Genomic DNA, 54207 nt, shown 5'->3' on the forward strand with positions numbered 1-54207 from the left:
AGGGTAGTTTGGCCACGTGTTACTGAGCTATCTGCTACGAATATGAATTCGTACAACTAGCATGGCTAAATCGAACTCCAATAGCAATGACCTCCGGCAGGATCAACCGGAATGCTCCCGAACCATAGTGGTCCGGGGGGCTTGGCGAGTTCCACCAATGATGGTGGCACCAAATCGTCTAAATTGCGTATTCGAGGTGTACGTGGTCGACGACATCCGACCGGATGTCGCCGAACCACCAAGGCTCATATCAGATTCAGTCTTGACGGCGGACCGCAGGGGCTGAATCCTCATACGTGGGTGGACGCACCCCGACTGGGGTGTGTCCGAGGCACCCCGTCGCCCGGGGCGCCCTTCACATTATGTACGAATACCCGGTCAATATAAAAGGCCTACGAATCGGATGGCCTCTGAGACGACTTCTCACCGATAAACGTTCAATAACAATAGGAGTACGTATCACACAGTGTCGGCTCGGTCTTCTATTCTATTTATTCTTGTTCGCGCACGCGCGGAGACCTTCACACTGTGGTGAATTTCTTCGAACCCTAGATTAATTACCGTTGGCAGTCACCACTAGAACCATGGTTGGCAACAACAACCACACGAGACGTACGCTCCTGAAGACGACCACTGGTGCCCTCGTCGGCGCTGGAACGACGGGACTCGCCTCAGCAGCCCCGACTGACAAGGTCGAGGTGAACGTCGGCTTCAGCGGTGCCCGCGCGAAGTCGACGGTACGCGGACAGGCTGACGAAGTGGTTCGTGAGTTCGGATTCGACGCGATGACTATCCGCGTCCCGAAGAAGGCGCTGAAGGGACTCGAGAAGAACCCGAACGTCCGCTACGTCGAGGAGAACGGCGAGATGCACGCCATCGCGCAAACCGAGCCGTGGGGTGTCGAACGCGTCGACGCCGACGTGGCACACGCGAACGGCGAAACGGGCGATGGCGCTGACATCGCCATCATCGACACGGGAATCGACTCTGACCATCCCGACCTGCAAGCGAACCTGGGCGAGGGACACGCCGTTACTGGGTGTGGCGACGGCGGGTTCACGTGCTACTTCTACGGCAACAGCAACGACTGCTACGAGCCGTGGGACGACGACAACGACCACGGCACCCACTGTGCGGGAATCGCCAACGCGGTCAACAACTCACAAGACGTAGTCGGTGTCTCGACGGAAGCGACACTCCACGCGGTGAAAGTACTGGACTGTGCGGGGTCGGGGTCGTACTCTGATATCGCGGCAGGAATCGAGTACGTCGCCGACCAGGGCTGGGACGTGGCCAGCATGAGCCTCGGTGGGTCGAGTTCGCAGATGGTGAAGGACGCGTGCGTGTACGCGGCCGACCGTGACGTGCTCCTCGTCGCCGCGGCCGGGAACGACGGTGCGTGTACCGACTGTGTCGGCTACCCGGCAGCGTATCCCGAAGTCATCGCGGTCTCGTCGACCAACCAGAACGACGAACTCTCCAGTTTCTCCAGTCAGGGGCCGGAGGTCGAAATCGCCGCGCCCGGGTCGAACATCACGTCCACGGTCCCCAGCGGCACCGCCTCGTTCTCGGGTACCTCGATGGCGTGCCCGCACGTCGCGGGCGCGGGCGCGCAGTTGATGTCGAACGGTGCGAGTGCGAGTTCGGCACGGAGTACGCTCGGCTCGACGGCTGAAGACATCGGTCTCGCCGAGAACGAGTCCGGGAACGGCTTGCTCGACGTGGCGGCTGCACTCGGTCTCGATTCGAGCGACGATACCTGAACTGCAGTGAAAAACTAGATTCTTTTGTACCGATATCCGGCAAGTGGAACAGATTGCCGCTATTGCATGGGACAGTCGTGTTAAGCCGACTCGTGAGGGGGGTCAACAAAGTTCATTTCTAGAGCCGATGCTCAGAACCATTAGACATAACCGTTTAAAACTGCCAGAGAAGCCCCAAAACACCTGAATTGTCCTCCAGAGACTCAACCGACGAAACAACTAAATATCCATTGCAAATCACCAAGGATGGATGTCAAACAACGACAGGCAATCGTCACGACGTAACATTCTCAAGGCAACCTCGGGCGCTCTCGTGGGCATGGGAGTCATCGGTCTCGGTGCAGCCAAACCGGGCGACAAAGTAGAGGTAAACGTCGGCTTCGAAGGTGGCGCTGGGCGCAACGCCACGTTGACAGCAGCCGACGACGTCGTCCGCGAATTCAACTTCGACGCGGCGACCATTCAGCTGCCGATGAAGGCGGCCGAAGCGCTCGCACGGAACCCGAACGTCCGCTACGTCGAAGAGAACGGCACGATGTACGCCCTCGCAGAGACTGAGCCGTGGGGCATCGACCGGACCGACGCCGACGTGGCACACGCGAACGGCGAGACGGGCAGTGGCGCAGACATCGCGATTCTCGACACTGGTATCGACTCGGACCACCCCGACCTGCAGGCGAACATCGGCTCGGGCACCTCGTTCGTCGCGTGTTCCACGAAGGGTGGCTGCCGCTACGGCGCGAAGCCGGCGGACAACACCTGCTACGAATCGTGGGACGACGACAACAATCACGGGACGCACTGTGCGGGTATCGCCAACGCGGTCAACAACACTGAAGGCGTCATCGGCGTCTCCACCCAGGCGACGCTCCACGCCGTGAAGGTCCTCGACAAGTGTGGTTCTGGCTCGTTCTCCGACATCGCGGCCGGTGTCGAGTACGTCGGTGACCAGGGCTGGGACGTGGCCAGCATGAGCCTCGGTGCGTCCTCGGGCTCGCAGGCACTTCGTGACGCCTGCCAGTACGCCGTGAACCAGGGCGTCTTCCTCGTCGGCGCGGCCGGGAACTCCGGTCCGTGTACTGACTGTGTCGGCTACCCGGCAGCGTACCCCGAAGTCATGGCCGTCTCCTCGACGAACGACTCGGACGGACTCTCCTCGTTCTCCAGTCAGGGACCGGAAGTCGACATCGCCGCACCGGGGACGGACATCTACTCGTCCGTCGCTTCGAATGGCGACTACGACACGTACTCTGGCACGTCGATGGCGACGCCGCACGTCGCCGGTGCCGCAGGGCTGCTGATGGCCAACGGCTACACGAACACTGAAGCGCGTGACCAGCTGGCCTCGACTGCCGAGGACATCGGTCTCGCGGCGAACGAATCCGGTGCCGGCCTCCTCGACGTGGCCGCCTCGCTCGGTCTCGACTCGTCGGACAACTAAAAAACGGTCGCGGATGCGGTTTTTTCAGGCGTCCCGGCGCGCGCGCCACTCACGAGCCAACATCCCGTAGTAGTGGATGTCGTGGTGCTCGCCGTGTGCGTACCGCGCTTCGCGGTGGACCCCCTCGTGTGTGAATCCGAGCTTTTCGAGGAGCGTCTGTGACGGGTCGTTGAAGTCGAACGCGTAGGCACCGATCTTGTGGAGACCCAGTTGGTCGAAGCCGTAGTCGAACAGGAGTTCACAGGCGGCCGTCGCGTAGCCCTTGCCCTGTTCGGCGGGAACGATGTGGATGCCTGCGTCGGCCGTGTCGTTCGGGCGCTGGATGCGCTTCAGCGTGACCATCCCGACGTACTCCCCGTCACGACAGACGAGGAGTGCAACGGTGCCGTCGGCGCGGAGCCAGTCGAGAAAGCCCTCGGTGTCTTCGCGGTCGAACGGTTCGGCCGGGCCGCCAGACAGCACTCTGACTTCGGGGTCGTTACGCATCCGCTGGAGGTCGTCGAGGTCTTCGTCCTCGACGGGGCGGAGTTCGACACGGTCGTCTTGGAGGAACACGGGACCGGGCATGACTCAGTTCTCGTACTCGGCGCGCAGTTCGTCGATGAGTTGTCGGGCCGCCTGTCGGACCGCCTCGTCGCTGGACTGGGTCGGTTCCCAGCCGAGCGCGGAGAGCTTCTCGATGGAGAGGCGCATCTTCGGCACGTCGCCGGTCCAGCCGCGGTCGCCGCCGGTGTACTCGTACTCGGGGTCGACGCCGAGTTCGTTGGCGACGATGTCGGCGATGGTGTTGACCGAGGTCGTGGTTCGCGTCCCGAGATTGTACACGTTGAAGTCCTTCTCGGCGGTCTCGACGACGTGGCACATCGCGTCGATGCACTCCTCGACGTGGAGGTAGGACTTCTCCTGTAGACCGTTGCCGAGGATGGTCAGGGTCTCGGGGTCGTCGAGCAGTTTCTCGATGAAGTCCGGGACGACGTTGCCGCGCTGGTTCGGCCCGACGATGTTGGCGAAGCGGTACACCCACGTCTGAACACCGTAGGAGTGGGCGTAGGTGGAGAGAATTCCCTCGTCGGCGAGCTTGCTCGCGCCGTAGATGCTGATGGGTTCGAGCGGCGCGTAGTCCTCGGGCGTCGGCATCGGGGCCTCGCCGTAGACAGTCGAAGAGGAGGTAAAGGCCAGTTTGTCACAGCCGACTTCGTCCATCCGTTCGAGGACGTTGTACGTCATCGCGCCGTTCTCCTCGAACAGCTTCCGGTCGTCGTCGTAGTTCGTGTCGGTGTAGGCCGCGAAGTGGAAGACGATGTCCGTGTCTTCGGTGACGACGCGAGCCACGTCCTCGGGGTCGCACATGTCCGCTTTCTCGAACTCGACGCCGTCGGGGACGCGCTCGCGTGTCCCTTTCGAGAGGTCGTCCGCGACGAGCACGTCGTTGTCGTCGGAGAGATGGGCGGCGAGGTGCGAACCGACGAGACCGGCACCGCCGGTCACGAGAATCCGCTTGTCGGTGAGTTCCATAGTTTGGGGTCCACAGGCGGCGACCAAGTGCGTTCTGGTGTCTACGGCAACCGTGCAGAGACGAGCGAGACACCCGGTGCTCGCCGAAGGTCGGACCGTTCGAGGGCTTCGAAACCGGCATCGATGAGCCAGTCCGCGACCGTCTCGTACGGGTACACCCGCCCACCGAGAAGCACGCGATAATTCAGGCCGATGAACGCGTTCATCGTTCGGGCGGTCGCGATGGGACCGCTTCCCTCGAACTGTTCCATGACGGCGATACGCCCACCGGGGGCGAGCGCGTCGGCGACCCGGTCGAACAACTGTCGGTTCTCCGCCGGGTCGAACCCGTGGACAACGTTGAACACCAGTGCGAGGTCGTACCCGTCGCCGGCGGCAGTCGCGTCGCCTGCGAGGTCGTCCGACAGGATGTCGGCCCCGCGCGTCTCGACTCTGTCACTGAGACCGGCCGCCGCGACGTTTTCCCGGGCAACCGCAAGCGCGGCCGGGTCGTCGACGATAGTCGCCGTCGTGGTCGAGTTCTGCTCACAGAATCCGATGGTGTACCGACCGTGGCCCCCACCCACGTCGAGAAGTCGGTCGACACCGGTCGTATCGACAGTGTCGAGGACGGACGGGAGTCCGAGGCGGGCGGTCGCTTCGAATCCGCGCTGAGCGACCGGCCAGCGGTCCTCACGCTCGCCGAGCCACTCGTAGATGGTCTGCTCCGGTTCGCCGGTCCGGAGCACGTCGGCGGCGGTGTCGTCCCAGAACGGGAAGACGACCCGGTCCCAGAAGCGGAACCAGTCGATGAGCCGGACCTCGCCGACGAGCCATCGTTCACTCAGCCCGGAGAGCGAGAGCGTCTCGCCGTCGTAGTCGAGGTAGCCGGTTTTGACGAGGAAGTCACAGAGGAGTGCCAGCGAGTCGGCGTGACAGTCGAGTCGGTCGGTGAGTTCCCCGGGCCTCGCCGGCGACCGTTCGAGTTCTTCGAACACGCCGAGGTCGCCCGCCAGCGCAACCGACTTCAGCGTCCCCGCACCGAGCAGGTCGTAGATGGCTCCGGGTGCCCGGTTCGCGCGGAGGATGTACAGTCGTTCCAGCAGGTTGGGGACGTGTGGCATCGAGTCGAATTCGCGGAGAAGCGCCAAGAAAGTGGTGCAGAAGCGAAACCCCCTAACCCCTCTACTGGCAAGGCTCTCGCATGCAAGGCGAACCCGAGGTCGCCGTCTGCCGGCTGGCACACCGGCCGGGGCGTGACGACCGGATGACGACCCACGTCGGCCTGACGGCGCGGGCGCTCGGCGCGGACCGGGTCGTGTACCCGGACAACGCCGGACAGTCCGAGGAGACCGTGATGGACATCACGGGCCGGTTCGGCGGCCCGTTCACCGTCGACCTCGTCGAATCGACCAGCCGCGTCGTCACCGAGTGGAACGGCAAGATAGTCCACCTCACGATGTACGGCGAACGCGTGCAGGACGTTGAAGAAGAGATTCGTGCGGCGTGGCAGGGCACCGACGACGATGCCGATGACAACGATGACGAAACCAGCGAAGCCGACACCGACGGCCAGCCCCTCCTCGTCGTCGTCGGCTCCGAGAAGGTCTCGTTCGACATCTACGAAAAAGCCGACTGGAACGTCGGCGTGACGAACCAGCCACACTCCGAGGTGGCCGGCCTCGCCGTCTTCCTCGACCGCCTGTTCGACGGCCGCGAACTCGACCGCGAGTGGGAAGACGCGCAGAACCGCGTCATCCCGATGGCGACCGGGAAGAAGGTCGTTCCCGCGGACGAGGAGTAAGACGCAACTGGCGGCGACAGGGTTCTCGACGAACACTCTGGCGCGCGCTGGCGAGCGTGTCGAGCGAGAGTGAGACCGCGAGTCGTAGCCGCGCGAGGGATGAGTACTGGACCGGAGTGGAGCGATAGCGAAACGGAGGGAAGCACGCAATCGGTTGGGGAGGGTGTGGCTGCGTTGCGGGGCGGTGCGGTCATGTACCGTCGTGATTCGGGAACTTCTTCTCGAACCTGACAGTGCCGACGATGACAGCAAAAACGGTGGTACTACCAGTGAGAGCAGTGACTCGGAGAACCACGAGTGACAAGACTTAATGGCGATACGGCCCCCACATCGACGTAATGGCTTTTGAGGGACTGCTCGAAGACCCCGTCATCCAAAAATATCTCCACGAACTGGTCGGTCCGAAGGGCATGCCTGTGGCTGCTGCCCCACCGGACGGCGAGGTCACGGACGAAGAACTCGCCGAGGAGCTGGACCTCGAACTCAACGACGTGCGCCGGGCGCTGTTCATCCTGTACGAGAACGACCTGGCGACGTACCGCCGACTTCGTGACGAGGACTCCGGCTGGCTCACCTACCTCTGGACGTTCCAGTACGAGAACATCCCGGAGAACCTGGAAGAAGAGATGTATCGCCTGCTCGACGCGCTCGACGAGCGCAACGGCTACGAACGAGACCACGAGTTCTACCTCTGTGAGGTCTGTTCCATCCGTTTCGAGTTCGGCGAAGCGATGGACTTCGGCTTCGAGTGCCCCGAGTGTGGGTCGCCGCTCGAGTCGATGGACAACCAGCGTCTCGTGCAGGCGATGGAGGACCGAATCGCCGCCCTGCGCGACGAACTGAACGTGGACACAACACCGGGACACAGCGCGTAATGGTCGTCCTCGCAACCAAAGTGTACGTCACTGGTGACGCTCACGACCGCGCCATGGACGGACTTCGTTCGCTCGTCGACAACGCGGTCGGCGACCTCGACGTCGACGTGGAGGTCGGCTTACGGACAGACAACTTCCCGAGCGTGACGCTCTCCGGCCCCGACGAGGTCGTGGCGCGGAACGTCCTGCGCGAGGAGTGGGGCGAAATCGTCCCGCAACTCGAAGACGGCGAGACGTACGTCGGCACACTCGAATCGTGGAGCGACGAGGGCTTCGTCCTCGACGCCGGACAGGAGGTCCGCATCCCCGCGAGCGAACTCGGCCTCGGTCCGGGTTCCCCGGAACAGATTCGCGACCGCTTCGGGCTGGTCCAGCACCTGCCCATGAAGTTCGTCTACGGCGACACGCCGCGACTCGCCGACGAAGAGCGCGACCGCCTGTTCGAGTGGCAGCGAGGCGACGGCCGCGTCAACGTCAACAGTGCGACCCGCGGCGAGGTCCGCGCGACGGTCAACCGGGCCGGTCACGCCCGCGACATCGTCACCGTCGAGCGACTCGGACTCCTCGAACAGTCCATCATCTGCCCCGAAGACACCGACCCGCCGGGGCTGCTCTCCAGCATCGGCGGCTACCTCCCAGCCGAACTGAAGTGCGTCGTCCCGTAGGCCCATGAATCGACGACTGCTTCTCGGCGCGGCACTGGTCGTCTTGCTGGCTGCGAGCGCCGGCTGTACTGGGCTGTTCGGTGGCGGCGTCTCCGACGAGCGCCTCGACCAAGAGGCGGACTACGACTGGGACGAGGTACCGAGTTGGGAGACGACGAACGGAACCGACGGCGCGCCCGCACAGCCGAGACCGGTCAATTCGTCGGACACGACCGACGTGTACGTCAACGTCACCGGCGAGTCCTACCACGCTGTGTACCACCTCGACAACTACTCGGAGGAGGACTTCGAGATGTGGGTTCGCGGCATCAGCAACGAAGACCCGCTCGACATCTGGGCGCTTCGCTTTCGCTACCCGAACGGGACCGTCGTGAACGGCTCCGAGTTGAACGTCTACGAGACGAACTACCGGACGCACGTCGAACTTCCCAAGAGCGCGAACGGGACGACCAACGGAACCATCGCGTTCAGTGCCTCGGCCGAGCCCAAGAGTTTCTATCTGCCGAACTACATGGAGGGCTCGTACGAGGTCGTCCTCCCGAAAGGGATGCGCACCGACTTCTTCCTCTTCGGTCGCATCTCACCGGGGGCGAGTCAGTCGCCGACCATCGAAGACGGGCGAGTCCACATCCAGTGGGACGAACTCGACAGCACCATTTCGGTCAAGTACTACCTCCAGCGTGACTTCTACCTGTTCATCGGTGCAGTCGGTGTCCTCGGGTTGGCCACCATTGTCGGGCTGGCGTACTACCGGTATCGCATTCAGGAACTCACCTCGCTCCGGGAGGACCTCGGGACGACCATCGATGTCGACGACGGCGACGACCGATAACGGGTAGTCTTTCGCCGCCTGGCTGTCGCTTTTTACCACGCACCACCAACGTGTAGCCATGCAGGTAGCCGTCGTGACCGTCGGAGACGAACTCCTCAGTGGCGACACAGAGAACACGAACGCGACGTGGCTCTGTCGTCAGTTGACCGAGCGTGGCGTCAGCGTCGAGCGCGTGTTCACGATTCCGGACGACGTGAGCGTCATCGCCGAACTCGTCAACGAGAGCCACGCCGCGTTCGACGCAGTCCTCGTGACCGGTGGCCTCGGCCCCACGCACGACGACGTGACGATGGCGGGCGTCGCCGCCGCCTTCGGGCGAGACCTCGAACGAAACGAGGAAGCAGAGGCCTGGCTCACCAACCACGGGGGGTACTCGGCCGAGGACCTCTCGGAGGGGACGACACACCTGCCAGCCGAGGCTCGCGTCCTCCACAACGACGAGGGCGTCGCCCCGGGCTGTGTCGTCGAGTCGGTGTACGTCTTCCCGGGCGTCCCGACCGAGATGAAGGCGATGTTCGAGGGCGTCGCCGAGGAGTTCGCCGGAACGGTCCAGCACGTCGAGACGGTTACTGTCGCAGAACCGGAGTCGGCACTGGTCGGACGACTGTCGGACTTGCGCGAGACCTTCGACGTGACAGTCGGCAGCTACCCCGGCGAGAACGTCCGCATCAAACTCTCGGGCGAAGACGCTGAGGAAGTCGACGCCGCAGCCGCGTGGCTCCGCGAGCGTGTCGACGTGGCGATGGACTGACCGGGAGCCAGCGAAAAGTCAGTTGTACGGCGAACTCAGCCTGCGCGCTGGAAGACTCGTTCTTTGAGTAGTTTCCCGAACGCCTGGAGACGCTCACGTGGCGAGCGGTCGACCAGTCCGAGTTGTTCTGCGACACGCAGCGCGTCTTCGTAGCGCCACGCCTCCACGATTCGACCGTCTTCGATACGGAAGCGGTACACGACCGGTGCGGTGAATCGGTTGTTCGTCGCGGGGAACGTCCCGTACCCCGGTATCGGGAGGGTGCCGGTGTGTCGACCACGAACCGTACACTGTGCGACGACCTGGTCGCCGTCAGTCAGCAGCGACTCGACGGTCGCATCGCACTCTGAGAATATCTCGTGCTGTCGGTTCACGTGTCGTTCGAGCGCGTTGCGCCCTTTGACCATCGTCCCCCAGTGCGAGAGGTGTAACACGGCATCCGGTGCGAACACGTCTGGGATGGCGTCGACGGTGCCCCCGCCGAAGACGTCCTCGATGGCGCGACGGGCCAGAATTCGGTTCGCCACTGTCTCTGAGCGGTCGCCGACGCGTAGCTCGGAACTCATGCGGACGGTACGCGACCGGCAAGGATAGCGGTTCCGTCGGGTCAGTTCGTGTAGATGTGGTACAGCCAGCCGACGGTGATGAGGAGACTTGCGACCAGCACGACCCAGCCCGTGCCCTCGAACGGCAGCGGGGAGACGGATTCTGCGAGTACGACGTTCATATCGGGGCGGTTCCGTCCGCGGTGGCTTAAACGTTCACATCCGCGCGGACCGACGGCCGTTCGTGGCTGTCGATGGCCGGAAACGCGCCCTTTTTCCACGCGAGGGGGGAAGCACGAGTATGCGAATCGGGGTCGTCGTCAATCCCATCGCCGGCATGGGCGGCAGGGTCGGCCTGAAGGGCACCGACGGGAAGGTAGAACAGGCCCGCGAGCGTGGTGCAGAGCCACGCGCACCGGAGCGTGCGACCGACGCACTCACCGCGCTGGCGGCCCACGCGAGTGACCTGACTGTCTACACGCCACGCGGTGCGATGGGTGAAGACGAGGCTCGCGTCGCCGAACTCGACCCCGTCGTCGTCGACGTGCCGGCCACGTCGTCCGACCAAGCCGCGACGGAGACGAGCGCAGCAGACACCCGAGCAGCGGTCACCGCCTTCCTCGACCACGACATCGACCTCGTGCTGTTCGTCGGTGGTGACGGCACCGCCGTCGACGTGGCCGAAGCACTGGAAGCAGCCGACAGCGAGGTCCCGATGCTCGGTGTGCCCGCCGGCGTGAAAATCTACTCGTCCGTGTTCGGCGTGACGCCACGCGACGCGGGCCGGATCGCAGCCACTTTCGACCGAGTCGAAGAACGTGAGGTCAACGACATCGACGAGGACGCCTACCGCAGTGGCGAGGTCCACACTGAGTTGAAAGCCGTCGTCCGGGTCCCCGTCGCCGACGGCGTCCAGTCTTCGAAGCAGGTCGGTGGTGGTACCGTCGAGTCACTGGCCGAGGGCTTCGCCGACGATGTGGACCCCGAGACGACCTACGTCCTCGGCCCGGGCAGCACGGTCGGTGCCATCAAACGCGCGCTCGGCTTCGAACCATCGCCGCTCGGCGTCGACGTGTGGCGCGACGGTGAGGTCCTCGTCTCGGACGGGACCGAAGCCGAGATTCTGGCCGAACTCGGCGACCGGAACGAAATCGTCGTCTCGCCCATCGGCGGCCAGGGCTTCGTCTTCGGCCGGGGCAACCACCAGATTTCGCCCGACGTCATCCGCCAGTCGACCGTGACGGTCGTCGCCTCTCGGAGCAAACTCGACGACATCGGCGTGTTGCGCGTCGACACCGACGACTCCGAGGTTGACGACTCGCTCCGCGGCTGGCAGAAGGTCCGCGTCGGCCGATACGAGCACCGACTGCTGAAGGTCGTGTAGGTCGACCGCCAGTCGGCAACTGTTGCCAACAACCTAATCTATTAAATTTGCGTATTACCCAGTACGGCAGAATATAAGGAACACACAGTCAGATATAAGGTCTTGCTCTGGCTACGTCGGGGCATGGAGACACGTAAGGTGCAACGTCTTGGGCCGTCCACGCTGGCGATGACGCTTCCCGCCGAGTGGGCGAAGGAACACAACGTCGAGAAGGGCGACGAGGTGTCGCTGCGACTCGGCGGTAAAGGCACCCTGACGGTCATGTCGGAGTCGGCGAGTGCGGAAGAGTCAGAGGCGATTATCCACGCCGACAATTTAGACGCCGACGCAGTCGAGCGCGCTATCGTCGCACAGTACGTCCTCGGACGACGCGTCATCCGCGTCGAACACGCAGACGGAACACTCCCCTCGGACCACATCAACGCAGTCTACCGGGCAGAGACACAACTGATGGGCCTCGGCGTCATCGAAGAGACGCCCGAGAGCATCGCGATTCGCTGTTCGGTCGACCCCGAGGACTTCACGCTCGACAATCTGCTGGAGCGTCTCGAATCGACGGGCAGCACGATGCGTGGCGAGGCCATCAAGGCACTCGCCCACGGCAACCCCGACCTCGCCCAGCGAGCCCTGAACCGCGAGCGACAGGCGAACAAGATCTTCGTCCTGATGCTGCGACTCATCTTCACTGCCTACCAGAACCCGAACCTCGCACGCGCTGTCGGGCTGGACTCGGGCTTCCCGCTCATCGGCTACCGCTCCATCGCGAAGAACCTCGAACTCACCGCGGACAACGCCGAGGACATCGCGGAAATCGTCCTCGAAGCCGAGGGCCACTCGCTCGCCGTCGACTCCGGGACGATGCGACGCATCCGCGAGTTCACGGAGCAAGTCGACGAAATCACACAACTCGCCGTCGAATCCGCGGTCACCCGCGACTACGACAAGACCATCGAGGTCCGCGCGCTGTTCCACGAGATCGGCGACCGCGAGAAGGAGATTCTGAACGACCTCCCCGAGATGGACAACGAGGACCTGCTGCAGGTCCGCGAACTGCTCGTCAGCCTCCAGCAGACCGCCCAGTACGCGATGCGGAACGCCGAAATCGCGGTCAACCTCGCGCTGAACGAGGAGTCCGAACACACGACCATCAACTGAGTCGGGCTGGCGGTCTACGCTGTTTTTCTGTGTGATTTGGTCGAGCGTTCGTCTACGACTCAGTCCGCACCCACCTCTGGACGGCTGTCAGTCTGTGCCTTGTCGACGCTCGCAGACCGATTTTCGCCGGACTCCTCGGTTCGCGCGGACTCGCCGGCGTCGTCGCCGCACTTCTCGGCGAGCAGTGGACTCCGACTGGTCAGTTCGCAGTCGAACGCGGGATGTTCGACGAAGTGCCAGACGAGTGCGTGTCGGCGCGAACCAGTGATGCCCGTCTTCCCGACGGTCTCCGCACCGATTTCGTCGGGGAGACGGTCGTACAGACGGCGGACGTGCTCGAAGCGTTCGAACACCTTCGAGTTGCCCGTAGAATCGGCCATGCGTCGGGTCACCTCGTACGAGCCGTCCTCGCGATAGACCCCCGCAGTTCGAAGGAACTCGCGGCGCTCGGTGAGCGCGTCGGCCAACTGGTCACGTAGCTCGACGGCTGTCCGTCTATCCAGTGTGTGTGCACTGCCGTCCAGTCGGACGACTATCGACTCGCCATTAGCGGTCGCGGTACTCTCGTCACCGTCGGAAAACTCGATCAGGAGACTGGGTACTCCGTGTCATACGAGTCGAGATTTTCAGACCTCCCCCATAAAGCTACCGGGGTGACAGGTCGACGCCCCGAAGCAGCGGTTCGGCGCGGTCCGCGTCGTGCGGCGGCCAGCCGGGGGTGACCTCAGTCCGCAGACGCAGACACCTCCGACTCTGTCGTGCTCGTCGCGTTGCGTTCCTCGGCCTCGGACCGCTTTGCGACGGTCAGTGGGCTCCGACTGGTTATCTCGCAGTCGAAGGTTGGATGCTCGGCGAAGTGACGAACGAGCATGTGCCGGCGCGAGCCGGTGATGCCCGTCCGGCCGACCGCGTCGGCCCCGAACTCGTCGGGCAAGCGGTCGTACAGCCGACGCACGGCGTCGAAGCTGTCGAACACCTTCGCGTTGCCCGCGGAATCAGCCCCGCGGCGCGTCACTTCGTAGGAGCCGTCCTCGCGGTAGACCCCGGCAGTTCGGAAGAACTCACGTCGCTCGACGAGGGCGTCACCGATCTGCTCTTGTAGGGCGACGGCCTCGCGTCTGCTCAGGGTTCGTGCTGAATCACCGAAAGAGACGATTATCGATTCACAGTCCGCGGTGACGGAAATCTCATCACCGTCGGAGAACTCGACCAGGAGACTGGGTACTCCGGTTCATGTCTCACTGTGTGTCAGCGCGCCAGTTAAGGCTATCGCCGGCGACACCTATCGCCAGTAACCCATCGTCGGTCGTAGTCGTTCCCTCGTCGCCGCTGTCGTCGCCGGTTCCGCTCGCAGTCGTGGTCGTCGGGCCTGTGGCCGTGTTCGACCCATCCGTCGCGGTGCCAGCGTCATCGGTACCGGCGTCGGCGCTGTCGTCGGTACCCGCACTGGCTCCGTCGTCGCCAGCGCCATCGTCACCGGCAGCGGTAGTCGTCTCAGACTCGTTCGCCCCGCCGGACCGAGGCTGGTCCTTCGTGCCGAAGATGTCGGTTTCGATGGTCTCTTCGTAGGTGAAACGGTCCATCGGGACCGAGAACGACGTGCCGGCGACGTCGACCTTCGCGTCGAAGTTGATTCGAACCTGCGTTACCTGGTTGTTCTGGATGTGGGACGCCCACCAGTCGTCGAGTTTGTCGTTGTCGACGGTGGTGACGGTCCGGACCTGCGTGACCGCGCCCGAGGCGAGGACGTGCTCTTTCGTGTTCGTCCCCTGCCCGACCGACACGTCGTTCATCGTGATGTCGTAGCCGATTTCGGAGATGGGAATCGGGTACGGCTTCGGGTTGTACACGTAGAAGTCGAGGACGATGGGCGTCTCCTCGGCGGTGACGTTCCCCCACTGCGCGCCCGTCTCGTTGACGTACAGTACCGGGTCGGAGACGAACGCTCGGTTGGCGTTCACCTCGCGAGTCTCCGTCGAGTTGAACGACGAGAGCATGTCGGTCTGGACGTTCTGGGTCTGCGTGACGGGGAACGACTGGTCGATGAGCCCGGAGTCGAGCGACGCGTCGATACGGACGGTCGTCTGCTCGTCGTTCCGGACGTGGGTGACCCACCACTTCGGGATACGGTCATTTTGGAGGTTGGTTCGCATCGTCACCGTCGACTGTCCGGGCGGCGTGTCGATGCGCTCTTTCGTCCCGTTCGCCATCGCGACGCCGTTCATCGTGACCTCGTACTCTGCCGATGCGTCGAGAAACTTCGAGCCGATGGGGTTCGGGTTCGAGACGTTGAGGTCGGAGACGATGACCGTCGTCGTGTTGTTCGCACCGTCGAAGCGGTTCTCGACGCCCGAGACAGACGGGAGCCCCACGCCGAGAACCGAGACGACCAGCACGAGTGCGACCACCAGCGAGAGGAGCCCCACACCGAATATCCGGCGCTTGCTGCCGAACAGCGCTGTACGTACGTCGAGTCCATCGTCGTCACCACCCGACACTCCCGAGCCGTCGGTGCCTGCTGTCATTCGGTTGCCCCCAGGATGTTCAACACTAAAAGAGGTGATGCAAACTGTATTGGTATCATGACTTTCATCGGGGTCGACCCGCCTCGGCGGCCAGTCTCGTCGCCGTATTCTTCGCCGTCGCACTCACCGGGCCGGACAGTGAGAACTAAGGCCCTTCCCCGGAAAACGTCGGGCATGACTGCCACACCCACCGACGCCTCGGACAAGGGAATCGGCCTCGGCCTCGTCTTCGCGGCCGCGACCCTACTGAGCGCTGCCGGGATGGTCACGTTCGGCATCGAAGCACTCTCTGCGAGCGGCTCCAGTGCGCAGCAGGCAGGCGCGTTCGCGTTCGCTGCAGCGTGCGTCTTCGCCATGCTCTCGGTCTTCGCCATTCAGTGGTTCGAGATCTGAGCTAGCCGTACCTGTGAGCAAAAATCGTTATTAGCGTGAATCACGTATATTGGGCTAGACGATGAGCGATTACTCCGAAGAGGAGGTCCGAATACTCGCGTACCTCCGTGACAGCGTTTCGAAGGGGGAGCAGTACTTCCGCGCGAAGAATATCGCGGCTGCGCTCGACCTCTCCTCGAAACAGGTCGGCTCCCGACTCCCACGCCTCGCCGAGAAGTCAGAGGACGTGGACATCGAGAAGTGGGGCCGCTCTCGGTCGACCACTTGGAAGGTCACGCTCAGCTAATCTCCGACCGCTTCCACGACGTTTTTACCGATATAGCCACCAGATTGTACAATGACAGTCCGGGTAGAGCGGACGTTCGAGTTCCCGGTGCGTCCCGAGCGCGTCTGGGAGTTCATCGCAGACCCAGAGCTTCGCGCACGATCTATCAGCGTCGTCTCTCGGTTCGAACTCGACGACGAGACTGGGAAGCGCGCGACGTGGTACGTCGAACTACCGATTCCGTTGCTCAACAAGACCGTTCCGGTCCAGACGCGCGACGTAGAGCGCCGCGAACCAGAGTTCGTGAAGTTCACGGGTCGCTCGCGCGTGATGAAAGTGACCGGTGAACACGAGATAGTCCCGACCGAGGAGGGCTGTCGACTGACGAATCTCTTCGTCGTCGACGGCAAGCTACCCGGTGTCGAACGCTACTTCAAGCGCCACCTCGACGAGGAACTGGACAACCTCGAAGCAGCGATGCGCGAGTACCTCGACCTGCCAGCATGAAACTCGCCCTCGCCCAACTTTCGGTCGGAGCAGCCGACGTGCGGGGCAACGTCGAACGCGCCGAGTCAGCCATCACGACGGCCGCAGCACGCGGCGCGGACCTCGTGGCACTGCCGGAACTGTTCGACGTGGGCTACTTCGCGTTCGACTCGTACGCTCGCTTCGCCCAGGGTCTCGGCGGTGACCGACTCGCACGGCTCGCCGAGGTCGCAGCGGACCACGACGTGGCGCTGCTCGCGGGCAGTGTCGTCGAAGACCTCGCAGCGACCGCCGCCGAGACCGACGTTCCCACGCCCGCCGACGAAGGGCTGGCGAACACGGCCGTCCTGTTCGACGCCGACGGCCGCCGCCAGCTCGTCTACCGGAAACACCACCTGTTCGGCTACGGCTCGACCGAGACCGAACTGCTCACGCCGGGCGAGGGCGTCCCCGTCACCGAGCTCGGTGGGTTCACCGTGGGCGTGACGACCTGTTACGACCTGCGCTTTCCAGAACTCTACCGCGACCTGCAAGCGCAGGGTGCGGACATGGTGCTCGTCCCGTCCGCGTGGCCCTATCCCCGCGTCGAACACTGGCAGACGCTCCCACGCGCCCGCGCCATCGAGAACCTCTCGTACGTCGCGACCATCAACGCCAGCGCCGACTTCGACGACGCGACGCTCGTCGGCCGCTCCACCGTGTTCGACCCGTGGGGAACCCCGGTCGCCACGACCGACGACCAGCCGGACCTCGTCGTCGCCGAAGCCGACCCCGACGAAGTCGCCCGCGTGCGCGACGAGTTCCCGGCACTCGGTGACCGGCGAACGTAGCGAGTACGAAGCCACGGGGTTTATACGACAGGCCGCCCAAGCGTCTGATGCCGGTAAGACGCTTTTCACGTCGACCCCGGCAATCAACGCCCGTCGCACCCACGCCCGCGCCCACAGGCCGATTCGCGGGGCTACCTAGGAGCCTAGCGCGACTCGGCCACATCTCGCCTCTACCACTGCACGAGTGGAGACGCGCACGGTGGCGCACGGCGTCTCGCTTCTACCGATGTCTTCTGTACCAAGAACGAGCGACAGCTCAGTGTCGACGACGGTAGAGGTCTCGTTGCGCGTCGATGGCGCGCCGATGGACGGCCTGGAGTGCTCTCGCTTGCGCTGCGGCGCTGGTGTCGCCACCGTCGACGCCGTGGCCGTCGTACTGTCCCGACGTTCGAGCCGAGGGTTCGTCGCCCGCGCGATCGAACCGACTCGTCAGTCGTGACAGTAGTTCAGTAACCATGACAATGTTTTGCACGACCGGGTACAAAACCTGTTCCGGATACTGACGGTGTCGCCACCGTAACCCAGAATCCCTGAAAAAACGGAGGTAGCGGAGTCGTGTTACCGTTCAGTCGTCACCCTGTTCCAGCGAGATTGCTGGTCGAGCACAGCCTGACGGCCGGTTCTCCTCGCTCAATCGTCGCTGGACGTCTTGATGTCCGCAGACAGCCCCTGCGCCATCTCGATGTCCTTCGAGTTGTTGAGCGTCCACGCGGTACGCTCCGTGACGGCTTCGATGACCTCACGGGCCGACGGGTAGCCGTTGCCGGACTTCTTCACACCGCCGAAGGGCAGGTGGACCTCCGCACCGATGCACGGCAGGTTGCCGTACGCGAGACCGATTTCGGCGTTGTCGCGGAAGTAGTTGATCTGGCGGTAGTCCTCGGAGATGATGGCACCGGCGAGGCCGTACGGCGTGTCGTTGTGGATGTCGACGGCGTCCTCGATGTCGCCCGAGTACTTCATGAGGGCGACGTGCGGGCCGAAGCACTCCTCGTTGATGCACCGGAGGTCGGTGTCGTACTCGATTTCGTAGACGAACGGGCCGACCCAGTTGCCGTCTTCGTGGCCCTCCGGAATCTCGTCGGCTTCCAGTTCGAAGCGGTCGACGAGGACGTTCGCGCCCTCCTCACGAGCGAGTTCGTTGTGCTTGCGAATCTTCTCGACGTGGCCCGGCTCGATTGCCGGCCCCATGAACGTGTCTTCCGAGAGCGGGTCGCCGACGGAGACTTCCTTCGCAATTTCGACGTAGCGCTCTTTGAACTCATCGTAGACGTCCTCGTGGACGATGAGGCGCTCGGAGGAGACACAGCGCTGGCCGGTCGTCTTGAAGCTGGACATCACGGCCGAGTGGACGGCGATGTCGAGGTCTGCCTTCTCGGTGATGACGATACCGTTCTTGCCACCCATCTCACACGCGGCGAGCTTGCCGGGCGTGCCGCCGACCTTCGAGGCGACCTCGTGGCCGACCTCGGCGCTCCCCGTAAAGAGGACAGTGTCCGTGCGGTCGTCGTCGACGACCTTCGCACCGACGTCGCCGAAGCCCTGTACCATGTTGAACACGCCGTCCGGGATACCCGAGTCCTCGAATATCTCCGCGACGATCTGTGCGCACCACGGCGTCTGCTCGGCGGGCTTGAACACGACGGTGTTGCCCTCGACCAGTGCGACAGCCATGTGCCAGTACGGGATGGCGACCGGGAAGTTCCACGGCGTGATGCAGCCGATGACGCCGCGAGGCTTGCGCCGCATGTAGGCGTCCTTCGCGGGAATCTCGGACGGGACCACGTCGCCTTTCGGGTGGCGAGCGTCACCGGCAGCCCACTCGACCATGTGGTACGCCTCGATGACGTCGGCACGGCCCTCGGAGATCTCCTTGCCACACTCCTTCGTGACGACCTGGGCCAGTTCCTCGGTCCGCTCTCGCAGCTCGTGGTAGACCTCCCAGAGGTACTCTGCGCGGTCGATGTGCGAGAGTTCTTTCCACTCCTCGAACGCGTCGTCGGCCGCGGCGAGTGCCGCGTCGACGTCGGCTTCCGTCCCGCGCTGGAACTCGCCCAGTGTCTCCCCTGTCGCTGGGTTGACGCTCTCGAAGGTCTCCTCGCTCTCACCGTCAGTCCACTCACCGCCGATGTAGTGCTGGTAGGTGCCGGTAGCCTGCTGGCTCATAACAGGCAAAATTTTCGCCGGGACGGGTCAAAAAGCCTGCTATGTGCCCGACCGACCGCCGTCTTGCTGTCGATTTGCCACTTTCTCTATCTCGCCTTTGACGAGGCCCGCGTCGAAGTCGTGGTCGGGTCGCATGTTGACGAAGTCGAGGAACTCTCTGGCGGCGAGCAGGTCGGTCGCGGGGTAGACGCGCGCCGCCACTGCGACGGTCTCGCGTGCACCGAGCACCGGCGTGAGGACGGCCATCGCGCACGCGAGGTCGTACGCACGTGCGCCGTCGAGTCCCTCCTCACGGACGCTGGTCGCGTCGATGAAGACGATTTCGTCGTCGACGACGAGGACGTTTTCGCCGCGCATGTCGCCGTGGACCAGTTCGTGCTGGTGAAGCTGGAACAGCACGCGAAACAGCGGCTCGGCGAGGGCTCGCGTCTCCACGACCGACAGCTGGTCCAGCGTCCGGAAGTCGGGCAGGTATTCGAGGACGAGGACGCCGAGGTCGCCGACGGCGAACGTCTCGACTGGTTCGGGTGCCCTCAGACCGATGGCGCGCATGCGCGTCGTCGCCGCGAACTCGTGTTCGGCCATGTGTATCGGGGTAGCGAAGTGGTCGAAGAACCCCTCGGTACCGGAGGAGAACGCCCCGAGGTTGCGCCCGGTCGTGAACAGCGTGTGGACGAACGAGTTTTGCGGCGAGACGACCTTCACGAACCAGCGCTCGTCGACGACCATCGGCGTCGAGAGCCAGTTGTCCGCGTCGAGGAACTCGATACGAATGCGGTCGTCGGGACTGCGGCGTGCTAACTCGCGACCGACCTGCTCCAGGTCTTCCCACGGGACGGTTCCACGCACCCAGTTCCGCAACGCCATACTGCGGAGTACGAGGTGTCGGGCAAAGAAAACTCTTGTCGGCGGTCAGTCCTGCCGGTGGAGCGCGACCGACGACCACCGCGAGCACCATCGTGACTACGCTGAATCCGGGTGGGTCGTCGCCCGGGTGGAGCAAGCAGAAATCGAGCAACGGTGCCCCGGTCGGGGGTGGGGTGGCTACAGAAGACTTTATTTCCGTTCTGGGCAAGCATTGCGTATGGACTTCGCGCTCCCCGACGAGCACCGGATGATTCAGGAGGAGGTTCGACGCTTCTGTGACGAGGAGATAGAGCCCATCGCACAGGAGATAGAGAACGAACACCGGTTCCCCGAGGAGGTCTTCGACGAACTCGGAAAGCTCGACGTGATGGGCGTGCCCATCTCCGAAGAGTACGGCGGACTCGGCGGAGACACACTGATGTACGCCGTCGTCGCCGAGGAACTAGGCCGGGTCTCTGGCTCTGTTGCCCTCTCCTACGTCGCCCACACGTCGCTCGCGTCGAAGCCGCTCGAACTGTTCGGCACCGACGAGCAGAAAGAACGCTGGCTCACCCCGCTCGCCTCCGGTGAGTACATGGGCGCGTGGGCGCTGACCGAACCCGGTTCGGGCTCCGACGCCTCCGACATGGACACGACCGCCGTGAAAGACGGCGACGAGTGGGTCCTCAACGGCACGAAGCAGTTCATCACGAACGCGAACGTCGCGGGTAGCGTCCTCGTCAAGGCCGTAACCGCGCCCGGTGAGGGCTACGACGGCATCTCGACGTTCATCGTCGACCCCGAGGAAGACGACGGGTTCGAGGTCACCACGGTCTGGGACAAGATGGGCCTGAACGCCTCGCCGACGTGCGAAATCAAACTCACCGACGTGCGCATCCCCGAGGACCGCCTGCTCGGTGAGGAAGGCGACGGCTGGAAGCAGACGAAGAAGACGCTCGACGGCGGGCGCATCTCCATCGCCGCCATCTCGACCGGACTCGCACAGGGCGCGTACGAGGCCGCCAAGTCGTACTCGAAAGAGCGCGAACAGTTCGGCCAGCCTATCTCGAAGTTCGACGCCATCCGCGACAAGGTCGTCGACATGGAGCGCAAAGTCGAGCGCTCGCGCCTGCTCACCCACAAGTCCGCGTGGGAGTACGACCAGGGCCAGCGCGTCACCAAGTCCTCCGCACTCGCGAAACTCGACGCCTCCGAGTCCGCCCGGAAGGTCGCCGAAGACGCCGTGCAGGTGCTCGGCGGCTACGGCTACACCGAGGACTTCGCTCCGCAGCGGTTCTACCGCGACGCGAAGCTGATGGAAATCGGTGAAGGGACGAGCGAGATTCAGCACCTCGTCATCGGGCGCGAAATCGGCTTGTAACCGGGCATAAAGTTCCCACTTCGACCGATATACGCTGTCTCAGACGGTTCTATCCAGTTTAGTTACGACCTGTAGTTATTTGTTCGAATAGGTAGTCACATCTCGTATGTCAACTATTGAATCTTACATCAGCACAAACTTCATCTACGACGATTCCCCCCGGAGCGGCTTCGAGAGCATGGTAGATATGTTCGACGGGGATGACGGCGTTAGGTGTATCCAGGACACCACGAATTCGGCCTCCTTTTACACCGAGTCGATTCGCGGAGAAGTCCGATTCCGGCCGTCCGATGAACATCCCTACAGTTGTAGCACAGATTTCGTAGAGTTGACTGTTCTCTGTGACGAACTCGCGTCTGAATCTAGTGAGGAAGCGTTAGAGGCACTCCTCGAATTAGTTCGGAGCATCTACGACCGAACGGCCCCACAGTACGTGTTCGGAATGCACGACTGGCGGATAGAGCTCATCGAATCACTCTCTGTACCACGCGAAACCCGAATCGTCTCACCAATCAGCGACGAAGGGCTTGCTGCCGGGCATATCGACCTCCCGACTTGGTTGATGCTGTTCACGCCCTCGATAGTCGAGGAGTACGGTCGAAGTTGGTTGCTCGACTTGCCGGTTACGCGGAACGAAGAACTCGAGGATGGTTCGATTTTAGTTATTGTCACTGAGGAAATAGTGGACCCGGAACCGGTTGATCAACCATGGATGGACCAAGCTCTCGCAGAGATTGTGTTGGAATCTATGAAACCGTTGGAACCACTGTTCGAGGACTGATTCATCCTATCATTGGGTCAAACAGAGATTCCAACCGCTCAGAACCCGCGTCGCTCGTTCTCGTCGTCGTTCTGTCGCTTCAGCGTCTCCTGTGCCCGTTCGAGATTCCCAGTAAACACGACGAACATCCCGGCGAGCAACGCGACGCCGATGACCGCGCCGACTGGCTGGAGGCCCTGTGCCCGCAGCCACGGGAACACGATGAGACCGTAGGTGAACAGCACGACGACGTAGGCTCGCGGGTGCGCCTTGAGCACCTCCTTGACTCGGTCGAGCGGCGACTGCTGGGAACCTTGCATACTCTTGGCACAGCTATCGGTCGTGTGGGTAAGAATCCACCGGAAGCACGAGTCGAACCGAAAACTGCAGAAACCGGGTGTGAGAGTCGGAGCCGTTACTCAGGGCCAGTTGCCCGCGCCTTCGTACGCGTCGACGACGCGCTGGATGGCGTTGACGTAACACGCCGTCCGGAAGTTCGGCGCGTCGTGGGTCTCGTAGGCGTCGGTCATGCGGTCGAAGGCGTCGACGATGATTGTCTCCAGTTCGTCGTTGACGCGGTCTTCCGACCAGTAGAAGCGCTGGCGGTTCTGGACCCACTCGAAGTACGAGACGGTGACACCGCCCGCGTTCGCGAGGATGTCCGGCACGACGTGAACGTCACTGTCGGTGAGCACGTCGTCGGCCTCGGGCGTGAGCGGCCCGTTCGCGGCCTCGACGATGACGTCGGCCTGCACTTCTTCGGCGAGTTCGCCGTCGATGGCGTTTTCGAGGGCTGCCGGAACCAGCAGGTCCACGTCCATCGTCAGGAGGTCTTCGTTCGAGAACTCCTCCTCTGCGCCTTCGTAGTCCGAGACGGAGCCAGTCTCGCGCTTGAAGTCCTTCACGGCGACGGGGTCGAAGCCATCGGCGTTGTGGATTGCGCCGGAGGAGTCGGAGACAGCGACGATGTCTGCGCCGAGTTCGTCGATGAGTTTCGCCGCAATCCAGCCCGCGTTCCCGTAGCCCTGTACGGCGACTTTCGCGCTGGAGATGTCGCGGTCGAGGTAGCCGAACACTTCTCGGGCGGCGAGCATCGTAGAGCGACCGGTCGCCTCGACGCGGCCTTCACTGCCGCCAGACTCGATGGCCTTCCCCGTGATGACGCCGGGCGCCGTCGTGTTCTCCAGCGTCTCGTACGTGTCCTTGATCCAGTTCATCTCACGCTGGCCCGTGTTCACGTCGGGGGCGGGGATGTCGCGGTCCTCGCCGATGATGGGGCGCAACTCCTTCGCGAACGAGCGCGTGACGCGCTCCAGTTCGTCTGCGGAGTACTCCGCGGGGTCGATGACGATGCCACCCTTGCCGCCACCGTACGGGATGCCGACGGTCGCGCACTTGTACACCATCCACCCGGAGAGCGCTTTGACCTCGTCGCGGCTGACGCCCGGGTGGTAGCGGATACCGCCCTTGTACGGGCCGCGGTCACCGTTGAACTGCGACCGGTACGCTCGGAACAGGCCGACTGACCCGTCGTCGAGTTCGACCGAAAGGTTCGTTTCGAGCACTCGTTCGGGATTCTTGAGGCGTTCGAGTACGTCCTCTCCCACGTCCACGTAGGCGGCGGCGTCGTCGATCTGCTCCTGGAGACTCTCGAAGGGATTGGCCTCGTCTGTCATCAGTCAACACCACTCGGACGGGGGGGTTAAGCGTGGCGAAATTATAATTTATAAATAGGATTAAAGCCAATCTAAGGGCCTTATATTTTCCCGGCTGCGCGGGCCCGCTCGACGACCCGCTGGGCCTGTGCGATGAGCGGCGCGTCGACCATTTCGCCGTCGACGCGGAACACGCCGCGACCCTCGGCGTCGGCCGCTTCCTTCGCCTCCAAAATTCGCTGTGCCCACTCGATGCGCTCGTCGTCGGGCGTGAACGCGTCGTTGATTGGGTCGACCTGTGCCGGGTGAATCGCCATCTTCCCGTCGTAGCCGAGTTGGATGGCGAAGCGAGTCTCCGCTGCGAGGCCGTCGGTGTCCTCGATGTCGGTGTACACCGTGTCGATGGCCGCTTTGTCGTGTGCGGCGGCGGCGACGACGACCTTTTCGCGCGCGTAGAGCACTTCGGTTCCCTCGCTCGTCCGTGTCGCACCGATGTCCGCCGAGAGGTCTTCCGCACCGAAGACGAGCGCCGCGGTCGGTTCGGCCGCCGCGATGTCGGCCGCACCGAGGACGCCCGCCGCCGACTCGACCAGTGCGAGGACCGGTGGTGTCTCGCCGGGGAACGCGCCGTCGAGGATTCGCACGTCTCGGCCGCCCGTCGCTTTCGGGAGCATGAGGGCGTCGAGTCGACAGTCGTCGCCCGAAATCGCGGCCACGTCAGCCTCCATCCCCTGCTCGGGCGGGTTCACCCGGACACACACTTCGCAGTCAGGGTCGAAACCGGGGTCTGAGAGTACCTCCCGGACGGCGTCACGGGCTTCCTCCTTTCGCTGTGGAGCCACCGCGTCTTCGAGGTCGAAGATGACCGTGTCGGCTCCAGTGTTGGGGGCCTTGCGCATCAGTTCCGGACGGTCGCCCGGGGAGAACAGGACGCTTCGTCTGACCATGCGAAACCCGACGACTGGAGGGGTGTTGAATCCACCCGTCGGCGACGGGATGCTGGCCGACGAAACACGGGCGCTCAGCCGAGCCAGTGTAGCCACCGACCGTGCGATTCGTACCGGGCGATTACGGTCGGGTCGCTTCCCTCGGTGCCGACCTCGGCGTGGCGGAGTTCGATAGCTGGCGCACCGTCGACGTCGACTGATTGGTGGCCCGACACCCAGTGCAGGTCACGGCTCGACGCGATACCGGAGAGGACGCCCCGATATCGCTCGCGCTCCGCGTCGGTCAACTGGTACAGTACCTGCGTGTCGTAGATACAGACGGCGTACTCGGCGGGGATCTCCCGAACGACGGTCGGCAGCAGGTCGAGCGCGTTCCCTTCGACGATTCGTGGAGGGTCCTCGCGGGCGAGCGCGACCGCATCGCGCAGTTGCTCGTGTCGGTCGGTGTGCTCCGGCCAGACGAGCGCACGGAGCCAGTTCACGTCGGCATCGTCGGTCACGTCCAGCGGGTTCACGTCGATACCGGCCCGGGAGGCGACGGTCGGCGGGTCGGCTGGCAGCGGTGGGTCGCCGACGCGGACTTCTCCCGGAATTGTGACCGGCGAATCGTCGATTCCCACGGTCAGTGCCTCGCCGTCGGCGAGTTCGTACTCGTAGCGATACCGGTCGAACGAGAGGTTGAGTCCGGCACTCGCCCCCACGTCGACGAGCGCGAGCGGGCCATCGACCGCGGCCGCCACGTGAGCGAACGCAGGATAGAGGACGCTACAGCGACCGACCGCGTTCGTCTGGGTTCGGCGAGTCGCGACGAGGTCACGGACTGCGGCTTCGTTCGTGAGGACGAAGTCGTGAAAGGCCGGAAACGGGTCGGACTCGGTCGGGTCGGTCGTCGCTTCGGGACCGACCACGCTCGGGTAGAACGCCCGGAGTTCGTGGTCGGTCCCGCGGAGCACCAGCGCGTGGACGGCCGCGAATAGGTTGTTCGGGCCGGGCTGGTCGTCGGGTACAGCCGCTGCGACAGACAGCACGTCGTCGGCCGCCGCGATGGAGTGCGAGAGGCTGGCGTACAGGGGCGACGTGTCGTCACACCAGCGGGCGAAGTCGCGGAAGTGGGCTGCGAGAGACACGCACTGTCTTCTGCCCGTATCGAGATAAGCGCGGCCGATGCGGAGAGCGACGGGGGCGAATCGAGTCCCGTCGGCGGTGCCAGCCGCGGTTTCTTGGTCGGTAGTCACGTCGCTGCACGTATGGACAACGGCGACGGAATCGTCCGAACGGAGTTCACACAGTTCCCGAAACACGTCCATCCGGTACCCGAGTCGGACTGGGCGACGGTCGACTTCGTGGCCGGACCGTGCCCGGTCGTCGTCATCGGGCAGGCGCAAAACGGCGATTCGAGACATCGGTTCGCCCCGGGCGAAATCCGCGTCGAATCCCGCGGCGACGACCAGCGACTGCACGTGACGATGCAGATATTTCGGGACGAACGAGAGGGTCAACTGGTTCTCAGCGGCCCGTCCGTCTACTACTACCGGCTGGTCGTCGAGTTCCCGAACAGAGTGCCGAACGAGTACGTCATCAGACACCTCGACGAGCACGGAGACGAACAGTATCGAACGTTCGAGTCGTATATGGGACCACCGGCCGACCTCGTGGAAGAGTGAGACCGTCCGTGGCGAAGCGAGAGGACCTCGACGAGCGGACGGACTAACGGTCGCTCGCACACACGACGAAATCGGGAGGATACGACCGAGAATCGACCGAGACGTTATGGCCAGAGCCCGCGGGCCTCGTGGGCCTCGGCGACGCGCGAGAGCGCGACGATGTACGTCGCGTCACGCCAGGATACGTCGCGTGCCTCGTGCTCGGACCGGACCGCGGTCCACGCTTTCAGCATCTCTTCGTGGAGTTCTTCGTTCACGCGTTCGAGCGACCACTGGCGGCGGTTGATGTCCTGCAGCCACTCGAAGTACGAGACGGTGACACCGCCCGCGTTCGCGAGGATGTCCGGCACGACCGGAATCTCGCGGCGCTCGAAGACGTCGGCGGCGGCGATGGTCGTCGGGCCGTTCGCACCCTCGACGATCATGTTCGCCTGAACGTCGTTCGCGTTGTCGGCGGTGAGGACGTTGCCGATGGCGGCCGGAATGAGGACGTCGACGTCGATTTCGAGCAGTTCCTCGTTCGTGAGCGTCTCCGGCGCGTCGTAGCCCGAGACCATGCCGGGTCGTGCGTCGTGGTCCTCGACGTCCTGCGTGTCGAGGCCGTCGGGGTCGTAGATGGCGCCGTCGACGTCGGAGACGGCGACCACGTCGGCCCCCTTCTCGTCGAGGTAGCGGGCGGCGTACGCACCGACCGAACCGAAGCCCTGCACGGCGACCGTCGTGTCCGCCATATCCCAGTCGTAGTATTCGATTGCCTGTTCGGCGATGATACCGACCGAGCGACCGGGAGACTCCTCACGGCCGTATGAACCGCCGATAACCGGCGGCTTACCCGTGACGACGCCGGGCGTCGTCTCGCCTTCCTGCATGGAGTAGGCGTCCATGAACCACGCCATCTCCTTCGGACCGGTGCCCATGTCGGGGGCCGGGATGTCGTGCTTCGGGCCGATGACGTCGCGGAGTTCCTCGGCGAAGCGCCGGGTCAGGCGCTCTTTCTCTTTGGTGCTGAGGTTCTTCGGGTCGACGACGATGCCACCCTTGCCGCCGCCGAACGGGATGTCCATCACGGCACACTTCCAGGTCATCCACATGGAGAGGCCGATGCACTCCTCGGCGCTGACGCCGGGGTGGTAGCGGAGCCCGCCCTTGAACGGGCCGCGGACGCTGTCGTGCTGGGCGCGGTAGCCGGTGAAAATCTCGGTCGTGCCGTCGTCACGCTCGAGCGGAATCGACACCTGGTGGACCTTGTCTGGGTGGTGCAGGCGTTCGATGACGCCGGTGTCCACGTCGAGGTGGGCAGCCGCACGCTCCAGCTGTCGCCGGGCGGTTTCGACTGCGCTCTCTTCGTGCTGTTCTTCTTCCGTCTCTGTGGATGTCGCTGATGCCATGACTACGAAGTGATTTGGGGCTGGTTGTGCGTCACAATGGCACGGAGCCAGTCCAGAAATCGCCGGTCGTCCGTCCCTGTCTGGGAGCGAATCCGGCGCATCTACACGGATTTCACGAGAGGAACGCATAAACCCTTCGTATAATACTTCGGGTTTGTGCAGAAGTTGCAACTCGGTTTCGAGAAAATTTACTGACCGACGTTAGTCAGCGCGGTGCAGCGCGACGAGCGCCGTCAGCGAGACACCGACGATGAGGGCGACCGGACCGAACCCGGGCGACCCGCCGGATTCGCCGGACTCGGTCTCTTCTTCGCCACCCATCATGGTAGTCTCCTCACCGCCGCCCATCATGGTCGTCTCTTCATCACCCATGGTGGTCTCTTCGCCCATGGTCGTCTCCTCCATCGTCGTCTCGTTCTCCATCATCGTCGTCGTCTCTTCCATCGTCGTCGTGTTCTCACCTGCTGTCGTTGTCGTCGTCTCGTTGTCGTCTTCTTGAAGGGCGACTGCACTACCACTTGCTGCGGCCAGGGCGAGGAGTGCAACCGCGAGGACACTGAACAATTGGGTTCGTAGTTTCATGAGTATGGATAGGGGGGTGCGTCGTGCGGCCAGGTCGAGCGGTGACCTCGTCACACGAATAGACGAAGTCGCGCCGACATGGTAATGGCACAGCCAAACAGCATAGGAAGGGCCTGAAACACCTGAATACGACAATATCGGTATCGGGAACGAATTCGGTTTCTCGACCGGGAATAGTGAGCGTGTGCTCGTGGCACTGGTGATGGGTGGTCGGGTGGGGTGTGGGTCGCACTGTCGGCTTCGTCAGACTGCCAGACCGAGGACGACGGTCGTGAACAGGACGACGAGCCAGACGAACGCGACGCCGCGCTGGATGGAACGGCTGTGGAACACGGTTTCTCTGGTCGTGAGCGGTCGTTTCGAGGTGGTCATGGGACCGCCCACATATGTGGTAACGCACCACACGACCGAGAGTGTAGACCCAACAGACGTTGGGGGTTGCCGGAGATTCGTCTATTCGGACTGATTCTGTCGCCGACCCGGCGACCCTCGGCGACGAAGCGGACTGCCTATTACGGCCGCGCGAGTCGCCTCGCGCATGCCCGGCCTCTACTACGAGGAGTTCACCGTCGGCGAGACGATCGAACACGAACGACGTCGAACCATCTCCGAGAGCGACAACCAGCGCTTTTGCGACATGACGATGAACCAGCAGCCGCTGCACTTAGACGAGTCCTTCGCCGCCGACACCCAGTTCGGCGAGCGACTGGTCAACGGCATCTACACCATGGCGCTCGCGGTCGGCGTCTCCATTCCGGAGACGACCGACGGCACCATCGTCGCCAACCTCTCGTACGACGACGTGTCCCACCCGGCACCTGTCTTCCACGGCGACACCATCCGGGTCCAGTCGACCGTCACGGAGAAGAAAGAGACGAGCAGCGGCGAGCGAGGACTGGTCACGATGAAAGTGGAGGCGTTCAAACTCCCGACCGCAGACGACGAGGACGACGAAGCGGACGAGGAGACACTCGTCTGCGAGTTCGAACGGACGGTCCTCTCGCTGAAGCGAGAGAACGCCGAGTAAGCCGCGAGGGGCAGCACATCTCGGACCGCCCTACAGCCAGCCTTCTCTCCGGAAGTAGACGACGAGTATCGCCGAGATGAGCGCCATCCCGAGCATCGTCGCGTGGTAGGCGTACTCCCACTGGAGTTCCGGCATCGTCTGGAAGTTCATCCCGTACACCCCGACGACGAACGTCAGCGGCAGGATGATGGTCGCGACGACGGTGAGCGTCTTCATCACCTCGTTCATCTGCATCGACAGCGAGTTCAGGTAGATGTCTCGCGCGCCCGTGACGAGGTCGCGGTACGTCTCGGTCAACTCGACCAACTGGATGAGGTTGTCGTACACGTCGCGGAAGTACTTCTCGTGGCGCTCCTCGATGAAGTCCGGGTCGCCTCTGGCGAGCATGGCGACCGCGTCCCGTGACGGCCACAACACCCGTCGCACGGAGAGGAGTTCGCGCCGGAGACTGTTGATGTCCGAAAGCGTCTCTTTCCCCCGCGCCTCGACGACCTCCTCCTCGACGGCCTCGATGTCGCGTTCGACCTCGTCTATCACGTCGAAGAACTCATCGACGACGTTGTCGAGGATGCGATAGGCGGTGAAGTCCGGTCCTCGTTCGAGGATTCGTTTGTCCTCGCGCGTGACCGCATCCCACACTCTCGCGACCGCTCGCAGCGACGACAGCGAGAGCGTCACGAGCCAGTCGCGGCCGATGAACAGCCCGACCGTCTCGGAGCGAACCTCCTCTGCGAACGTCGTCTCGCCGGGCCGAAGCATCGCCGTCTTCACGAGCGTGAAGATGTGCCCGTTGAACGTCTCGGTCTTGGGGCGCACTTCGTTGCGGATGTCCTCGATTTCGAGCGCGTGGATGTCGAACGCCTGTGCGACCGCCTGAATCTCGCTGTCGGTCGCATCGGAGACCCGGACCCACGTCGTCCCGTTGGCGTCGCGCGCCACGTGGAGGTCGTCGTAGTCGTCGACGCCGTTCGCGGTGAACACGTGCGACTGGATGGTCACTCGTCGTCACCCCCGGCGTACGCCCCACTACCGAGCGCCATCAGCGTGAGGCCGACCATGATGCCGGTGAGCGAGAACGCCCGGCCCGTGTACTGGGTAGCTAGCCCCACGAGGTAGCCAACGAGGCCGAGACCTGTCAGAGCCACCCCAGCCGCGAACGTCCGGTTCATGCAGCGTGGGTCGGCCGGTGTCGGCAAAAACGTTCGCTAGTCGTCGTGTTTCGCGTCTCTACTCGTCGGTTGGTCGTGTTCGTGTCGGCGTCTGTCTATTCACTCAGGTTTGTAGTCGCTGACACTGGCGTCGAGAAACAGTTCCCGAATGCCGACGGAACATGACCGCAGCCACACACTCCCCAACCGATTCGCCAGACTTCGCGCTGCTCAGTCTGGCTCATCCCTCGTGAGATCACGCTCTCACTTGCAGTCGTTCGCACGCTCACGACGACCTCGCGCGACTAGGCATCGCGGCCTTCGCTTTGCTCAGGCACACTCGCCAGCGCGCGCCACAGCGGTTGCTCGTCCTTCAGTCGCGCCACGGTTCTCAGGGTTCGACGACGAACCGGGACACCGATAGCGTTCCAGTCCGGAGCCACGGGTATGCACACAGCGAAGCGGCTGCTCGACCTCGACGGCCAGCCACTCGACCGGGTGGCGAAACTGGCCGGTGTCGACTTACTCGTCCTGGTTGGACTGTTGCTGATGGGTGAACTCAGACACGGTGTCGACCCCATCACGCAGGCGCCGCGCGTCGCCGAGACGGTGCTCCCCTTCCTGCTTGCGTGGGCCGTGCTTGCGGTCGTCGGTGGGGCCTACGGCACGCGAGCCTTTGCGGGCGGCCTGTCGACGGTTCGGGTCACGCTCGTCTCGTGGCTCGCGGCGGTCAACCTCGCGCTCATCGCTCGCGGGTCGCCGTACCTGGCTGGTGACTCGCCGTGGACCTTCGCGCTCGTGATGTCCGGTCTGGGGGCGGTCGCACTCTGTATCGCTCGGCCGGTCGTCGTCGGCCTGCTCACGGAATAACGATAGCGAGAAGCAGCGATTCTGCGTTCTCAGCGCCGACTCAGCACGAAGCTAGCGACGCCACCGAACACGCCGATACCGGCCAGTGCGAGGAACAGTGCGCCGGTGTCGGCGTACGTGAGCAACGCGCCGGCCAGCACGCCGCCGAGTGCGCCCACGCCGAACACGCCGAGGTAGGTGTAGCCGTAGGACAGTCCCCGCGTGCCCGCGGGCGTGTGTTCGGCGACGGCCGCCTGATACAGCGGCTGGGGAACGAACAGGACGAATCCCAGAACCGCACAGAGCACGAGGAACGGAATCAGCCCGAGCGAAGCGACCGGAAGGAACGCGAGCGCGATGACGGCGAGTGCGGGGAAGACGAACACGAGGGCCCGACTCGGCTGGATGTGGTCGGTGAGTCGGCCGCCAACGTACTGGCCCGCGACACCGACCATCAACAGGCCAGCGTAGACGTACCGCGCGGGTTCGAGTTCCTGCGTGCCGACCTCGACCGGCGAGAGCGAGGAGAAGCCGCCCAGAATCTCTGGCAGGAAGGTGAGGACACCGCGGTAGTACAGCCCAGAGGCCATCACGACGGCGAAGATGACGAGGAAGCCGCTGGCGAACAGTGCCCGACTGCCCGCGACGAATTCGGAGAGCGACGAGACCGAGTCGGTCTTCGACCCGCCGTCGCTCTCGACTTGCGGCCCATCGCCAGCCTCACCGACCGCGGCGCGTTCGTCCACGTCGATAGTCAGTGCGACCACCGCACCGACTGCGGCGGGGACGGTCAGGACGATCGCCACCTGCCGCCAGTCGAGGACCAGCAGGAGCAGTGCAGTCAGCAACGGTCCGAGTGCGATGCCGAGGTTGCCGGCCATCCCGTGATAGGCGAAGGCGCTCCCGCGCGCTTCGACGCCCCGGCTGATGAGCGAGAGTCCCGACGGGTGGTACACACTGGCGGCTGCGCCCCAGAGGAACAGCGCGACGGCGACGACCGGAATGGACGGCGCGACCGACAGTAAGGCGAACGAAGCGGCCATCCCGAGCAGACAGCCGACGATGAGCCGTTTCGAGCCGACCGAGTCCGCCAAAACGCCGCCGGGGAGCGCGCCGAGGCCGAACAGCCCGTAGCCGACGGCCGTGACGATGCCGAGCGTCGCCTCGCTCGCGCCGAACACCTCGGGCGCGAGCCAGACGCTCACGAAGATGGGGATGGAGAGTTCGTACGTGTGGACCATCCCGTGGCCGACCATCACGAGCGCCGTGATGGCGCGGTCGTTGCGGTTCACGCCGAAATCGTCGGTGTTGGGCCGTAAGAACGCACCGATTGCGGCATGCACACAGTACCAGAAAATATATATGGAGTTTCCTGTACCAGAGGTGAGTCACGAAAAACCGCAAGACGGCGGTACGATTCCCAATAGATAACCAACTCATAACTTATGAGAATCCACTGCACCAAATATGAATCAGCCATAGGTCGAGTATGGAGTGGATAGCAGCGAAAGACTTAAGTATACAATTCCCATATTTTCTAATGTATTATGGCTGGGTATTACGACATCGTTCTGGGACTTATTCCCGCATCGCTCATCGGAGGCACAGGCGCACTCACGACCCTCGTCGATCTCGACCTGACGACGGCGGTCCCGATTGCAGCACTCTTCGCAGCATTCCTCGTCGGACACGCGATGTTCGTGCGAGGTCCGGTCGACGAACCGAGTCCGGAGCAGACCGCTCCGGCTTCGTCGCCCGCTGTCAAAGCGCCCCACGCTGACTGACCCCAGTACCCAGCACAGCCCTTTTTGTCGGTGGCTGTCGATTTCTCGCGCATGACGAACGCGCTGTTCCTGACCAGTGACGACGTCGCTGGACTCGCAGAGCCCACAGAGTACGTCGACGCCGTGCGCGATGCGTATCGCCAACGGGGCGAAGGTGCCGCCGCGAAGCCGCGGACCACACTACGCAGCGGCGACCCGCCAGGGATGCTGTTCAGTTATTCCGCCATCCTCCCTGACACGGGTGCGATGGGCGGCTACATGTACTCGGCCGGCTTCGGCGAAGCCGACGCCTGGTTCGTGACGCCGCTGTTCGACGCCGAATCGGGTGAACCGCTCGCGCTCCTCGACGGGGCGAGCATGAACCCGTACAAGACCGGCGCGGCCGGTGCGGTCGCCGTCGACGAGCTCGCGCGCGAGGACGCGACCAAACTGGCTCTCATCGGCACCGGGGCGCAAGCCCGGGGACAGCTCAAGGCGACGATGACCGTCCGCGACTTCGAGACGGTCAACGTCTTCTCACCGACGAAAGAGAACCGCGAGTCGTTCGCGGCCGAGATGAACGAACGGTACGACGCGACGGTCGGTGCAGTCGCCTCGCCGTCTGCCGCGGTCGAAGGGGCAGACGTGGTCATTACGGCGACTACCGCCTCGGAACCGGTGTTCGACGGTGACCTGCTCTCGCCCGGCACCCACGTCACGGCGATGGGGCAGTACCACCCCGAAAAGCGCGAACTCGACGACACCACCATCGAGCGAGCGAAGTACGTCCCCGACCTGCGCGAGCGCGTCACGCAGGACGCTGGCTCGTTCATCCACGCGATGGAAGAGGGCGTCGTCGACGAGAGTCACGTCCACGCGGAACTCGGTGAAATCGTCGCCGGAAAAGAGCCGGGTCGCGAGTCCGACGAGGAGATAACCGTCTTCGACTCGGGTGGCACCGGCATCGAGACGACCGGCGCAGCGTACATGCTGTACGAGCGAGCACGAGAGCGTGGATTCGGACAGGAGATAACGCTCGCCCCCGCGAGCGAAGCACTCACCGGCGAGTAACGAACGGTATCGCTTTCGCTCATTTTCTAAAAAACGTTCACGGTTTCAGTTCTTTTCACCATCAGTTGGTACGAATTTGGGTCTGTTTCTGGAAAATCTACTTTCAAGGGGATTCCATCGTTTCGAGTGTGCCACGCCGGCACGGTAGAACCCCAATGTCTGACGAACCCACCACGAAGGACCGCAGCAGCATCGACCAGCTTACCGAATCCGTCCAGAGCCAGCTCTCGTCCCGCCGAACGTTCCTCGGGGGTGCGGCCGCAGCCGGTGCCGCCGCAATCGGCCTCTCCGGCAGTGCTGCAGCTGCCCCCACGTCCAGCAGTGGGCAGGTCGGACTGCAGGCGCAGGAAGACGACGAACAGACCGACGTGGACATCCTGAATTACGCGCTGACGCTCGAACACCTCGAAGACCAGTTCTACAAGCAGGGACTGGAAGACTTCACGCCCGAGGAGATGATGACTGCCGACGCGGTCTGTGACCGCCTCTGCATGGAGACGCGCGAGAAGATTCCCGAGTACGTGATGATGGTCGGCGAACACGAGGCGGCCCACGTCGACCAGCTTACGAAAGTCATCAACGACCTCGGCGGCACGCCCGTCGAACCGGCGACGTACGACTTCGGCTACGACTCGCCGAGTACGTTCCTCCAGACGGCGAAAGCACTGGAGAACACCGGTGTCGCGGCGTACGCGGGCGCCGCACCGTCCATCAAGAACGACAAGCTCCTCTCGGCCGCACTGTCCATCCACAGCGTCGAGGCACGCCACGCTGGGACGTTCAACTGGGTCGCCGGGACCTCGCCGTTCCCGAACGCCTACGACGAGGCGAAGTCGATGGAAGAGGTGCTGGAGATCGCTGGACAGTTCATCGTCGAGGAATAACGCGGGAAGCCGGTAGCAGACGGGCTTGGTGGGCCCGTCGAGGGACGTATCGACTGTTGTGGCTCTCTCTTTTGAACTAAAACTGCGCTGCGACCAGCTGATGCTCGGTTTGCTGGAGATGTTCACTCACGGTTCCAGGCGCGAGGCCGAGACACGCTGCGATGTCGCGATGGGTCGCTTCGCGCGGTACCTCGTAGTACCCCACGTCGAGTGCGATGTCGAGGACCTGTCGCTGCCGCTCGGCCAGCACTGGTTCCGAGGCTGCGAACGTCCCCGTGTAGGGGCCGGTCCGGTCGAGCGTTACGTCGACAGCGGGCGGAATCGCGTCGACCGCGCGCCCGATAGCATCGTCTGTCCCGAGTAGTGTCACCTGCGCGCCCATACGGTCGCCTTCGTCGACGAACTGGACCGGCCACTGCAGGATGACCGCGTTGTCGAAGACGACGCCGAGCAGGTCGTCGACTCAGCTCTCGCCGCGGTGAACTACCGCGTGTGGGAGGAACCAGCGAATCGCAGTCCTCGTTCGGTGCTCGGGCACGCTGACCGACCACCTGTGACGGTTCTCAGACGCGATTCGCCTCGAACCACTCGACGCCGAAGTCGACGAGCGTTCGCTGTGAGAACAGTTTCGCGTCGGCGACGCCGACCGTCCCTGTCGCGACAGCCTCCGGGTGTTCGAGTTCGAACGCGTCGCCACACGCGGCGAAGTCCTCGTCGTCGAACGCGATGTCGTCCCAGTGCAACCACACGCGCTCTCCTTCGACGAGGACTGCACTGGCGCGCTGTTCGGTCCCCACGTCGATATCGGCCCGGTACTCCGCGAGGTGGAGTGACGTATCGGTCGCGTGCGTGGTGCCCAAGAACAGCACGGCACCGTCTGCGTCGTACACCCGCGCCAGCGGCGAATCTTCACCGAGCGAGTAGTCGTACGGGTGTCCGCTGGTGACGAAGTCGGCCTTCGCGCCCCACGCGGCGAACGAGTGCTGCGGATGCGCGCTCCGGCGCACACCCGGATAGTTTCGAAAGCACTCTGGAATCGCACCCATGCCCTGTGTCGGCGTCACGGCCGGACGGTACGGCGGCATCTGTGCTCGGATTCGTTCGTCCCACGACTCTGGCACTGGCGGGTGCGACATGTTCCGCGGGCCTCTGTTCCCGGGTGAGTGAGTCGGCATCACGACCGTCCCCGTGTCACCGACGGCGAGTTGGAGTGCGTCGACGACGGCCGGCGCACCGCCACAGACCCACCCGAGTGACGAAAGCGAACTGTGGACGAGTATCGTCTGCCCGCGCTCGACGCCAAGAGCGTGCAACTCTTCGACCAGCGAACTCACCGTAATTGGCGCTGGCGACCGGTCTTCGGGACGCGGCTGGCTCATGCAGCAACGAAATCGAGACGGGCAATAAATCTCGGGAAGGCGGCGACCTGAATCGACGAGACTCGGGGCGATTCTGTATAGTAGTATCTGATTTACCAGCCCGGTTTCGGCCACTCGTTCGCTCGGCGAATGTCGACAAATTCATAGCTTACACTGCGTTCAGGTCGAACGACATGCCCACAGCCACCACGTGGAACGACGTGTACGCGGTCGCCGACCGCATGCGTGCGTTCGACCGACCGTGGGCCATCGCTGGTGGGTGGGCACTCGACTGTTTCCTCGACGAGCAATCGCGCGACCACGGCGACGTGGAAATCGCGGTGTTCCGTGCAGACCAGCACGCACTCCGCGAGTACCTCTCGGAGTGGTCGTTCGAAGTCGTGGTTCCCGGGGAAGGTCGACGCGAGCCGTGGGCCGAGGGAGAAACCCTGGAACTCCCACGGCACGAACTCCACGCCGAGACCGAGGACTTCGAACTCCACTCGCTCGAATGCCTGTTGAACGAGCACGAAGACGGCGAGTGGATCTTCCGTCGCGACCCACGGGTCACACGGTCTCTCGACGACTTCGTGCAGGTCTCAGAAACGGGGATTCCTCATCTCGCTCCAGAAATCGTCCTGCTGTACAAACTGCCCATCTTCGGACCACACGACGAGGCCGACTTCCAGCGAGTCGCGCCAGAAGTAGCCCCAGAACAGCGCGACTGGCTCCGCGACTCGATTCAGTCGGTCGACCCGGGCCACCACTGGCTGTCGTCGCTGTAGCTGTCTGTTCCCGTTTTCCCCTACCTATTCGGTGCGCGCGTACGTCTCCCCTGGGACGAACACCGGGAGGTCGGTATCTCTGCTCTCTCTGGCGAGTGAGTCGAGCCAGTTGCGCACCTTCCCGTGGAGCGTCGCCTTCGTGTCGAAGGTGTCGTAGCGCACGTCGAACCCGTACGGCAGTTCGTCGACGGTCGCGCTTCCGAAGCCCTCGTCCTGATAGATGGCGACGCGCTGGCCCGGTTTATGCGTCGTCGCTGGGTTGCCGCGACGAAGGTGGAACTCACCGAGGATGCCGCCGGTTTCGGTGCCGACGCCCGTCGTCAGGCCGCCCTGCGTGAACAGGAACAGGACGGCGTCGCTGTGGGCGGCGAACGCGATGGACTGTTCGAGTGGGTCCATGCCGACGACTTCGGGTCCGTCGTCGCCTCGGCTCGCGTTCGCCTCGTGCGCCTGCCGATGTGTTGGGATGTCGATGTCGGTGGCGACGAAGGCCCGGACGCCGAGTCGCGCTCGCAATCCTTCGCAGAAGTCTCTGAGTGCCTGTTCCATGTCGCCCTGACCGTCGTCGGTGACGTGTTCGGCCGGGTCGAACAGTGGGTCACGCTGGAATGGCGTCTCTAGCCGATGCCCGTCGTCGTAGGCGTACGCCGCGCTGAAGGCGGTGTACGGCCCCATCACGTACACCGTGAAGTCGTCGTGGCTGCCGAATCGGGGTGGGGCTGGTGCCTCCTCGGCGAGGATGTCGGCGATTGGTCGGCCGTCGTAGGTGAACGTCGTCTGCCCGTCGAACATCGCTTGTCTGGCCTTCTCAGGAGGGTGAAAAATACGTTTGGACACGCCACAGTTCGTGATGCTGAGAAAGAAAGAAAATATTCTCTGTAATCGGTAGACTGATACTGCTGGCTCCTGTACACTCACCTGAATCATGGCTGCCGAATCCAGCGACCGACCGACGTTCCCTGGCGAGCGCGACCTCGAACGCTACGTCGACGAGCGGCTGTTCGACGACAGCATCGGGACGCTCGCGGACCACGCCGCGCGCAAGGCCGCCCTCGGCGACCCGCGCCGCTACGCCATCGTGTTCCTGCTGTACGAGCGCGACGAGGTCGCCCGCAAGGAACTCGCTGCCGCGGTCGACGACCCCTCGTTCGACCTGAGTCACCACCTCGGTGAACTGGTCGACGCGGGCCTCGTCGCCCGAACCGGCGCGCCCGAAGGTGTGGATGGTCGCCAGACGTTCTACGAAATCACGCACGTCGGCCGCCAAGAAATCGCGGCCGACTACGAGAACGTCACCGGGCACGCGCCCGGCGAGTGAGCGGCAGGAAAACGGAATTTTTCGCGGCGCGCTTCAGCGAGTGAGGCCGTCGACCGACGCAGTCAACGTGTGCCGGTGTGGTTCGAACCCGATTCTGTCGTAGAACGCGAGCGCACGCTCGTTGTCCACGTCCACGTCGAGCGCGAGTTCTGGATAGTTTTCGTCACGTGCCCGCTCGACGACGCGGTCGACGAGGTCACTGGCGAGGCCACTGCCGCGGTACGGTTCGCGCACGAAGATGTCGCCGATTTTCAGCCGGTCCGGCTGGTCGAAGATGGGCGGTGCGGGATTTAGTTCGGTCGCGATGAAGCCGGTGAAGTCGCCCGGTGTGTCTGCGAGAGCCACGTCGTCATCGGCGGGGTCGGCGTCGTCGTCCACGGCGACCACCAGTTCGTAGCCTTCGGCTTCGAGCTTTCCGAGCCGGAAGTCGATTTCCGCCTCGACGATGTCGTCGTCGCTCCAGTCGACGAGTGCGTGACTGGCGACGGCTGTTTCGAGGGTTCGATTGTACGGCAGCCACAGCTCCTCGACATAGCGGCGGACCGCGGATTCTTCCGCGGGGAGGGTACAGAATTGCATCGCTGTACAGAGACGAGTCGGACGAGAAACTTAGGCGTACTGTCTCCGTGTGAAACTGACTCGTGGTTAGAGCCCGAGCGCCGCCATCAACGGAACGCCGGCTGCGAGTGCGCCGACGAGATAGCCACCGATTGCACCGCCGTTCAGCAGCGGCAGGCCGGCGTGAGCCCGGCCCTTCATCACCATCCAGAGCAACACGAGCAGGCCAGCGATGGTGCCGATCATGGCCGTCAGCGCGGGCAGGTTGAGCAACACCGGGTCGGTCAGAATCGGCTCGACCGTGTCGGACGCGCTGGAGTGGAAGTACGCCGCCGAGGCGACGATGATGGTCGGCATCACGGCGTCACCGAGGCCGATGAAGAGTGCGTCACGGTCCAGTGCGGTGTCGTCGTCTTCGTCGGTCGAGTCGACTAGTTCGTCGTCCATCGACCCGTTTCCGTCGGTCGCCGCAACTGCGTCCACGTCGGTGCCGTCGACAGCCGACTCGTCGTCTTCCTCCTCGCTGTCCGCGGTCATTTCGAGGAACGAAAAGGAGAGCGTCGTCGGGATGACGAGGATGACTGGCACCTTCATGTCCATCACGCCCTCCGCGAGCGTGAGCATGTGCTCGGTCCCGTACACCGAGATGGCGTCGTAGACGGCCAGAATCGTCAGGAGCAGGATGGCCGGGAACAGCCCGAAGCTGATGCCGAACAGGCCTGCTGCGGCCGACCCCATCACCACGCCCGCGGTGTCGATGACGTACCACTCGGGGTAGACGAGCAAGCCGAGTGCGACCGCGCCACCGGCGACGAGCGCCGCCGTCTGGGGCAGCCACGTCTCGAAGACGTAGAACGAGAGCATCCCGCTCGTGAGGATGATGAACCCGCGAATGAGCCACTGCAGGTCGTACTTGAACGCGGCCAACATCGCCGCCGTCGCCACGAGGATGGCCCCGATGTAGACGATGCTGTTGGTGGCGTCCTGCGGATTCTCGACGACGGCGCGGTCCGCCGCCTGGAAGGGTTCGAGCAGCGAGAGGGCACCGAGTTGCACCAACAAGAAGATGATGACGGTGAGGCCGACGGCCCCAACGACTCGGTATCGGTCGTTCATGGACGGGGGTATAAGGCCGCGGTATTTCGGTGTTGTGTTCGATTATCGGGCGTTTCGTCGTATTCTGTCGTCGTACGTCGGCGCTAGGCTGTTTGCTCGGCCGATGCTGTGGCTGTGTGTTCGGTTGCTGTTGGTTCTGTGGCTCTGGTTATCGAGAAGCAGTTCACGAACGCTGGTGCAGATGACCGCCGCCACACCCACCCCAACCGATTCCTCACGCCACTCGCTTCGCTCGTGCCGCTCGTCATCCCTCGCGCGCCTACACCTCCGGCTTCGCTGTGCGAAGCACGCTCACCAGGCGCGCCAAATCGGTTGATCGGGACTCGTCGACGGCAAAAGTTTACACCCGGCGTAAACTATCCGGGAGTCTGACTACCGCGAGTACAGCGTCTGGCCGAGCAACAGCGCGGGGTCGGTGTCAGCCGAGACTGCGACGTACGGGCGCGAGACCGGCCCGAACACGTCGACGATACGGCCCACGTCGTCGAGATTCTCGTCGATGACCGACTCGCCGAGGCGTGGCTTGTCGCCTTCCGCAGTGCGAGCGATGGCGAGGCCCTGCGCCGCACGGACGACCGTCCCGACCCGCTTCATTCGCGGAGGGCGTCGACGTAGGCGGCCGCGGCCTGCACGATGTCGTTCTTCGAGTCGTCGGTCGGGTTCTTCACGAGGACGCGGCCGCGTTCGAGGTGGCCCTCGCGCGAGTAGGCCATGTCGCTCTCGATGACGGCGTCGTAGCCGACCTGCTGGACGGCTTTCGCGATTTCGTCGACAGTCGGCTCGGTGACGGCCAGTGCCTTCGGGACACGGCGGCCCTTCTTCCGGGTGAGGTCCGCGTCGAGGTACGCGGGGTAGATGACGTTCTCGACCATATGGACGACACTAAGCGGGCCGGCGGTTAAGGACCTTTCCGAGTCGAGCGGGTGAAAACGAGTGAACGGGTTCAGTCGCGCCGGGTCAGCGCGACGAGCGAGACGAGTGCGGCGACTGCACCGACGACGGTGAAGCCGGGCGAGCCACCGGCCGAGTCGTTCGCTTCGGGGGTGGCGGTTGCCGTGTCCGTCGGCGCGTCAGTACCCATCGTCGTCTGGGTCGACGACGTGTCGGTCGTACCGGCAGACGCCTCACCGCGAACGCTCGCGTTCGCCTCGGCGTAGGCCTCTGGGTACCACGTCTGGGCGAGCTGGCGCATCACGAGGACGCTCCGGGGTGCAGGCTGACTGACCTGGTTCGCATCCAACACGACGGTCTGGTTCTGCTGGGCGGCGATGGTGTTCTGGTACGCGGGGGAATCCGGAATGCGTGGCTCGGGCGCGTCCGAGTTGAACAGGAGCCACTCGACTTCCAGGTCGGCCACGACTTCCGGGTTTATCTGGGCGTAGCCGGTCGCCGTGTATTCGAGGTCGGCTTCGGCGGCGAGGTTCGTCGCGCCTGCACTCGTAATGAGGTCGCTGATGTAGGTGTCGGGACCGGGCGTGTAGCCGCCGAAGACGTACAGTGCCTTCGGGGACTCTTGTCCTTCGGCCGCCTTCGTGACGACTTCGACTTCGGTCTGCATCCAGTCGACGGAATCGGCCGCGCCGTCGCATGCACCGACGAGGTTGCCGGTCAGTTCGACCTTCTCGTACACGTCTTCGATGGTCGTCGCCGACTCGAACTGGTACACCGCGATGCCGGCCTGTCGAAGCTTCTGGACCGTCTCGGGGCTGACGACGTTCTCGGCGAGGACGAGGTCTGGCTCCTGTGCGACTATCTTCTCGACGGAGGCGAAGGCGAAGCCGGTCCCGGAGACGTTCGCGCGCGAAGACGCGCCGTCGAGGTAGCTCGCGTACTGCGTCGTGCCGACGACTTTCGCTTTCGCGCCGATTTCCCACATCGTCTGTGCCGACCCCGGGCCGAGGGTGACGACGCGTTCGGGTGCCTGTTCGAGTGTGACTTCAGTCCCAGTCGCGTCGGTCGCGCTGAACGGGAACGAACAATCTTCCTGGGCGACGGTCGCGCCCGCGAGGCCGTCCGCCGGGGCTGGCGTCGGTGTCGTAGCGGCCGCAGGCGTGGCGACGACGCCGAACGCGGCGACCACGACGAGCGTGGCGACGAGGAGTTCACGGAGTGCTGTCATCACACCACCCTCGACACGTATGCAATAAGTATTTACCTAAAGCAAGTTCATTTGCGATAGAGACACGGCTCGATGCACACCGGTTCCCGCACGCTCGCGTGGTCGCTGGCCCTCACAGCCCTGTTAGCCGCGACTATCGTCGTCTGCGCAGCTATCGGTCCGGTGTCGATTCCCTATCTGGTCGTCGCGAAGTCGCTCCTGAATCAGTTTCCACTGTTCGATTTCACGGTACCCAAGACCGCACGACTCATCGTCGTCGACGTGCGGATGCCACGAATCGCGCTCGCCGCGGCTGTCGGCTTCGCACTCGCCGCGGCCGGCACCGTGATGCAAGGGTTTTTCCGGAATCCCATGGCGGACCCGTCCATCGTGGGCGTCTCCTCTGGCGCGTCGGTCGGCGCGGTCGCCGCCATCGTCCTGCCGCTCTCGGTTCCGTACGGGGTCGAGGGCGCGGCGTTCGTCGGCGCGCTCGTCACCGCGTTCCTCGTCTACGGCATCGCGACCGAAGGCGGCCGGACACCAGTCGCGACACTCCTCCTCGCGGGCGTCGCCGTCCAGACGTTCCTCGGTGCAATCGTCTCGTTTCTCCTCGTTACGAGCGGCCAGACCCTGCGGACCGCGCTCTACTGGCTGATGGGGAATCTCAGCAACGCAGCGTGGGGCGACGCGTACTTCACGCTCGGTTTCGCGCTCGTGTGTTTCCCCCCGCTCATGCTGTTTACGCGAGACATGAACGTCCTCCTGCTCGGCGAGGAGGACGCCCATCACCTCGGCATCTCCGTCGAATCGACCAAGTTCGTCTTGCTCGCACTGGCGAGCCTCATCACCGCTGCGGGGGTCGCACAGGCTGGCGTCATCGGCTTCGTCGGCCTCGTCGTTCCCCACATGATGCGCCTCGTAGTCGGGCCGGACCATCGGATTCTGCTCCCGACGAGCGCGCTCGCCGGGGCGTCGTTCCTCGTCGCCACCGACACGGTCGCACGCTCCACTGCGGAAGTTCTCCCGGTGGGAGTCGTGACAGCCGCCATCGGCGCACCGTTCTTCCTGTTCTTACTCAGTCGCCGGGAGGTGCACGCACTGTGACCGACCGAGCGATTCACGTCGACGACGTGTCCCTGTCCTACGGCGACGTACCCGTCCTCGACGGCGTCTCGCTGTCGGTCGACGAAGGGAGTTTCGTCGGTCTCGTGGGGCCGAACGGTGCGGGGAAGACGACGCTTCTCAGGACGGTGAGCGCCGCACTCGAACCAGAGACGGGCACTGTCGAAGTCTACGACGAATCGATGCACGACCTGTCGTCGAAGGCGGCCAGCAGGCGGGTTTCGGTCGTTCCGCAGGACTCGACCATCTCGTTCTCGTTCCCGGTCCGAGACCTCGTGGACATGGGGCGCACCCCGCACCGCTCACGGTTCGCCAGAGCCACCGCAAAAGACACACGCGCAGTCGAGGACGCCATCGACCGGGTCGGTATCCGGGAACTCGCCGACCGGCCAGTCGACGAACTCTCCGGCGGCGAACGCCAGAAGGTCGTCCTCGCGCGGGCGCTCGCACAGGAGGCCCCCGTCCTCCTGCTCGACGAACCGACCGCCAGCCTCGACGTGAACCATCAAGTCGAGACGCTCGAACTCGTCCGTGACCTCGTCGCCGATGGGAAGACCGCTATCGCGGCGATTCACGACCTCTCGCTGGCCGCGCGCTACTGCGACGAACTCGTGCTGTTGGCCGACGGCGACGTGGTCGCCACGGGCGAACCGGACGAAGTTCTCACGCGCCCGCGCCTGCGAGACAGTTTCGATGCCGAGACCGTGCTCACCCGTCACCCCGTCACCGAGAGCGTGACCGTGACACCGCTGGCGCGGGCACCGGATTCCCTCGACGCGAGGGTTCACGTCGTCGGCACCGGGTCGGTCGCAGCTCGGACAGTCGAACGGCTCGAAAGCGCCGACGCGACCGTCTCTGTCGGGCCGGCCCCACCGGGCGATGCCGTGGTCGAAACTGCTCGCCTGCTCGGCGTGCCGACCACGCTCACTGAACCGTATTCTCCGGTCGACGAGGACACACTGAGCGCGCTTCGAGAGCGGGTCTCGACGGCCGACACCGTCGTCCTCGCCGACCTTCACGTGACTGCCGGGAACCGGGACGTGCTGTCTGCTGTCCGAGATGCCACGTCACTCGTCTGTGTCGAAGACGGCCAGTGGCGGTCTCGCGTCGAGAGCGACTATCACGACGCGTATCGCCGACTGCGCGAACGGGCCGTCGTCGCGTCACCCGCGGAGTGTCTGCGAGCCGTCGCCGAGGCAGACGCCCACCCGACCACGCCGACTGAACACACGGAGTATTGATAGTTCCGGCCTCGGAAGGTTTGCCAATGGTGCGCCAGCAGTCCCTCCGCTGTATTCTCCTCGTCACTGTCGTCGTCCTCGCCGGCTGTGGTGGGTTCGCCGGTGAGCAGACGACCCGAGCGCCATACTCGGTCGAGACGACCGATACCGAGACGACGACTGGGACCGCAGTTTCGGACGCCGGGCGAGAACCGAGGTTCGACCCCGACCCGAAGAACGACTCCATCGGTGACACTGAACACTTCCTCGACTCGCAGTCGACCGTCCTGAACGGCACCAGCTACCGGTTCGTCTACTCGTACGAAGTCGTCGCGGCGAACGGGACGACGCTCTTTCGGACCGCCCGAAGGGGCGCGTTCGCGGAGGACGAGTCGGTGTTGCACGTGGTGAGGGAGACCAGCGGCCCAGTCGCACCGATGCAGGCGACGAGGGAACTGTACGCGAACGGGACGGCTCTGTTCGAGCGGTTCATCACCGACGGAAACGCCACCGCACAGGTCGTCCGCGGCCCAGATGGCGACCCGGTGAATCTGACAGCAACCAGTGTCGACGACGTACGCACCGTCGGCCGCGCACAGGGGACGAACGTCCAGTTCCTCTACACCTCGTTCGAGATGGTCGACGTGACCAGCGTCGAAGAACTCGGTCGCGTTCGACCCGGACTCGCCGAACCGCTGTATCGAATCGAGGGTGAGACCGACCGGGCGACGACGAGCTTCCAGACGTATCCGGAACTCAGTGGACAGCCCACGAACGTCACCCTCACCGCAATCGTGGACGCGAACGGCTTCGTCTACGATTTCCGGTTCGGCTACGAGAGCGAGTTGGAAGGTGAGCCAGTCCGCGTCGAACTCACGCTCTCGTACCAGGACGTGGGGAAGACGACGGTCGAACGGCCGCCGTGGGTGTCGAACGCGACGACGGAACAGTCGCCCGTTCAGGCGTCACGGTCCAGCTGACGCGAACTTTCTTGCGCCCCGGCTTCGAACCGCAGACGATGCCCTCCACACGGCTCCTCGGCAGTCTCTGTCTCGTCGTCCTCGTCGCTCTCGCCGGTTGTGGCAGCGTCGGGGACGGCCAGAACGCACGAGAACCGTTCTCCGTCGAACCGACGGCGGACGACGAACAGACCGACACCACCACAGAGCCGACCGTCGTGCCGTCCACGTTCGAACCGGACCCAGCGAACGACAGCATCGGCGACCCGGAAGCGATTCTCCCTGCACAACGTGAGGTCCTGTACAGGACCAGCTATCAGGTCGAGAGTAGGCAACTGGTCGTGGCCGAGAACGGCACCGCCCTCTACGAGTTCAGTTCTCACAACTGGTTCACGGAGAACCGGTCGCGATTCGCGTCGAGTATCCGTCGAGGCGGGGCGAACTATCCGGCATCGCTCCGGAGCAACGTCTTCGCCGACGGGGAACGAGTCTACCTCTGGCAAACACGCGGAAACAACACGACGAAGAAGGTCATGCGCGGCAGTGACGGGACTCCGGTCCCGCCGCGGGCTAACTCGGTCGGGCTCCCGCGGGGCGAAGACAGCGTCTGGACCGTGCCGCAGTTCCTCACCCTCGTGAACATCACGAGCGTCGAGAAACTCGACGACGCCCCTGAAGGACTCGACGGGGCGTTCTACCGCATCGAGGGCGAGCGCGCCACTGCGGGGAATTCCACAAGTAACAGGACCATCGTCGGGAACGCGACGGACGTGCAAGTCTCGGCAACCGTGAGCGAGCGCGGGTTCGTCTACGAGTTCACCGCGACGTACAACACGACGCTGAACGGCGAGTCGGCGAGAATCAATCGGGCACTTCGGTACCACGACATCGGCCAGACCGACCTCTCTCAGCCGGACTGGGTCGACGAAATCAAGCAGAACGAGACGACCACTGGAGCCACGACCACGTCTACTGCCCCGACGACGGGCACGAGCACCTCGCAACCAAACGGGACGACGACTGGGGACGAACTGGACGAGGAGTCGGCACTGACAGCTTCCGCAATCCAGTCGCCAAACGTTGAAGCACCGGCCGTGCTAACTGCCGACGATGGACATACGCGGCGTGCTGGCCCTCGTCGTCCTTCTCTCGCTTGCGGGCTGTGGCTCCCTCGCGGAAACCGATAGCCGCGACCCGTTCACTGTCAACCGAACTGCGACGACGACCGCGGCCGGTGACAGCTCCGGTGGCGACGAAGGTATCGTCGTCTCGCTCGACTCCGACAGGAACCGCATCGGCGACCCGGCCACGCTCGTCGGCGCACAGGAACGGTTTCTCGACGGGACGAGCTACCGGGTGCGCGCCGTCGACCGCGTGACCACTGCGAACGGAACGATTCTCCGCGAACTCATCCGCGACGGAGCGTACGCGAAGAACCGGACACGCTATCGCTACGTCGAGACGGTCCGTGGCGAGAACGTCGACAGCCCCGGACGAACCGTCCTCTTCGCCGACGGTGACCGAGTGTACCGGCGACAGACTGTCGCCAACCGGACGACCACGACGCTGCTCCGCGACGACGGTGGGTCGCCGTTCGCCCCGAGCGACATGGGCGTGTTCCGCGGTGAGCAAACCGAGACGCTCTCACTCGCGTTCGAGGCGATGACCGTCACCAGCGTCGAGACACTGGAGAGTGTCCCCCGTGGGATGGAGTATCCGGTGTACCGACTCCAGTCCACGACGCTCGCTTCACCCGACCGGCTCGCACCGACGGCCGACACCACTGTCGAGAACGCGACGCTCGACGTCATCGTCGACGCGAAAGGGCAGGTTCGCGAACTCGTGTTCCGCTACACACTGCTCGAAGACGGCGAACGACGTGTCGTCACCAACAGACTCGCCTACATGGCGCTCGGGACGACGACCGTCGACCGCCCGACCTGGACCGAAAACGCGACCGATGCGAGTAGCCAGACGACAGCTCGCAGCCTCAGAAATCGCTGACCCGGCCGTAGCACGCCCAAACCGCGAGATTTTGGCCGAAATCAGACACCGAACAGGTCGAACCGACATCAGCAATTCTGTATAGCGAAATACGATTTATCAGTCGCGTCTCGTTCATGGTGATTCCAGAGAATGTCACCAAATCGGTACACCTGAAACGCCAAAATACCCTCAGAGCAGGCTGTAGACGTTCGCTTCGTACACGTCGCGGACACGGCCGCCCCAGTTGTGGGTGTACGTGTCGACGATGTCACTCGCGACGTCGCCCCGGAGGTACTTCACGATACCACGGTCGCCTGTCCGGTCCCTGAGGTGCGTCGTGAAGAAGTGTCTGAAGTAGTGCGGTGTGACGTTCTCGGCCGCGCCACCGCCGGTTCGGTACCAGCCCTGCTCTCGGGCGTGGCGTTCGACGACGTTTCTGACGCCCTGTGCAGTGATTCTGCGGCCCCACTCGTCGCTCGTGGAGGTGAACAGCGGTTCTGCGGGCGATATCGCGTCGGGGCGAATCGCCAGCCACGCCGTCAGCACCTGCGCCAGTTCGTCGTCGACCGGCACGACCGTCGAGCGTTTTCGCTTGTTCGACTCGGTGCGTGCTTCGCCGTTGTAAACCTCGCTACGGGCCGGTTCGCTGGCGACGTACAGCGAATCCGGCCGCCCGTCCAGCTGGACCTGTCCGCCGAGGTCGTACGCGGCCCGCACATCGGGCGAGTCGAGCGCGAGGTCTCGCAGGTCGAGGTTACACAGTTCCCCGACACGCATTCCCGTCTTCAGGAGGGTTACGACCAGCGCACGCTCCAGTGGATGTCCGATGTCGGCGACGAAGTCGCGCATCTGGGCCACCGAGAGTTCCCGTCTCGTCGGGTCTTTGTCGATGGATTCGTCCATCTCCTCGACCACCAGCGCCATCGGATTCGCGTCGAACTCACCCACCTGCGTCATGTAGGCGTAGAACCGGTGGACGTAGGAGGCGTAGGAGGCCACCGTGCTGGGCGCGAGTTCGCCTCGAAGCGAGTGGACCCACGCCATACACTCTCGGCGACCGGCCGATTTCGGGGTCAGCGACTGTCCGGAAGGACCTCGCTCCGGGTCGGCGAGGAACGCCTCGAAGCGCCGGAGAACCCGGTCGTAGGCCTCCTGCGTCCGTTCTGCCTTCCCGTGGTAGGTCTGGTCTTCGAGGAAGTAGGCGACGGAGTCTGTGGACTCTGCCACGCTATTCACCCGTGAGGACGTAGCCGCCGTCACGACCACTGTACCGGACGCTCCCCGTCGACTGGAGGTCCGCCAGCGCGTCGTCCAGCCTGGCCTCAACGTCGTCGCTCACGTCTGCGAGCAACTCTTCCCACGATTTCGCGCCCTCGGCCGACTGCAGCGTCGAAACGACGCGCTGTTGCATCGCGCCACCCGTGTCGCCGTCTCTCTCCGAGTCACCCGATATCGACTCGGTTTTCCCCTCGGTCGACCCGTTATCGGGTGACTCAGGAAGACCGAACTTCTGGCGTCCCGCCTGGACCATCGTCCGGACGAACTCGCTCTGACTCATGTCGAGTTCGTCGGCGTGGTCCGTCCAGTGGTCTTTCTGGTAGGCCGGGACGTACGTCTTCACGACCGACCGAGTGGTGTCCTGGTCGCTCATCGAGCACACCCCCCACACCATGATATATCATGTTCAGAGGGGTGTGTCTGGAAGGGTGTTTTGGGGGGTCGAACCCCAGGGGTAACGTGCTCAGAACACCCCTCCAGAACGGGCCGGTTTTGCAGCAATTTTTGTTTGTAGGTTCGGGGAGTAGCACACTGAGAAATCAGACGAGATTCCGTCGTCGAACGGACCGAATCGAGAGTCAGTTTCTGGACGCTGTCGCGGCCGTCGACGGGGCCGTCAGACGCGGCGTGATTCGACGTGGTTACAGCGTCGAGAATCGGCCCAGACGACGACCGAAATCCAGTGCTGTGTGTTTGATACATCGAGGACATCAGTTGTTGCCCGTGTCAACTCGGGCCCATTACTTCAATCTGTCCCACAAAACCAGATAAGAGACCTTATCTTCCGACAGAGGCCCATTTTTTGTGTCCAGAAATATTAGTATCCAAGAATCTAGTACTCTGATTTTCTCGAAATAGGCTCATCAAACGAGATACAAAATACAATTGTGTCGCCTTGCATCCGACACAGTGTGGGGATGAAGCGTGACAAACGCGAGAATACGAGCCAACACAGCCCGCCAAATAATACTCAAAAATAATATATTTCGGCCAGACGCTGACCGGCAACGACAGTCTCTCCTACCAAGATTGTGGAGTGTGTCGTCGGTCCAAAATCGTCCCTTCGTCGCCCCTCCGAGGCAGTGAATTTCGACGACAACTGAGGGTCGGAGATGGGCTCGATTCGACCGAGAATATCGTCGCTAAAAACCCGGTGATGCTCGGGGTGATTCTCGAAGTGATTTTCGGGTCAGCTAGCGGAAAGAATAGCTCGAAAATAGACACCAGTCCAGGAGGTGCATCAGGCGTTCCTTCGATACCCGAACGAGGCGGTCTCGTCGAGAAATTCTCGTCGAATATCGCATCGTGACTGGGGGCGACGTCGCGCTGTACAGGCAGGTGCCGAGGTGACTCAAGCGCAGCTACTGGAACGCTTCCAGAAGATGCGATGAGATACTCATCTCGTGGGGGAAACGGCGCAGCGGCCGCCTCAGCGGTTTCGGGGGCGATGTTCGACGTGGGCCAGCAGGGCCGGGTGAATCGCACAGAGTTCGTCGAACGGAGTCCCGTCGAGCGACTGTTGACACGAGAGAGAAGCGAGAAGGAGCCGAATAGCGCTAATTTGTGCGATAGAAGGCTTGAAGTGCAGGTGGGCCGTCGATTCAGCAGCCTCTCAGAGTGAGCGCGGCCGCACTGAATAAATCCTATGTCGCTATATCAACTCTGGCCAGCGTCCGCTACTTCAGTGCCGTAAAATTATCCGGGGTGAGTCAGCGACTCACTCCACTGGCGACTCGACCGCGCCGAGTTGCTCGAACAGGCCGAGCAGGTTGTCGACGACGTGTCGCTCGCTGATCTTCCCGCCGTCGAGGTGGTCGATGAGTAGTCCAGCGACCTCGATGTCTTGGTTCGTCGGGTCGATGCCCATGAACGCCCCAGTGTGCGTCGCGCGGGTCGTGAACCGGGCGACCACCGCATCGCCCTGAACGACGGTCTCTTCGATGTGCATGTCCACGTTCGAGAACGCGTCTCTGAACGTTTCGACAAACGCACGGTAGTCGGCTGGACCGCGAACGGTCGCCGAAAGCCCTGGGTTCGTGTAGACGAAGTCTTCGGCGACGAGTTCCGAGACCGCGTCGAGGTCCCCGTCACTGTGCCACATCTCTTTGCACTCTCGCCTGACGACGGCTTCGTTCGTTTTTCCGAGTGATGCTCCACTCATGCGTCTCTCCTCTTCGCTAGAAAGTACGCTCTCGGAGGACAGAACGGTTGCCTTGAAATCGCAAAACTGCTGTACGGCGTGACGTTCTCGTCCGATGGAGTGGCACGCCGCCGGACTTACTGCACGGCGAGTTCGGTGTCGAGGTCGGCCTCGGTGAACAGTTCTTTCACGACGTCGACACCGGGCGTCGACTCCGCGACGTTCTCCATCAACACGGTCTCGCTCGGGAACAGTCGGGTCCCCAGTTCGAGGCCGTAGTCGCGAGCGGTCGAACCGGTCATCGTGAGGTAGACGCCGACGCCGACATCGGCGATGGCAGCTTCCTCTTCCTCGCCTGCGGGCGGGTAACAGAACTCGACATCGGCGACGGCGTCCGTTCCGAGGACGGCCTCCACGAGTCGTTCGTACCGGGGCGAGATGCAGAGTGGGCCGGAATAGTCGTCGATGAACTCCCGCGTCGCGCCATCGGCATCGTGGCCATCGAGCACGTTTGGTTTGGCCATCAGGGTGTGATACACCGTATCCCCGAGGCCGGTGACGACTCGAACGTCTGTGTCGTGCGGGTCGATACGCGCGTTCACGTCGGCGATGTTCGACAGCGGTTCGGGCCGTAGTCCGACGACCTCTTCGAGCACGAGGTCGGCGCTGTCGAAGCCGAGTGCGAACGAGTGTGTCCGGAGCGCGCGGAACGGCTCTTCGCGGCCGACCAACTGCACGTCGAACCCGTCGGCCGAGACGGTGACGCTGTCGAAGACGACGCGCCGAGGCATGCCGGCACGGTCGTCGCGAAGGAGGGTGTACTCGGGTCGATGGTCGTGAACGAGGTCGCTGTACGCTGAGAGTCGCTCGTAGACGTCCCGGTCGTCCTCCTGGTTCCCCTTCGTCAGCGCCTTCTCGTAGCGCAACGTGGAGATTATCTCGTCGGCCACCTCGGTGGCTCCGACGCGGTTCGCGATGCGTTCGAGGACCGCCTCCAGCGGGCGTCCCTTGCGTGGCACCGCGACAGCTATCGTGTCGGCCATTTAGCGGACGAACGGGATGGGCGCTAAAAACAGGTTCGCTTCAGGAAGAAACCCGGAACGGGCTGCGCGTGCTAGCGTGGGCCTTACGAGAACATCTCGCCGAGCTGGTCACGCCACTCCTGAATCTCGGTGACTTCCGTGTCGAGGCGTTCGACGTCCTCGGCGAGGTCGTCCACGTCGTCGCGTAGGACACCCACGTCGTCTTCGGTCTCGTCGAGTCGCTCGGTGTTCTCGTCGGCCTGTTCCTGCACGGAATCCACGTCAGCTTCGAGCGTGTCGGTTGTCTCGCCGACCGAGTCGCGGAAGGAGTCGAAGTCGTCGGAGAGCGTCCCGACGTCTTCGTCGACAGCTTCCACGCGCTCGTCGACCGCGGTGACGTCGGACTCGACGCCAGAGAGGTTGGATTCGAGTTCGTCGAGCGAGTCGTCGTGGCTGTCGACCGAGGCATCGAGTGACGCCACGTCTTCACGCAGGTCGGCGACTTCCACTTTGTACTCCTCGATGAGCTGTTGGGCGGTTCCCTCGTCGTCGAGGAAGTCTTCGAGTGCGCTCGTGTAGGCGGCGACTTCTTCGACCCGGGACTGCAAGTGTTCGACCTTCGCCACGTCGGTCGATGCGGGTTCCAAGTCGAGTTCCGAGCGCAAGAGGTCGCGGTCGGCGTCGGAGAGTTCGCCCGCACGAAGTTCGTCGACGAAGGCGCTCGTCACGCTCTCGACGGCGACTGGGGCTGGTTCTGCGTCGTCTGGGGTTGGCTCGCTGTCGTCAAAAGTCGACTCTTCGGTGGACTCGTCGTCGACAGCAGCCTCGTCTTCGGAGACGGCTTCGTCGGTCGCTTCCTCGTCGGTGACGTCGTCTTCCACCTCTGATTCGGCGTCTTCGGTGTCCGCGCCCGCTTCGTCGTCTTCGTCGAGGTCCAGTTCGATTTCCGGACCGTCCTCTTCGTTGGCATCCTCGGCCGCCACATCCTCGTCGTCGGGTGCTGCGTCGTCCTCGTCGGCGTCCTCTCGGACCTGCTCTTCTGCGGCTTCGAGGTCGAGTTCGATGCCACCTGCGCCCGCCCCCTCGTCCCCGCTCTCGTCTTCGTTGGCCTCTTTCGAGAGTTCGTCCTGCGTGAAGTCGAGGTCAATGTCTTCCTCCGTGGTCGGGTCGTCCGACGCTGCTTCTGCCTCGGCTTCGGCGTTGCCGAGGTCCAAGTCGATGGACCCACCGTCGTCGTCTTCCTCGTCGGCTGCCTCGTCCCCACCGAGACCAGGCATGTCGGAATCGCCGGCGAGCATGTCTTTGACGACCTGATTCGAGTCGTTCGAGACGATGTCGTCGATAGTGTTGTCGCCTTCCACGGCGTCGTCCGTCTCTTCGACGTCCTCGCCCTCGCTGACCACGTCGCTGATTTCGGGTTCGGTGAGGAACTGCGCGGCCTCTTCACGGTCGTCGATGCGGACGCCGTAGACGGTCGTTAGCTCCTCGCCGGCGTCGAGTGTTCGCTGGAACTCGACGTGGTGGTCCTGAAACGCGGTCCAGTCGTCGCTGTGGTAGTCCGGATGGAAGCCCACTCCGTCCATCGGGAACGACTCGGGGATGTCCTCGTGCAGACGAACTGTCACTGCTTCGTCACGGCTCGAACTGATGACGAACCGAATCGCGGGCACGGGGAACTCGTCGGCGGCGAACGACTTCTCCACCGAGACGCCGTCCGCGTCGACTTCGATGATTTGCTCCGTATCGACCTCGCTACTCATACCCCCACGTATCCCCACCATGACCATAAAGGGAACGGGCGGCCAGACCGGCCCAGACGGGTGACAGGTCCCGTTCCGGACGATTCATGTTGGCCAATTAACTTATACCCGTGACCGGCTTCGATACGGGTGCGGCCGCAAGGCTGCC

General features: G+C 63.6%; 61 protein-coding genes and 1 rRNA gene. 28 read left to right on the plus strand and 34 right to left on the minus strand.

Going from position 1 to position 54207, the window contains the following annotated elements; all coding sequences use genetic code 11:
• Window positions 1-113, minus strand: a 16S ribosomal RNA gene (locus ACSC1P_RS00005); the annotation flags it as partial.
• 471 nt (window positions 114-584) lie between these two features.
• Between ACSC1P_RS00005 and ACSC1P_RS00010 the strand changes: the two genes are divergently transcribed.
• Window positions 585-1763: a S8 family peptidase gene (locus ACSC1P_RS00010; protein ID WP_435358073.1), complete on the plus strand. Its 1179-nt coding sequence runs from the start codon at window positions 585-587 to the stop codon at window positions 1761-1763.
• A 250-nt stretch (window positions 1764-2013) separates the two neighbouring features.
• Window positions 2014-3204, plus strand: coding sequence for a S8 family peptidase (locus ACSC1P_RS00015; protein ID WP_435358074.1), 1191 nt, complete (start codon window positions 2014-2016; stop codon window positions 3202-3204).
• A gap of 24 nt (window positions 3205-3228) precedes the next feature.
• Here ACSC1P_RS00015 and ACSC1P_RS00020 read toward each other — a convergent pair whose 3' ends face one another.
• From ACSC1P_RS00020 to ACSC1P_RS00030, 3 genes are read right to left on the minus strand one after another with little or no spacing between them, the layout of a single operon-like run.
• The gene (locus tag ACSC1P_RS00020) at window positions 3229-3771 is read right to left on the minus strand and encodes a GNAT family N-acetyltransferase (protein ID WP_435358075.1); all 543 of its coding nucleotides are present in this window, start codon (window positions 3769-3771) and stop codon (window positions 3229-3231) included.
• Between the two features lie 3 nt (window positions 3772-3774).
• Window positions 3775-4719 carry an NAD-dependent epimerase/dehydratase family protein gene (locus ACSC1P_RS00025; RefSeq protein ID WP_435358076.1) on the minus strand — a complete coding sequence of 315 codons (945 nt, stop codon included), beginning with the start codon at window positions 4717-4719 and terminating at the stop codon, window positions 3775-3777.
• A 41-nt stretch (window positions 4720-4760) separates the two neighbouring features.
• The gene (locus ACSC1P_RS00030) at window positions 4761-5822 is read right to left on the minus strand and encodes a class I SAM-dependent methyltransferase (protein ID WP_435358077.1); all 1062 of its coding nucleotides are present in this window, start codon (window positions 5820-5822) and stop codon (window positions 4761-4763) included.
• Window positions 5823-5902: 80 nt separating this feature from the next.
• Between ACSC1P_RS00030 and ACSC1P_RS00035 the strand changes: the two genes are divergently transcribed.
• The 5 genes from ACSC1P_RS00035 to ACSC1P_RS00055 all read left to right on the plus strand — a co-directional run bounded on the left by ACSC1P_RS00035 (window position 5903) and on the right by ACSC1P_RS00055 (window position 9625).
• The gene (locus tag ACSC1P_RS00035; protein ID WP_435358078.1) at window positions 5903-6502 is read left to right on the plus strand and encodes a tRNA (cytidine(56)-2'-O)-methyltransferase; all 600 of its coding nucleotides are present in this window, start codon (window positions 5903-5905) and stop codon (window positions 6500-6502) included.
• 338 nt (window positions 6503-6840) lie between these two features.
• On the plus strand, window positions 6841-7377 hold the full coding sequence (locus ACSC1P_RS00040) for a transcription factor (protein WP_435358079.1): 537 nt from the start codon (window positions 6841-6843) through the stop codon (window positions 7375-7377).
• Window positions 7377-8042 carry a DUF2110 family protein gene (locus ACSC1P_RS00045; RefSeq protein WP_435358080.1) on the plus strand — a complete coding sequence of 222 codons (666 nt, stop codon included), beginning with the start codon at window positions 7377-7379 and terminating at the stop codon, window positions 8040-8042. The genes ACSC1P_RS00040 and ACSC1P_RS00045 overlap by 1 nt, the downstream gene beginning before the upstream one ends.
• Window positions 8043-8046: 4 nt before the next feature.
• The gene (locus tag ACSC1P_RS00050) at window positions 8047-8874 is read left to right on the plus strand and encodes a DUF5803 family protein (RefSeq protein ID WP_435358081.1); all 828 of its coding nucleotides are present in this window, start codon (window positions 8047-8049) and stop codon (window positions 8872-8874) included.
• 58 nt (window positions 8875-8932) lie between these two features.
• Window positions 8933-9625 (plus strand): competence/damage-inducible protein A, encoded by a 693-nt coding sequence (locus tag ACSC1P_RS00055; protein WP_435358082.1) that lies wholly within the window; start codon window positions 8933-8935, stop codon window positions 9623-9625.
• Window positions 9626-9660: 35 nt separating this feature from the next.
• On the opposite strand, the gene ACSC1P_RS00060 is transcribed toward ACSC1P_RS00055, so the two are convergent.
• A complete protein-coding gene (locus ACSC1P_RS00060; protein WP_435358083.1) occupies window positions 9661-10191 on the minus strand; it encodes an ester cyclase in 531 nt (176 codons plus the stop codon).
• Between the two features lie 280 nt (window positions 10192-10471).
• Here ACSC1P_RS00060 and ACSC1P_RS00065 point away from each other — a divergent pair, with 280 nt between their 5' ends.
• Both ACSC1P_RS00065 and ACSC1P_RS00070 read left to right on the plus strand, forming a co-directional pair.
• Complete coding sequence (locus ACSC1P_RS00065) at window positions 10472-11554, plus strand: ATP-NAD kinase family protein (RefSeq protein WP_435358084.1); 1083 nt, start codon at window positions 10472-10474, stop codon at window positions 11552-11554.
• Window positions 11555-11677: 123 nt separating this feature from the next.
• Window positions 11678-12709, plus strand: coding sequence for a PhoU domain-containing protein (locus ACSC1P_RS00070; RefSeq protein ID WP_435358085.1), 1032 nt, complete (start codon window positions 11678-11680; stop codon window positions 12707-12709).
• Between the two features lie 59 nt (window positions 12710-12768).
• On the opposite strand, the gene ACSC1P_RS00075 is transcribed toward ACSC1P_RS00070, so the two are convergent.
• The 3 genes from ACSC1P_RS00075 to ACSC1P_RS00085 all read right to left on the minus strand — a co-directional run bounded on the left by ACSC1P_RS00075 (window position 12769) and on the right by ACSC1P_RS00085 (window position 15234).
• The gene (locus ACSC1P_RS00075; RefSeq protein ID WP_435360244.1) at window positions 12769-13212 is read right to left on the minus strand and encodes a DUF7528 family protein; all 444 of its coding nucleotides are present in this window, start codon (window positions 13210-13212) and stop codon (window positions 12769-12771) included.
• A 221-nt stretch (window positions 13213-13433) separates the two neighbouring features.
• Complete coding sequence (locus ACSC1P_RS00080) at window positions 13434-13895, minus strand: DUF7528 family protein (protein WP_435360245.1); 462 nt, start codon at window positions 13893-13895, stop codon at window positions 13434-13436.
• Window positions 13896-13947: 52 nt separating this feature from the next.
• Window positions 13948-15234, minus strand: a complete 1287-nt coding sequence (locus ACSC1P_RS00085; RefSeq protein ID WP_435358086.1) for an LEA/WHy family protein — start codon at window positions 15232-15234, stop codon at window positions 13948-13950.
• A gap of 174 nt (window positions 15235-15408) precedes the next feature.
• Here ACSC1P_RS00085 and ACSC1P_RS00090 point away from each other — a divergent pair, with 174 nt between their 5' ends.
• The 4 genes from ACSC1P_RS00090 (at window position 15409) to ACSC1P_RS00105 (ending at window position 17208) form a co-directional block, all read left to right on the plus strand.
• Window positions 15409-15627, plus strand: coding sequence for a DUF7525 family protein (locus ACSC1P_RS00090; protein WP_435358087.1), 219 nt, complete (start codon window positions 15409-15411; stop codon window positions 15625-15627).
• A gap of 61 nt (window positions 15628-15688) precedes the next feature.
• Window positions 15689-15913 carry a DUF7123 family protein gene (locus ACSC1P_RS00095; RefSeq protein ID WP_435358088.1) on the plus strand — a complete coding sequence of 75 codons (225 nt, stop codon included), beginning with the start codon at window positions 15689-15691 and terminating at the stop codon, window positions 15911-15913.
• Between the two features lie 51 nt (window positions 15914-15964).
• Window positions 15965-16399, plus strand: coding sequence for an SRPBCC family protein (locus ACSC1P_RS00100; protein WP_435358089.1), 435 nt, complete (start codon window positions 15965-15967; stop codon window positions 16397-16399).
• Window positions 16396-17208: a nitrilase-related carbon-nitrogen hydrolase gene (locus tag ACSC1P_RS00105; protein ID WP_435358090.1), complete on the plus strand. Its 813-nt coding sequence runs from the start codon at window positions 16396-16398 to the stop codon at window positions 17206-17208. The genes ACSC1P_RS00100 and ACSC1P_RS00105 overlap by 4 nt, the downstream gene beginning before the upstream one ends.
• Before the next feature lie 256 nt (window positions 17209-17464).
• Here ACSC1P_RS00105 and ACSC1P_RS00110 read toward each other — a convergent pair whose 3' ends face one another.
• The 3 genes from ACSC1P_RS00110 to ACSC1P_RS00120 form a co-directional block, all read right to left on the minus strand.
• A complete protein-coding gene (locus ACSC1P_RS00110) occupies window positions 17465-17665 on the minus strand; it encodes a hypothetical protein (RefSeq protein WP_435358091.1) in 201 nt (66 codons plus the stop codon).
• 173 nt (window positions 17666-17838) lie between these two features.
• Window positions 17839-19374 carry an aldehyde dehydrogenase family protein gene (locus ACSC1P_RS00115; RefSeq protein ID WP_435358092.1) on the minus strand — a complete coding sequence of 512 codons (1536 nt, stop codon included), beginning with the start codon at window positions 19372-19374 and terminating at the stop codon, window positions 17839-17841.
• A 39-nt stretch (window positions 19375-19413) separates the two neighbouring features.
• Window positions 19414-20241, minus strand: a complete 828-nt coding sequence (locus tag ACSC1P_RS00120; protein WP_435358093.1) for an RIO1 family regulatory kinase/ATPase domain-containing protein — start codon at window positions 20239-20241, stop codon at window positions 19414-19416.
• A 217-nt stretch (window positions 20242-20458) separates the two neighbouring features.
• On the opposite strand from ACSC1P_RS00120, the gene ACSC1P_RS00125 reads away from it, so the two are divergent.
• Entirely contained in the window at window positions 20459-21601 is a 1143-nt protein-coding gene (locus ACSC1P_RS00125) for an acyl-CoA dehydrogenase family protein (protein ID WP_435358094.1), read from the plus strand.
• A 106-nt stretch (window positions 21602-21707) separates the two neighbouring features.
• Window positions 21708-22382, plus strand: coding sequence for a hypothetical protein (locus ACSC1P_RS00130; protein WP_435358095.1), 675 nt, complete (start codon window positions 21708-21710; stop codon window positions 22380-22382).
• 38 nt (window positions 22383-22420) lie between these two features.
• Here the strand turns inward: ACSC1P_RS00130 and ACSC1P_RS00135 are convergent, their stop codons facing one another.
• From ACSC1P_RS00135 to ACSC1P_RS00150, 4 genes are all read right to left on the minus strand, one after another.
• Complete coding sequence (locus tag ACSC1P_RS00135) at window positions 22421-22681, minus strand: hypothetical protein (RefSeq protein ID WP_435358096.1); 261 nt, start codon at window positions 22679-22681, stop codon at window positions 22421-22423.
• Window positions 22682-22780: 99 nt separating this feature from the next.
• Window positions 22781-24037, minus strand: a complete 1257-nt coding sequence (locus ACSC1P_RS00140) for a Glu/Leu/Phe/Val family dehydrogenase (protein ID WP_435358097.1) — start codon at window positions 24035-24037, stop codon at window positions 22781-22783.
• 80 nt (window positions 24038-24117) lie between these two features.
• Window positions 24118-24963, minus strand: a complete 846-nt coding sequence (locus ACSC1P_RS00145; RefSeq protein ID WP_435358098.1) for an HpcH/HpaI aldolase/citrate lyase family protein — start codon at window positions 24961-24963, stop codon at window positions 24118-24120.
• Window positions 24964-25037: 74 nt separating this feature from the next.
• Complete coding sequence (locus ACSC1P_RS00150; protein ID WP_435358099.1) at window positions 25038-26090, minus strand: DUF2332 domain-containing protein; 1053 nt, start codon at window positions 26088-26090, stop codon at window positions 25038-25040.
• A 120-nt stretch (window positions 26091-26210) separates the two neighbouring features.
• On the opposite strand from ACSC1P_RS00150, the gene ACSC1P_RS00155 reads away from it, so the two are divergent.
• Entirely contained in the window at window positions 26211-26627 is a 417-nt protein-coding gene (locus tag ACSC1P_RS00155; protein ID WP_435358100.1) for a hypothetical protein, read from the plus strand.
• Between the two features lie 104 nt (window positions 26628-26731).
• Here the strand turns inward: ACSC1P_RS00155 and gdhB are convergent, their stop codons facing one another.
• The 3 genes from gdhB to ACSC1P_RS00170 all read right to left on the minus strand — a co-directional run bounded on the left by gdhB (window position 26732) and on the right by ACSC1P_RS00170 (window position 28969).
• On the minus strand, window positions 26732-28015 hold the full coding sequence (gene gdhB / locus ACSC1P_RS00160) for a glutamate dehydrogenase GdhB (protein ID WP_435358101.1): 1284 nt from the start codon (window positions 28013-28015) through the stop codon (window positions 26732-26734).
• A 201-nt stretch (window positions 28016-28216) separates the two neighbouring features.
• Window positions 28217-28597 (minus strand): hypothetical protein, encoded by a 381-nt coding sequence (locus tag ACSC1P_RS00165; protein WP_435358102.1) that lies wholly within the window; start codon window positions 28595-28597, stop codon window positions 28217-28219.
• Between the two features lie 243 nt (window positions 28598-28840).
• Window positions 28841-28969 carry a hypothetical protein gene (locus ACSC1P_RS00170; RefSeq protein WP_435358103.1) on the minus strand — a complete coding sequence of 43 codons (129 nt, stop codon included), beginning with the start codon at window positions 28967-28969 and terminating at the stop codon, window positions 28841-28843.
• Window positions 28970-29108: 139 nt separating this feature from the next.
• Here ACSC1P_RS00170 and ACSC1P_RS00175 point away from each other — a divergent pair, with 139 nt between their 5' ends.
• Window positions 29109-29624 carry a MaoC family dehydratase gene (locus ACSC1P_RS00175; RefSeq protein WP_435360246.1) on the plus strand — a complete coding sequence of 172 codons (516 nt, stop codon included), beginning with the start codon at window positions 29109-29111 and terminating at the stop codon, window positions 29622-29624.
• 30 nt (window positions 29625-29654) lie between these two features.
• Here the strand turns inward: ACSC1P_RS00175 and corA are convergent, their stop codons facing one another.
• Complete coding sequence (gene corA / locus ACSC1P_RS00180) at window positions 29655-30623, minus strand: magnesium/cobalt transporter CorA (RefSeq protein WP_435358104.1); 969 nt, start codon at window positions 30621-30623, stop codon at window positions 29655-29657.
• Window positions 30620-30793, minus strand: coding sequence for a hypothetical protein (locus ACSC1P_RS00185; RefSeq protein ID WP_435358105.1), 174 nt, complete (start codon window positions 30791-30793; stop codon window positions 30620-30622). Before ACSC1P_RS00185 ends, corA begins: the two co-directional genes overlap by 4 nt.
• 426 nt (window positions 30794-31219) lie before the next feature.
• On the opposite strand from ACSC1P_RS00185, the gene ACSC1P_RS00190 reads away from it, so the two are divergent.
• The gene (locus ACSC1P_RS00190; protein WP_435358106.1) at window positions 31220-31642 is read left to right on the plus strand and encodes a DUF3054 domain-containing protein; all 423 of its coding nucleotides are present in this window, start codon (window positions 31220-31222) and stop codon (window positions 31640-31642) included.
• A 29-nt stretch (window positions 31643-31671) separates the two neighbouring features.
• On the opposite strand, the gene ACSC1P_RS00195 is transcribed toward ACSC1P_RS00190, so the two are convergent.
• On the minus strand, window positions 31672-32877 hold the full coding sequence (locus ACSC1P_RS00195) for an MFS transporter (protein ID WP_435360247.1): 1206 nt from the start codon (window positions 32875-32877) through the stop codon (window positions 31672-31674).
• 291 nt (window positions 32878-33168) lie between these two features.
• Here ACSC1P_RS00195 and ACSC1P_RS00200 point away from each other — a divergent pair, with 291 nt between their 5' ends.
• The 3 genes from ACSC1P_RS00200 (at window position 33169) to ACSC1P_RS00210 (ending at window position 35339) form a co-directional block, all read left to right on the plus strand.
• Window positions 33169-33405: a DUF8015 family protein gene (locus tag ACSC1P_RS00200; protein WP_435358107.1), complete on the plus strand. Its 237-nt coding sequence runs from the start codon at window positions 33169-33171 to the stop codon at window positions 33403-33405.
• A 51-nt stretch (window positions 33406-33456) separates the two neighbouring features.
• Complete coding sequence (locus ACSC1P_RS00205; protein ID WP_435358108.1) at window positions 33457-34455, plus strand: ornithine cyclodeaminase family protein; 999 nt, start codon at window positions 33457-33459, stop codon at window positions 34453-34455.
• A gap of 155 nt (window positions 34456-34610) precedes the next feature.
• A complete protein-coding gene (locus ACSC1P_RS00210; RefSeq protein ID WP_435358109.1) occupies window positions 34611-35339 on the plus strand; it encodes a ferritin-like domain-containing protein in 729 nt (242 codons plus the stop codon).
• Between the two features lie 76 nt (window positions 35340-35415).
• On the opposite strand, the gene ACSC1P_RS00215 is transcribed toward ACSC1P_RS00210, so the two are convergent.
• Together ACSC1P_RS00215 and ACSC1P_RS00220 are read right to left on the minus strand one after the other, a co-directional pair.
• Entirely contained in the window at window positions 35416-35793 is a 378-nt protein-coding gene (locus ACSC1P_RS00215) for a helix-turn-helix domain-containing protein (protein WP_435360248.1), read from the minus strand.
• Between the two features lie 109 nt (window positions 35794-35902).
• Window positions 35903-36718 carry an AAC(3) family N-acetyltransferase gene (locus ACSC1P_RS00220; protein WP_435358110.1) on the minus strand — a complete coding sequence of 272 codons (816 nt, stop codon included), beginning with the start codon at window positions 36716-36718 and terminating at the stop codon, window positions 35903-35905.
• Between the two features lie 173 nt (window positions 36719-36891).
• Between ACSC1P_RS00220 and ACSC1P_RS00225 the strand changes: the two genes are divergently transcribed.
• Window positions 36892-37482: a nucleotidyltransferase domain-containing protein gene (locus ACSC1P_RS00225; protein ID WP_435358111.1), complete on the plus strand. Its 591-nt coding sequence runs from the start codon at window positions 36892-36894 to the stop codon at window positions 37480-37482.
• Window positions 37483-37506: 24 nt separating this feature from the next.
• Here ACSC1P_RS00225 and ACSC1P_RS00230 read toward each other — a convergent pair whose 3' ends face one another.
• Window positions 37507-38274 carry a DUF7509 family protein gene (locus ACSC1P_RS00230; RefSeq protein WP_435358112.1) on the minus strand — a complete coding sequence of 256 codons (768 nt, stop codon included), beginning with the start codon at window positions 38272-38274 and terminating at the stop codon, window positions 37507-37509.
• A 133-nt stretch (window positions 38275-38407) separates the two neighbouring features.
• On the opposite strand from ACSC1P_RS00230, the gene ACSC1P_RS00235 reads away from it, so the two are divergent.
• Window positions 38408-38800 carry an ArsR/SmtB family transcription factor gene (locus tag ACSC1P_RS00235; RefSeq protein ID WP_435358113.1) on the plus strand — a complete coding sequence of 131 codons (393 nt, stop codon included), beginning with the start codon at window positions 38408-38410 and terminating at the stop codon, window positions 38798-38800.
• Between the two features lie 33 nt (window positions 38801-38833).
• On the opposite strand, the gene ACSC1P_RS00240 is transcribed toward ACSC1P_RS00235, so the two are convergent.
• The 5 genes from ACSC1P_RS00240 to ACSC1P_RS00260 all read right to left on the minus strand — a co-directional run bounded on the left by ACSC1P_RS00240 (window position 38834) and on the right by ACSC1P_RS00260 (window position 42593).
• Window positions 38834-39379: a GNAT family N-acetyltransferase gene (locus ACSC1P_RS00240; protein ID WP_435358114.1), complete on the minus strand. Its 546-nt coding sequence runs from the start codon at window positions 39377-39379 to the stop codon at window positions 38834-38836.
• Between the two features lie 66 nt (window positions 39380-39445).
• Complete coding sequence (locus ACSC1P_RS00245) at window positions 39446-40474, minus strand: presenilin family intramembrane aspartyl protease PSH (protein WP_435358115.1); 1029 nt, start codon at window positions 40472-40474, stop codon at window positions 39446-39448.
• 372 nt (window positions 40475-40846) lie between these two features.
• A complete protein-coding gene (locus ACSC1P_RS00250; RefSeq protein ID WP_435358116.1) occupies window positions 40847-41068 on the minus strand; it encodes an H/ACA ribonucleoprotein complex subunit GAR1 in 222 nt (73 codons plus the stop codon).
• Window positions 41065-41346 (minus strand): signal recognition particle subunit SRP19, encoded by a 282-nt coding sequence (gene srp19 / locus ACSC1P_RS00255; RefSeq protein WP_435358117.1) that lies wholly within the window; start codon window positions 41344-41346, stop codon window positions 41065-41067. The genes ACSC1P_RS00250 and srp19 overlap by 4 nt, the downstream gene beginning before the upstream one ends.
• Window positions 41347-41417: 71 nt before the next feature.
• Entirely contained in the window at window positions 41418-42593 is a 1176-nt protein-coding gene (locus tag ACSC1P_RS00260) for a PGF-CTERM-anchored ABC transporter substrate-binding protein (protein ID WP_435358118.1), read from the minus strand.
• A 72-nt stretch (window positions 42594-42665) separates the two neighbouring features.
• Here ACSC1P_RS00260 and btuC point away from each other — a divergent pair, with 72 nt between their 5' ends.
• The 5 genes from btuC to ACSC1P_RS00285 are packed head-to-tail and all read left to right on the plus strand — an operon-like array spanning window position 42666 to window position 47877.
• On the plus strand, window positions 42666-43676 hold the full coding sequence (gene btuC, locus ACSC1P_RS00265; protein ID WP_435358119.1) for a vitamin B12 ABC transporter permease BtuC: 1011 nt from the start codon (window positions 42666-42668) through the stop codon (window positions 43674-43676).
• A complete protein-coding gene (locus tag ACSC1P_RS00270; protein WP_435358120.1) occupies window positions 43673-44935 on the plus strand; it encodes an ATP-binding cassette domain-containing protein in 1263 nt (420 codons plus the stop codon). Before btuC ends, ACSC1P_RS00270 begins: the two co-directional genes overlap by 4 nt.
• Before the next feature lie 26 nt (window positions 44936-44961).
• The gene (locus tag ACSC1P_RS00275; RefSeq protein WP_435358121.1) at window positions 44962-45894 is read left to right on the plus strand and encodes a DUF7537 family lipoprotein; all 933 of its coding nucleotides are present in this window, start codon (window positions 44962-44964) and stop codon (window positions 45892-45894) included.
• Window positions 45895-45932: 38 nt separating this feature from the next.
• A complete protein-coding gene (locus tag ACSC1P_RS00280; protein ID WP_435358122.1) occupies window positions 45933-47060 on the plus strand; it encodes a hypothetical protein in 1128 nt (375 codons plus the stop codon).
• Entirely contained in the window at window positions 46984-47877 is an 894-nt protein-coding gene (locus ACSC1P_RS00285; RefSeq protein WP_435358123.1) for a DUF7537 family lipoprotein, read from the plus strand. The genes ACSC1P_RS00280 and ACSC1P_RS00285 overlap by 77 nt, the downstream gene beginning before the upstream one ends.
• 171 nt (window positions 47878-48048) lie before the next feature.
• On the opposite strand, the gene ACSC1P_RS00290 is transcribed toward ACSC1P_RS00285, so the two are convergent.
• The 5 genes from ACSC1P_RS00290 to ACSC1P_RS00310 form a co-directional block, all read right to left on the minus strand.
• Window positions 48049-49095, minus strand: a complete 1047-nt coding sequence (locus ACSC1P_RS00290) for a tyrosine-type recombinase/integrase (protein WP_435358124.1) — start codon at window positions 49093-49095, stop codon at window positions 48049-48051.
• The gene (locus ACSC1P_RS00295; RefSeq protein WP_435358125.1) at window positions 49088-49510 is read right to left on the minus strand and encodes a DUF5805 domain-containing protein; all 423 of its coding nucleotides are present in this window, start codon (window positions 49508-49510) and stop codon (window positions 49088-49090) included. Before ACSC1P_RS00295 ends, ACSC1P_RS00290 begins: the two co-directional genes overlap by 8 nt.
• A gap of 1344 nt (window positions 49511-50854) precedes the next feature.
• Complete coding sequence (locus tag ACSC1P_RS00300; RefSeq protein WP_435358126.1) at window positions 50855-51298, minus strand: ester cyclase; 444 nt, start codon at window positions 51296-51298, stop codon at window positions 50855-50857.
• Between the two features lie 116 nt (window positions 51299-51414).
• The gene (locus ACSC1P_RS00305) at window positions 51415-52320 is read right to left on the minus strand and encodes a phosphoribosyltransferase HisG-related protein (RefSeq protein ID WP_435358127.1); all 906 of its coding nucleotides are present in this window, start codon (window positions 52318-52320) and stop codon (window positions 51415-51417) included.
• An 83-nt stretch (window positions 52321-52403) separates the two neighbouring features.
• Entirely contained in the window at window positions 52404-54059 is a 1656-nt protein-coding gene (locus tag ACSC1P_RS00310; protein WP_435358128.1) for an AAA family ATPase, read from the minus strand.
• Window positions 54060-54207 lie beyond the last annotated feature (148 nt).

It is taken from the genome of Haloarchaeobius caseinilyticus (assembly GCF_051207395.1).
Classification (GTDB): domain Archaea; phylum Halobacteriota; class Halobacteria; order Halobacteriales; family Natrialbaceae; genus Haloarchaeobius.

Excerpts from the sequence above, each read along its gene's own strand:
- ACSC1P_RS00010 (WP_435358073.1), top strand. The coding sequence starts at position 585 with ATGGTTGGCAACAACAACCACACGAGACGTACGCTCCTGAAGACGACC.
- ACSC1P_RS00015 (WP_435358074.1), top strand. The coding sequence starts at position 2,014 with ATGTCAAACAACGACAGGCAATCGTCACGACGTAACATTCTCAAGGCA.
- ACSC1P_RS00020 (WP_435358075.1), bottom strand. The coding sequence starts at position 3,771 with ATGCCCGGTCCCGTGTTCCTCCAAGACGACCGTGTCGAACTCCGCCCC.
- ACSC1P_RS00025 (WP_435358076.1), bottom strand. The coding sequence starts at position 4,719 with ATGGAACTCACCGACAAGCGGATTCTCGTGACCGGCGGTGCCGGTCTC.
- ACSC1P_RS00030 (WP_435358077.1), bottom strand. The coding sequence starts at position 5,822 with ATGCCACACGTCCCCAACCTGCTGGAACGACTGTACATCCTCCGCGCG.
- ACSC1P_RS00035 (WP_435358078.1), top strand. The coding sequence starts at position 5,903 with ATGCAAGGCGAACCCGAGGTCGCCGTCTGCCGGCTGGCACACCGGCCG.
- ACSC1P_RS00040 (WP_435358079.1), top strand. The coding sequence starts at position 6,841 with ATGGCTTTTGAGGGACTGCTCGAAGACCCCGTCATCCAAAAATATCTC.
- ACSC1P_RS00045 (WP_435358080.1), top strand. The coding sequence starts at position 7,377 with ATGGTCGTCCTCGCAACCAAAGTGTACGTCACTGGTGACGCTCACGAC.
- ACSC1P_RS00050 (WP_435358081.1), top strand. The coding sequence starts at position 8,047 with ATGAATCGACGACTGCTTCTCGGCGCGGCACTGGTCGTCTTGCTGGCT.
- ACSC1P_RS00055 (WP_435358082.1), top strand. The coding sequence starts at position 8,933 with ATGCAGGTAGCCGTCGTGACCGTCGGAGACGAACTCCTCAGTGGCGAC.
- ACSC1P_RS00060 (WP_435358083.1), bottom strand. The coding sequence starts at position 10,191 with ATGAGTTCCGAGCTACGCGTCGGCGACCGCTCAGAGACAGTGGCGAAC.
- ACSC1P_RS00065 (WP_435358084.1), top strand. The coding sequence starts at position 10,472 with ATGCGAATCGGGGTCGTCGTCAATCCCATCGCCGGCATGGGCGGCAGG.
- ACSC1P_RS00070 (WP_435358085.1), top strand. The coding sequence starts at position 11,678 with ATGGAGACACGTAAGGTGCAACGTCTTGGGCCGTCCACGCTGGCGATG.
- ACSC1P_RS00085 (WP_435358086.1), bottom strand. The coding sequence starts at position 15,234 with ATGACAGCAGGCACCGACGGCTCGGGAGTGTCGGGTGGTGACGACGAT.
- ACSC1P_RS00090 (WP_435358087.1), top strand. The coding sequence starts at position 15,409 with ATGACTGCCACACCCACCGACGCCTCGGACAAGGGAATCGGCCTCGGC.
- ACSC1P_RS00095 (WP_435358088.1), top strand. The coding sequence starts at position 15,689 with ATGAGCGATTACTCCGAAGAGGAGGTCCGAATACTCGCGTACCTCCGT.
- ACSC1P_RS00100 (WP_435358089.1), top strand. The coding sequence starts at position 15,965 with ATGACAGTCCGGGTAGAGCGGACGTTCGAGTTCCCGGTGCGTCCCGAG.
- ACSC1P_RS00105 (WP_435358090.1), top strand. The coding sequence starts at position 16,396 with ATGAAACTCGCCCTCGCCCAACTTTCGGTCGGAGCAGCCGACGTGCGG.
- ACSC1P_RS00110 (WP_435358091.1), bottom strand. The coding sequence starts at position 17,665 with ATGGTTACTGAACTACTGTCACGACTGACGAGTCGGTTCGATCGCGCG.
- ACSC1P_RS00115 (WP_435358092.1), bottom strand. The coding sequence starts at position 19,374 with ATGAGCCAGCAGGCTACCGGCACCTACCAGCACTACATCGGCGGTGAG.
- ACSC1P_RS00120 (WP_435358093.1), bottom strand. The coding sequence starts at position 20,241 with ATGGCGTTGCGGAACTGGGTGCGTGGAACCGTCCCGTGGGAAGACCTG.
- ACSC1P_RS00125 (WP_435358094.1), top strand. The coding sequence starts at position 20,459 with ATGGACTTCGCGCTCCCCGACGAGCACCGGATGATTCAGGAGGAGGTT.
- ACSC1P_RS00130 (WP_435358095.1), top strand. The coding sequence starts at position 21,708 with ATGTCAACTATTGAATCTTACATCAGCACAAACTTCATCTACGACGAT.
- ACSC1P_RS00135 (WP_435358096.1), bottom strand. The coding sequence starts at position 22,681 with ATGCAAGGTTCCCAGCAGTCGCCGCTCGACCGAGTCAAGGAGGTGCTC.
- ACSC1P_RS00140 (WP_435358097.1), bottom strand. The coding sequence starts at position 24,037 with ATGACAGACGAGGCCAATCCCTTCGAGAGTCTCCAGGAGCAGATCGAC.
- ACSC1P_RS00145 (WP_435358098.1), bottom strand. The coding sequence starts at position 24,963 with ATGGTCAGACGAAGCGTCCTGTTCTCCCCGGGCGACCGTCCGGAACTG.
- ACSC1P_RS00155 (WP_435358100.1), top strand. The coding sequence starts at position 26,211 with ATGGACAACGGCGACGGAATCGTCCGAACGGAGTTCACACAGTTCCCG.
- gdhB (WP_435358101.1), bottom strand. The coding sequence starts at position 28,015 with ATGGCATCAGCGACATCCACAGAGACGGAAGAAGAACAGCACGAAGAG.
- ACSC1P_RS00165 (WP_435358102.1), bottom strand. The coding sequence starts at position 28,597 with ATGAAACTACGAACCCAATTGTTCAGTGTCCTCGCGGTTGCACTCCTC.
- ACSC1P_RS00170 (WP_435358103.1), bottom strand. The coding sequence starts at position 28,969 with ATGACCACCTCGAAACGACCGCTCACGACCAGAGAAACCGTGTTCCAC.
- ACSC1P_RS00185 (WP_435358105.1), bottom strand. The coding sequence starts at position 30,793 with ATGAACCGGACGTTCGCGGCTGGGGTGGCTCTGACAGGTCTCGGCCTC.
- ACSC1P_RS00190 (WP_435358106.1), top strand. The coding sequence starts at position 31,220 with ATGCACACAGCGAAGCGGCTGCTCGACCTCGACGGCCAGCCACTCGAC.
- ACSC1P_RS00195 (WP_435360247.1), bottom strand. The coding sequence starts at position 32,877 with ATGGTCGGCCACGGGATGGTCCACACGTACGAACTCTCCATCCCCATC.
- ACSC1P_RS00200 (WP_435358107.1), top strand. The coding sequence starts at position 33,169 with ATGGCTGGGTATTACGACATCGTTCTGGGACTTATTCCCGCATCGCTC.
- ACSC1P_RS00205 (WP_435358108.1), top strand. The coding sequence starts at position 33,457 with ATGACGAACGCGCTGTTCCTGACCAGTGACGACGTCGCTGGACTCGCA.
- ACSC1P_RS00210 (WP_435358109.1), top strand. The coding sequence starts at position 34,611 with ATGTCTGACGAACCCACCACGAAGGACCGCAGCAGCATCGACCAGCTT.
- ACSC1P_RS00220 (WP_435358110.1), bottom strand. The coding sequence starts at position 36,718 with ATGAGCCAGCCGCGTCCCGAAGACCGGTCGCCAGCGCCAATTACGGTG.
- ACSC1P_RS00225 (WP_435358111.1), top strand. The coding sequence starts at position 36,892 with ATGCCCACAGCCACCACGTGGAACGACGTGTACGCGGTCGCCGACCGC.
- ACSC1P_RS00230 (WP_435358112.1), bottom strand. The coding sequence starts at position 38,274 with ATGTTCGACGGGCAGACGACGTTCACCTACGACGGCCGACCAATCGCC.
- ACSC1P_RS00235 (WP_435358113.1), top strand. The coding sequence starts at position 38,408 with ATGGCTGCCGAATCCAGCGACCGACCGACGTTCCCTGGCGAGCGCGAC.
- ACSC1P_RS00240 (WP_435358114.1), bottom strand. The coding sequence starts at position 39,379 with ATGCAATTCTGTACCCTCCCCGCGGAAGAATCCGCGGTCCGCCGCTAT.
- ACSC1P_RS00245 (WP_435358115.1), bottom strand. The coding sequence starts at position 40,474 with ATGAACGACCGATACCGAGTCGTTGGGGCCGTCGGCCTCACCGTCATC.
- ACSC1P_RS00250 (WP_435358116.1), bottom strand. The coding sequence starts at position 41,068 with ATGAAGCGGGTCGGGACGGTCGTCCGTGCGGCGCAGGGCCTCGCCATC.
- srp19 (WP_435358117.1), bottom strand. The coding sequence starts at position 41,346 with ATGGTCGAGAACGTCATCTACCCCGCGTACCTCGACGCGGACCTCACC.
- ACSC1P_RS00260 (WP_435358118.1), bottom strand. The coding sequence starts at position 42,593 with ATGACAGCACTCCGTGAACTCCTCGTCGCCACGCTCGTCGTGGTCGCC.
- btuC (WP_435358119.1), top strand. The coding sequence starts at position 42,666 with ATGCACACCGGTTCCCGCACGCTCGCGTGGTCGCTGGCCCTCACAGCC.
- ACSC1P_RS00275 (WP_435358121.1), top strand. The coding sequence starts at position 44,962 with ATGGTGCGCCAGCAGTCCCTCCGCTGTATTCTCCTCGTCACTGTCGTC.
- ACSC1P_RS00280 (WP_435358122.1), top strand. The coding sequence starts at position 45,933 with ATGCCCTCCACACGGCTCCTCGGCAGTCTCTGTCTCGTCGTCCTCGTC.
- ACSC1P_RS00285 (WP_435358123.1), top strand. The coding sequence starts at position 46,984 with ATGGACATACGCGGCGTGCTGGCCCTCGTCGTCCTTCTCTCGCTTGCG.
- ACSC1P_RS00295 (WP_435358125.1), bottom strand. The coding sequence starts at position 49,510 with ATGAGCGACCAGGACACCACTCGGTCGGTCGTGAAGACGTACGTCCCG.
- ACSC1P_RS00300 (WP_435358126.1), bottom strand. The coding sequence starts at position 51,298 with ATGAGTGGAGCATCACTCGGAAAAACGAACGAAGCCGTCGTCAGGCGA.
- ACSC1P_RS00305 (WP_435358127.1), bottom strand. The coding sequence starts at position 52,320 with ATGGCCGACACGATAGCTGTCGCGGTGCCACGCAAGGGACGCCCGCTG.
- ACSC1P_RS00310 (WP_435358128.1), bottom strand. The coding sequence starts at position 54,059 with ATGAGTAGCGAGGTCGATACGGAGCAAATCATCGAAGTCGACGCGGAC.